Below are 47,713 nucleotides of genomic sequence, written 5' to 3' on the forward strand. Positions count from 1 at the left end.
TGGTACCTGGCCTGGCTGACGCACAAGGCGCTGGAGGCCGAGCGGCCGACCGCGCGCCTGCGGGTGTGGACGTGGCTGCTGGCGCTGACCGCGGCGGCGATGAACGTCTGGCACGGCGCCGCCGGCAGGTCCACCCGCGAGTGGTACGCCTCCGTCAGCAGCAGCGGCAGCACCACGGCCTCGCCCAGCCCGGCCAGCGCCTGACCGAGGCTCGGCGCGGCGTGGTCCAGGTAGGCCGTGCGGACCGGCAGACCCGGGCGGGCCCGCCGGACCTCGTCCAGGAGCGCCTCCACGACGGCCGCGGCCCGCGGGTCGCGGGAGCCGTGCGCGACCGCCACCAGAGGCGGGTCCTGGTCCGCCCCGCCTGCCAGCGGGGCGGACCACACGCCGGGGACTACAGGTGAATGCCGCATTCGACCTTCCCCAGCCCCGCCCAGCGGCCGCTGCGCGGGTCCTCGCCGTCCGCGACCTGCCTGGTGCAGGGGGCGCAGCCGATCGAGGGGTAGTTGTCGTAGTGCAACGGGTTGATCAGCACCCCGTTGTCGGCGATGTAGTTGTCGACCTCCTCCTGGGTCCACCGCGCGATCGGGTTGACCTTGACCATCTGCCGCTTGGCGTCCCACTCGACGACCTTGGTGCCGGCCCGGCTGGGCGACTCGTCGCGGCGGATGCCGGAGATCCAGGCGAGGTAGGGCTCCAGCGCGCGGTTGAGCGGCTCGACCTTGCGCAGGTAGCAGCACAGGTCGGGGTTGCGGCCGAACAGGCGCGGGCCGAGGTCGCGGTCCTGCTCCTCGACGGTCCGCGACGGCTTGACGTCGATCACGTTGACGTCGTAGACCTGCCGCACCGCGTCCCGCGTGCCGACGGTCTCGGCGAAGTGGTAACCGGTGTCGATGAACAGCACGTCCACGCCCGGCTTGACCCGGCTCACCAGGTCGATGACGAGCGCGTCGCTCATCGAGGAGGTCAGGCACAGCCGGTCGCCGAACGTCGCCGCCGCCCAGCGGATGATCTCGCGGGCGGACGCCTCCTCCAGGAAGACGGCGGCCGACTCCACGATGTCCTGCAGGTCGAGGGTGCCGCGTTGTCTCCGGAGTCCGACCTCGATGTCCACCAGCGTCATATCGTCACTCCGATCCCCAGGAACTTCAGCTTGAAAGCGCGGGCGCACGAGCGGCAGTACCAGCCCCCACCGGTCGCGGACCCGCCGACGTTGAGTTCGCCCTCGTACGGTTCGAGATCCTCGTCGCCGCAGTAAGGGCAGTGGAACGGGACGGCGCGCTCGCTCATCGCAGGTCCGCCTCGTCCGCGCGCTGCACCCAGTCGGCGAAGGACTCGCCCTCCTTCTTCTGGGCGTCGTAGTGGGTGACGACCCGCTCCACGTAGTCGGCCAGGCCGGCCGCCGTGGTCTTCAGGCCGCGCACCTTCCGGCCGAAGCCGGCGTTGACGCCGAGCGAGCCGCCGAGGTGGATCTGGAAGCCCTCGACCTGGTCGCCGTTCTCGTCGACGACGAGCTGGCCCTTGAGCCCGATGTCGGCGACCTGGATGCGGGCGCAGGAGTTGGGGCAGCCGTTGACGTTGATCGTCAGCGGCTCCTCGAAGTTCGGCAGCCGCCGCTCCAGCTCGTCGATGAGGTCGGACGCGGTGGCCTTGGTCTCGACGATGGCGAGCTTGCAGTACTCGATGCCGGTGCAGGCCATCGTCTGCCGCCGGAACGTGGACGGGTTGACCTGGAGGTCGTTGGCCTCCAGCTCGGCCACCAGCGAGTCGACCTGGTCGGGCGCGACGTCGAGGATGACCATCTTCTGCTCGACCGTGGTGCGGACCCGGCCGGAGCCGTGCCGCTCGGCGATGTCGGCGATGACGTGCAGCTTGTCGCCGTCGAGGCGGCCCACCTTGGGCGCGAACCCGACGTAGAAGCCGCCGTCCTGCTGCGGGAAGACGCCCACGTGGTCGCGGCGCGACCCGCGCGGCTGGGCGGGTGCGGGTCCGTCGGGCAGGGGCGCGCCGAGGTACTCCTTCTCCAGCACCTCGCGGAACTTCTCCGTGCCCCAGTCGTTGACGAGGAACTTGATCCGCGCGCGGTGGCGCAGCCGCCGGTAGCCGTAGTCGCGGAAGATGCCGATCACGCCGGCCCAGACGTCGCCGACCTGGTCGGGCCGGACGAACACGCCGAGCCGCTTGCCGAACATCGGGTTGGTGGACAGGCCGCCGCCCACCCACACGTCGTAGCCCTTCTCGCCGCCGGGCAGCTCGACGCCGACGAACGCCACGTCGTTGATCTCGTGGACGGTGCAGTGGGCGGGGCAGCCGCTGATCGCGGTCTTGAACTTGCGCGGCAGGTTGGAGAACGCCGGGTCGCCGATGAAGCGGTCGTACACCTCGTTGATCTGCTCGGTGGCGTCGAGCACCTCCTCGGTGTCGATGCCGGCCAGCGGGCAGCCGAGGATGACGCGCGGGGTGTCGCCGCACGCCTCGGTGGTGGACAGGCCGACGGCCTCCAGGCGCTCCCAGATGTCGGGCACCGACTCGATGTCGATCCAGTGGAGCTGGACGTTCTGCCGGTCGGTCAGGTCGGCGGTGCCCCGGCCGTACAGGTTGGAGATGTCGGCGATCGCGCGCAGCTGGCGCAGGTCGAGCTGGCCGCCGTCGATCCGGACGCGCAGCATGAAGTAGCGGTCGTCCAGCTCCTCGGGCTCCAGGATCGCGGTCTTGCCGCCGTCGATGCCGGGCTTGCGCTGGGTGTAGAGGCCGTACCACCGCATGCGGCCGCGCAGGTCGGCGGGGTCGATCGAGTCGAAGCCGCCCTTGGAGTAGATGTCGATGATCCGCTGGCGGACGTTGAGCCCGTCGTCGTTCCTCTTGTTCTCCTCGTTCTTGTTGAGCGGCTCACGGTAACCGAGAGCCCACTGACCCTCGCCGCGCGGGCGCTTGTGGTGCCGGCTGGCAGGAGTGCTCATTGCGCGTCCTTCGCGTCATGGGCGCGCTCGTGCTTCCTCCCGCCTCGTCGTCGAGTGCGGGGGTTGCGAAGAGGAGTGCGACGCCCTCAGTCAGAAATCAGGGGATGATCAGCGGGCGTCACGACAGATGGCGCTGCGGACACGCTGAAGGTCGACGTGGCGTCGGCCGACGAGCATGGGGTCCGCTGGCATGTACATGAAGATACTCGGGCTGCCCGAGATGTCCAACAACGGTCCAGAGTCTGGACGTGATCATCCCTGGCGCGGCCAGTCCAGCGGCGACTCCTTCTCGTGCTCCGAGCCCTGGTGCTGGCAGTCGCACCACGAGCCTCCCCGGCACTCCTCGTGCCGCCGCTCCTTGCAGCTCTCGCAGATCACCCTTCGCATTATTCCTCGTAGAACCTTGTTCGGTTAGGGTGGCGGGCATGAGCGACACGGGACAGCCGGCGCCGGACCTGATGGGGGAGCTGCTCGCCGACCTGCGCGCGGAGACGGCATCCCTGGAGGCCCTGCTGACGCCGCTGAGTCTCGGGCAGTGGGAGCTGGCGACCCCCGCCGAGGGCTGGACGGTGCGCGACCAGGTCGCCCACCTGGCGTGGTTCGACGACGCGGCCCGCACGGCGGTGACCGATCCGGCCGCGTTCCGCGCCTCGCCGGAGGTCTCCGCCCTGGGGCCCGGCTCGGTGGACGAGCTGGCGTTCCGGTCGCGCGGCATGCCGGCCGGCGAGCTGCACGCCTGGTTCCGCGCGGCCCGCGCCCGCAGCCTGGACGCCTTCGCCGGGCTCGGCGCGCGCGACCGGATCCCCTGGTACGGGCCGGACATGTCGGCCGCCTCCTTCGTCACGGCCCGGCTCATGGAGACCTGGGCGCACGGCGAGGACGTCGCCGCCGCGCTCGGCGTCACCCGCGAGCCCACGCTCCGGCTGCGGCACGTGGCGACGCTCGGCGTCCGGGCGCGCCCCTACGGGTTCGCCGTGCGCGGGCTGCCCCTCCCGGCCGAGCCCGTACGGGTGGAGCTGACCCCGCCCGGCGGCGGCGAGCCGTGGACGGCCGGGCCGGAGGACGCGGCCGACACGGTGCGCGGCCCCATGCTGGACTTCTGCCTGCTCGTCACCCAGCGCGTCCACCTGGCCGACACCGCCCTCGTCGTCACCGGCCCCGCCGCCCGCGCCTGGGCGAAGATCGCGCAGGCGTTCGCCGGGCCGCCCGGCAAGGGGCGTCCCCCCAGGTCAGGGCCCGGCGCTCAGGGTCAGGCTCAGGGGGATGCCGGATGTCGCGCGACGCACGCGCGGTGACAAGCTGAAGGCATGCGCACGATTCTGAACGTCATCTGGCTGGTCTTCGCCGGCATCTGGCTGGCCCTCGGGTACGCCGTGGCGGGGATCGTCTGCTGCGTCCTCATCATCACGATCCCGTTCGGCATCGCCGCCTTCAGGATCGCCGCGTACGCCCTGTGGCCGTTCGGCCGGACGGTGGTGCGCGACCCCCAGGCCGGGGTGTTCTCCCTGATCGGCAACATCATCTGGTGCGTGGTCGCCGGCGTCTGGCTCGCGATCGGGCACGTCCTGACCTCCATCCCGCTGTTCCTGTCCGTCATCGGCATCCCGCTGGCCATCGCGAACCTCAAGCTGGTGCCCGTCTCCCTCCTGCCGCTCGGAGCGCGCATCGTGGACACCGACCAGGGCAGGGGCACAGGGACATAAGCTGTCGGGAAGAGCCGCTGCGAATACGTTGGTGTCATGACGTCCACCGATCTGCCCACGCGGGCGAGGAAGCGCATCGCCTCCGACGTCCGCGCCGGGCTGGGCCGGGTGCGCGGCACGAAGGCGTGGGCGATCGTGCGCGACGCCGTCGAGGCCGGGGTCGCCTACCGGGTGACCGGACTGGCGGGCGAGGCGGCGTTCTTCGCCCTGCTGTCGCTGCCCCCGTTCGTGCTCGGCGTCATCGGCGTGATCGGCAAGCTCGGCACGTGGCTCGGCCAGGACAAGGTCGAGCAGGTGCGCCGGTGGGTGATCGAGCAGTCCGGCATCCTGTTCACCAAGGACACGATCGACACCGTCGTCAACCCGCTCATGAACGACGTGCTGCGCGACGACGCCAGCAAGGTGTCCATCATCTCCCTGGGCTTCCTGCTGTCCCTGTGGTCCGGATCGCGTGCCCTGTATGTGTACGTCGATCTCATCTCGGTCTCGTACGGGCTGGGAGAGACGCGGGGGATAGTCCGGACGCGCCTGATGTCGTTCGGCCTCTACGTCGTCGGCCTGGCCATCGCCATCGTCGTCATGCCGATCCTGGTCATCGGGCCGACCATCCTCAGGGACGCGCTGCCGGGGCAGTACGCCGTCCTCATCGACCTGCTGTACTGGCCGGTCGTGGTCATCGGGTCGGTGCTGTTCCTGACCGTGCTCTACCACGTGAGCGTGCCGGTGCGGACGAAGTGGTACCGGGAGCTGCCCGGGGCCGTGCTGGCGCTGTTCCTGTGGATCGTGTGCGCCGCCGTGCTGCGCGCCGTGCTCGCCGCGTGGTTCTCGCCCGTCTCCGTGTACGGCTCGCTCGCCGCGCCCATCGCGCTGCTGCTGTGGCTGTACATCACGGCGCTGGCCGTCCTCATCGGCGCCATTCTGAACGCGGAGGTGGACAAGCTGTGGCCGGTCCCCGGGCGCGCGGTCCGGCCGGAGGAGGCGGTCGTCGCAGGGGGCGCCGTCACCACGCGCGAGTGAGCCGACACCACCACGTCCGCTATCGTCTGTAGACGTCGCGACTGGCGCATGAGGTGGACTTACCACCGGGGAGCGGAAGGGAGCGGAGGCCGTGCGCCTGGGTCTTCGCCGGATGTCAATGATGACAGGAGAGTCATGAGTTCTCTCGCTAGCGTCGACCCGCGGATCGCCGAGCTGATCCAGGCCGAGGAGCGCCGCCAGGCCGACACCGTCAAGCTGATCGCCTCCGAGAACTACGTCTCCAAGGCCGTCCTGGAGGCGACGGGCACCGTCCTGACCAACAAGTACTCCGAGGGCTACCCCGGCAAGCGCTACTACGAGGGCCAGCAGGTCATCGACCAGATCGAGACCCTGGCGATCGAGCGGGCCAAGTCGCTGTTCGGCGTCAACCACGCCAACGTGCAGCCCTACTCCGGGTCCCCGGCCAACCTGGCCGTCTACCTCGCCTTCGCCCAGCCCGGCGACACCGTCATGGGCATGGGCCTGCCGTTCGGCGGCCACCTCACGCACGGCTGGTCGGTCTCGGCCACCGGCAAGTGGTTCACCCCGGTCCGCTACGGCGTGCGCAAGGACACCGGTCGCGTCGACCTCGACGAGGTGCGCGAGCTGGCCCTGGAGCACCGGCCGAAGCTCATCTTCTGCGGCGGCACCGCCATCCCGCGCACGATCGACTTCGAGGGCTTCGCCTCCATCGCCCGCGAGGTGGGCGCCGTGCTGGCCGCCGACATCGCGCACATCGCCGGCCTCGTCGCGGGCGGCGCGCACCCGTCGCCGGTCGGCCACGCCGACGTGATCTCCACGACCACCCACAAGACGCTGCGCGGCCCGCGCGGCGCCATGCTCATGGCGTCGAGCGACGAGCACGCCACGGCCCTCAACAAGGCCGTCTTCCCGGGCCTGCAGGGCGGACCGCACAACCACACCACCGCCGCCATCGCCGTCGCCCTGCACGAGGCCTCGACCGACGACTTCAAGGCGTACGCCCACCAGGTCGTCGCCAACGCCAAGGCGCTCGCCGAGGAGCTCGGCAGCCGCGGCTTCGACCTGGTCTCCGGCGGCACCGACAACCACCTGATCCTGCTCGACCTCACGCCCAAGGGCATCGGCGGCAAGCCCGCCGCGCAGGCGCTCGACCGGGCCGGTCTGGAGACCAACTACAACACGGTCCCGTTCGACACCCGCAAGCCGTTCGACCCGTCCGGCATCCGCATCGGCACCCCGTCGGTCACCTCGCGCGGCATGGGCGAGGCGGAGATGCGGCAGATCGGCGCCTGGATCGACGAGGTCGTCACGGCCCTGGCCAAGGGCGACGCCGAGGACGTCATCGCGCGCGTCCACCAGGAGGTCAGCGAGCTGACCGCTCAGTTCCCGGCCCCGGGCCTGTCCTAGTCCGCACCGACGCCGGCGGCCCCGTCGCGGACCCTGTGGTCCGGGACGGGGCCGCCGTCTCTCCCCGCGGGGATCAGCCCAGGAAGAGGTAGTCGGCCCGGTACGGGACGCGCGCCTTCCGTCCCGGCTTGCACGGGCCCGCCGGTGCGACGCCGCCCTCGGTGTTGAGCCGCAGCACCTGGGTGACCCCCGACAGCAGGCCGCCCTTCGCGCCCGCCGGGGTGGCGGCCAGCACCAGCTCCGGGATGGCCCGCTCGCCGTTGGGGGCCTTGGTGACGACCTTGCCGCGCACCGCGCTGCCGTCCGGAGCGACCCACTGCGGCGGGCCGGCGGCCGGGGTGACGAAGGAGTGCGCGATGCCGCGCCGCAACCGGGCGTCCACGCCCTCCTGGGCGAAGGCGTACCCGCCGCCCGGCTGCTTGGCGCAGGCGTAGATCTGGGAGCCGCGCAGCACGTCGGCCGTCAGCGCGCGCGGGTGGCCGAACGGCTTGCCGGACAGCCGGCCGCGCACCGCCCCGCCGCCGAACTCGGTGGTGTGCAGGTTGCCGTAGTACCGGCCCGGGTGGGCGGCGATGCGCTTGACCACGGCGGCCGGCACCCTGGCCTCGCCCGCCACGCCGGTGATGCCGGCCGGCAGCCCCTTCGGCGCGGCGAACAGGTCGGCCACGACGGCGCCGTTCTCGCCGGGCACGCCCTTGTGGACGTGGCCGTTCGTCACCGGGGCGAGCCCCGACCAGATCGCGGTGTAGCCGATGGCCGAGCCGTGCGGGCGCAGCCACCACACGGCGCGTCCGTCCTTGTCGCCCCGCTTCTTGCCGTCCTTCGCCTGAACCTCCTGCCCGCCGTCCGCGCGCGAGCTCAGGGTCGCGCGGTTGCTGCCCTGGAGCACCCCGTCGAGATCGACGGGGCCCACCCGGTGGAACTGGCCGCGCACCGCGCCCTTCGGGTGGCGGGCGTCGTGGACGTTGGCGTAGAAGCCGCCCGGGTCCTCGACGAGCGCCCGGACCAGCTCGGGATCGGCCTCGACGGAGCCGCTGACGCCGAGCACGCCGCCGGGCAGCGGCTTGGTGAGGAACTCCAGCCGCACGTCGCCGTTCGCGCCCCGCGCGCCGAGGTGGACGTGGGCCGCGGTGGGGGCGCCGATCCCGTTCCAGCGGATCGCGAAGGCGACCCGGTCGCCGCTGACGCGCAGCACGACGGTCGCGCGGCCGTCGGCGTCGCGCCGGACGCCCACCTCGTTGGCGCCGCGCAGACCGGCGGCGAGGAAGACGTCACCGGCGTCGGCGCGGGACGGGGCGGCGGGCACGATCGCCCGCTGGGCGGGCCGGGCGTCGGCGGCGGCCGGGACGGCGGTGGGGGCGAGGGCGGCGGCGAGCAGGCCGAGGGCGAGTGCGGCGCCGGTGCGGGCGTCCTGGGAACTGGGCATGGCAAACCTCTGCATTCGGGCGTTCGGTTCGGTACGGCAGGCAGTACGGGACCCGCACCGGCGGAGGTTCAACCCGTGAATGCGTAAAAGTACCGGTTGCCACCAGGGGAACGAGGGCATGGAAATGCCCTCCCACCGCAGGTGAGAGGGCATCCGGCGCGAGGTCAGACGTTCACGGTGAGCAGTTTCTCGCCCTTCGTGGTGACCACCTCGAAATGGTCGATCTGTTCCAGGGGGTACGGACTGCCGCCGTGCGTGTACAGCGGATCCGGCTGCCCCGGGACCCCGTAACCGGCGGCTGGAACCGCCCATCCCGTCATGACCCGCCGCTCCCCGGACTTCGACACCGACACCAGCTCGCACTCCAGCGGGCCCTTCACGCCCGACAGCTTGAGCGCCGCGTGGGTGCCCCACGCCTTCGACTCGATCACCAGGCCGCCGGTGACGCCGCGGGCGCCGGTGCCGGCCACGGGGGTGCCGTCGGCGTAGAACTGCTCCGCCGGACCCAGATGGTCGTGGTGCCCGGCCGCCGCGGGTGGCGGCGCGGCGCCCGGGTCGCCGAGCTGGGTGCCGACGGTCAGGCCGCCGGCGACCAGCGTCACCGCGGCGGCCAGGCCGATCACGATCGTGCCCCTGCGCGCACGGCGGTCGGCCGTCCGCTTGCGCCGCATCAGATCGACGACCTCGGCCTCGCCGCGCGACGGCGGCGGGCCGAGGTCGTCCAGCGGGCCGATGCCGACGAGCGCGCCCGCCACCCCCGACAGGTCGGCGAGCTCTGCCGCGCACGGCGGGCAGGTGGCCAGGTGCTCCTCGAAGGCGGCCTTGTCGTCGTCGTCCAGCAGGCCGAGGGCGTAGGCGCCCACATCGGTGTGCTCCACCTGCGACGTCACGCCGTCACCCCCCTCTCCTCCAGTGCGACGCGCAGGGCGCGTACGGCGTAGTACACCCGGGACTTCACCGTGCCCACGGGGATCCCGAGGGCCTCGGCGGCGTCGTTCACCGACCGGTCCCGCAGGATCGTCTCATTGAGGATCTCGCGGTGCGCCGGCGACAGCGCCCTCAGCGCGTCTGACACGAGCACCTGGTGCAGCAGTCCCTCCATCTCGTCGGGCACGGGCACGCTCTCCAGCGGCCCGTCGCCCGACTCCTGGGGGCGGGCGTCCCTGCGCCGCCGGTCATCGATGACGATACGTCGGGCCACGGTCGCGAGCCAGGGCATCAACGAGACCGACGCCGGATCCAGCCGCTCCGCGCTCCGCCAGGCGCGGATCATGGTCTCCTGTACGACGTCCTCTGCCCACTGCCGGTCGCCCGCCGTCAGCCGTACCACGAACGCCAGGAGCGGCCCGTGGTACTCCCGATAGAGAGCCGAAACGACCAGGTCGTCATCGGGCCGGACGCGCCTGATCCATTGGCTCAACCGCGGCTTGCCCATGAGGCCGGCCCCCTCGGCCGAGGGTGGGGGATACGTGCTGGTCCGCATCATTCCCCTTTCTCGAGTCGTCGGCAGGAAGTACGGCCAGGGCTCCGGGCGGGGTTCAACGACACGCCGAGAAAAATGGGATTGCGTCCTTCGTGGCGGGATGCGTAGAGTCTGCGCGACGGCCCGGCACCGGGGCGTCGCCGTCGCCGCGCGCCGCGGTGACCATGGAGTGATCCCACGGAGCGCGAGAGCGCGGCCGTGGCGTGAGAAGAGTGCGAGACAGGAGGTGGAGACCATGCGGATTGTCCTGTTCCGCCTGCGTGCCGTTCACCTCCGGGTGCCTGCCTGAGCCACCCGGTCTCCCTTCTCAGCAGAGGAATCACTGCGTTGTCGTTCGACCTTTCCCTGCTCGGCTGGACCGCGTCCCGCGCCGCCGAGCTTCCTTCCGGCGCCGTCCCCGGGCGGGTCTCCCGCGTGGACCGCGGCGCCGCCGAGGTGATCACCGAGGACGGCCAGCACCACGCCCGCTACTCCGCGCGGGTGCGCCGGGCCTCGGCAGAGGACCCCGTCGCGTTGCCGTGCGTCGGCGACTGGGCCGCGCTCCGCGCCCTGCCCGAGGGCCGCTACGAGCTGGACGCCGTGCTGCCGCGCAGCACGGCGTTCGTGCGCGGCGGCGTCAGCCGCGACTCGCGGGGCGGCCTGTCCGGCGACGGCCAGGGCCAGGTGCTGGCCGCCAACGTGGACATCGTGTTCGTCGCCGAGCCGTCCATGCACTCCACCGACTTCGCCGACCTCGGCCGCATCGAGCGGCTCGTCGCGCTGGCCTGGGAGTCGGGCGGCACGCCCGTGGTGCTCGTCACCAAGGCCGACCTGTTCGACCAGGGCCTCGACGACCTGCTCGCCGACGTGCACGCCGCCGCGCCGGGTGTCGACGTGCACGCCGTCTCCTCGCTGCGCGGGGAGGGCGTCGACCTGGTGCGCGCGTACCTGGAGGGCTCGCGTACCGCCGTCGTGCTCGGCCCGTCCGGCGCCGGCAAGTCCACGCTGGTCAACGCGCTCGCCGGCGACGGCGTCATGGAGACGCAACTCGTCCGCGCCGGCGACGGGCGGGGCCGCCACACGACGGTCCACCGGGAGCTGATCCCGCTGCCCGGCGGCGGCCTCGTCATCGACACGCCCGGCATCCGGCGGGTCGGCCTGTACGACATGAACGAGGGCGTCGACCTGGTGTTCTCGGACATCGACGAGCTGGCACAGCGGTGCCGGTTCGGCGACTGCGGGCACGAGGCGGAGCCGGGCTGCGCGGTGACGGCCGCCGTCGAGAGCGGCGACCTGCCGGAGCGGCGGCTGACCAGCTGGCGCAAGCTCCAGCGGGAGGCGGCCTGGATGGCGGGCCGCACCGACGCCCGGCTCCGCAAGGAGCAGCAGAACCGGTGGAAGATCATCCACAAGGAGATGCGCCGCTCCGGGCGCGCCCGTCCCTGACGGCCGCGATCAGGCGGTGACCTCGCCGTCCTGCCTGGGCGGCCTGTTGTCCAGGCAGGCGCGGACGAAGTCCCGGACGACGGGATCGGCGTCGCCGGCGGGAGTCCACGCGACGCCCACCCCGCTCGGCGCGACACCGGTGACCGGCCGGTACGTGACACCCGGGCGGGTGTAGAACCGGGCGGCAGACTCGGGGGCCAGGGCGACGCCGTAGCCGTTGGCGATGGCGCTGAGCCACTCGTCGGGCTGGTCGGTGACCGCGCCGACGCGGACGGGGCGGCCCTCGCGTTCGTCGGCGGCCAGCCAGTAGTCCCGCCACCCGCCCGTCTCGGACGGGGCCGCCACGAACGGCTCCTCCCACAGGTCCCGGAAGGCGATCCGCTCACGCGCGGCCAGCGGATGGTCCGAGGGCAGCGCGACCCAGCGGGGCTCGGAGAACAGCACCTCCACGCGCAGAGTGTCCTGGCCGGGGAACGGCAGCCGCAGCAGGGCGGCCTCGACGTCGCCCCCGGCGAGCCCGGCCGTCGGGTCCGACCACGCCGCCTGCCGCATGTCGGCCTTCCAGCCGGGCCGGCGGCGGGCGAAGTCCGCGACGATGCTCTGGGTGATCTCGTTCGCGGCGCTGGCCAGGAAGCCGATCCGCAGCAGGCGGGCGGCCCGGGCGGACGTGGCCCTGGTCTCCCGCAGCGCGTCGTCCCACCCGGACAGCAGAGCGGGCACCCGCCCGGCCAGGGTCCGGCCCGGCTCGGTCAGCTCCATGCCGGACCGGGAGCGCGCGAACAGCCGCACTCCGAGCTGGGTCTCCAGCTGCCTGATCTGCCGGGTCAGCGCCGGCTGGGACACGTACAGCCGCTCCGCGGCGCGGGTGAGGCTGCCTTCCTCCGCCACGGCGGCGAAGTACCGCAACAACCGGGTGTCGACGTCCATGCCGCCAGGTTATAGACGCCGGTATTGGACGGCCGGGAGAGGGCGCGGCGAGGCTGGGCGAGCCAGCGAGCGGCGGCGGCCGCCCGACGTCCGTTCCCGTAGGAAGCCGAGCTCCATGTCCCTTGTGTACGTCGTCGTCACCGTCCTCACGATCGCGGTCAACGCCTGGGCGGCGATCGCCGACTTGGCGCGGGCGGGGTTCGTCCTCGCCAACTCGTCCGCGCTGGGCGTCCCGCGCTCCTGGATCCCGATGCTCGGGGCGCTCAAGGCCGCAGGAGCGGCCGGGCTGTCGCTCGGGCTCCTGGGCGTCCCGCTCGTCGGCGTCGCCGCGGCGGCCGGGCTCGTCCTGTTCTTCACGGGCGCCGTCGTCGCGCACGTCCGCATCCGCGCGTACGGCACGATCGCGGCCCCCGCCGGATATCTGGGGCTGGCCGTCGCCTGCCTCGTCCTCGGCGTCGCGTGACGACCCGTCATGGCGGTCGGGCGGGGGAGCGAGGTGGGGCGGGTAGGACCAGGGCATGGATGTGTTCGCCGACCGGGCCGAGGCCGGTGAGCTGCTGGCCGGGCGGCTGCTCCACCTCCGCGACCCCGTGGTCCTGGCCCTGCCCCGGGGAGGCGTCGCCGTGGCGCTGCCCGTCGCCCGGCGGCTGGGCGGCGTGCTCGACGTGCTCGTCACCCGCAAGATCGGCTACCCGCCGATGCCGGAGCTGGGCGTCGGCGCGATAGCCGAGGGCGGCGAGCCGGTGCTGGACCTGCCGCTGCTCACGCGGCTCGGGCTGCGGCCGTCGTCCGTGGCGGCCGTGGTCGAGCAGGAGCGGCGGGAGCTGGCCCGCCGGGGACGGGGCTACCGGGGCGAGCGGCCGCTGCCCGTGCTGGCGGGCCGCGAGGTGGTCGTGGTGGACGACGGCCTGGCGACCGGCGGCACGGCGCGGGCGGCGCTGCGGGCCGTGAACCGGGCGGGGCCGGCCAGGGTGACGCTGGCGGTGCCGGTCGGGGCCCGCGAGACGGTGCGGGCGCTGCGCGGGGAGGCCGACGACGTGGTGGTGCTCGAGACGCCCGCCGACTTCCGCGCGGTCGGCCAGTGGTACGTCCACTTCGACCAGCTCAGCGACGCCGACGTCCTGGAGCTGCTGGCGAGGGGGAGGGGAGAGCCGAACCCCTAGCCCGGCGAGTCAGGCGGCGAGGACGGCCCAGACGAGCTTGCGGCGGGCGCTGGAGACGACCCAGCCCCACGTGGTGGAGATCGCCTCGACCAGCCGCAGCCCGCGCCCGAACTCGGCGAACAGGTCGGGGGAGGCGGCCACCGGCGCGGCCAGGCAGCGGTCGGTGACCACGCACGCCACCTCGGTGCCGTAGCCGAGCAGGCGGAGCTCGTCGATGCCGCCGCCGTGCCGCATGGCGTTGGTCACCAGCTCGGACACCACGAGCTGCGCCTCGAAGGCCACGCCGTCCGACCCCCAGGCGGCCAGCGTGTGGTCGACGAAGCGCCGGGCGGAGGACACGCACGCGGGCTCCATCAGCCCGTGGAAGGGGAAGATCGCGTCGCGGGGAGTGGGCCGTCCGCCCAGCAGGACGGAGGACAGCCATTCCGGCGGCCGGGCACCTACGACGGGGGCTTGCGGCCGAGCGTCGAAAGTCGTCATCGTGGCCCCCGAAGCGCGGTCTGTTAAATGATCCACAGCCATCTTTACGGCATGCGCTTTCCGATGCAAGACTTTTCGCCGTTTACGGATGCAAATCGCATTTGCACGTGCAGATGATCTAGGAGCGGTGGCGTGAGCGCACCAAGCGCGGAAGGGAGCGTCCTCGGCTTCACGCCGGGAAGCCCGACGGTCCTGCGGATCCTGCTGGGCAGCCAGCTGCGCAGGCTCCGCACGGAGAAGGGTATCTCGCGGGAGGCCGCCGGATACGCGATTCGCGCCTCGCACGCCAAGATCAGCCGGCTGGAGCTGGGGCAGGTCAGCTTCAAGGCACGCGACGTGGCCGACCTGCTCACCCTGTACGGGGTCACCGAGGAGGCCGAGCGCGCCCCGCTGCTGAGCCTCGCCCGGCAGGCCAACGCCCAGGGCTGGTGGCACAAGTACGGCGACCTGCTGCCCGCCTGGTTCGAGGTGTACATCGGTCTCGAAGGCGCGGCCTCGGTCATCAGGACGTACGAGAACCAGTTCGTGCCCGGCCTGCTGCAGGCCCCCGGCTACGCCCGCGCGGTCATCAGGCTCGTCCACGACGTCGCGCCGGAGGACGAGATCGAGCGGCGGGTGAGCCTGCGCACCACGCGGCAGCGGAGACTGACGGGCGAGGACGCGGTCACGCTGTGGGCGGTGATCGACGAGGCGGTCGTGCGGCGCGCGCTCGGCGGCCCCGAGGTCATGCGCGAGCAGATCGACCACCTGCTGGAGATGACCGGCCTGCGCAACGTGACCGTGCAGGTGATGCCGTTCGAGCGGGGCGGTCACGCGGCGGCCGGCGGGCCGTTCAGCATCCTGCGCTTCCCCGAGCGGGACCTGCCCGACGTCGTCTACATGGAGCAGCTCACCAGCGCCCTCTACCTCGACAAGCCCGCCGAGGCCGAGCACTACATGCGGGTGATGGACCGGCTGAGCATCCAGGCGGAGTCCCCGGCCCGGAGCAGGAAGTTCCTGGAGGGACTGCGCTCGTCGCTGTGACCGCGCGCCTGTGACCCACCCCATAGGGGGAAATTTGGCCATCAGGGGTATGGCCGGTCTCGCGCTGCCGTAATCTCTGCTCGCAAAGCACGGATGCACGTGCATTTGCAAGCGAGGAGCTTCTTCCATGCATGGGTTCCGCAACGGAACGCCCGCCGGCCACCTCCCCGTCGTGTGGCGGAAGAGCAGGCGGAGCAACCCCAACGGCAACTGCGTCGAGGTGGCCACCCTGCCCACGGGGGAGATCGCAATGCGCAACTCGCGCTTTCCCGACGATCCCGCGCTCGTCTACACGCGCGCCGAGATCACCGCGTTCGTCCTGGGGGCCAAGGACGGGGAGTTCGACGACCTGATCGTCTGATCCGCTCGAACGGGGATCGACGAACGACGAGAGCCCGGCGCCGAGGGAAGGCGCCGGGCTCTTTCGCGTGCTCGGGTTGAGATTCGCGCCTGATCATGCAGTTGTCCCGACCGGGTTCGCCGGGGCCTGGACCTGGCGGGCCGGGCCCCGGTTCATCGGGACAACTGCGGGATCACACGGTGCTCGTGACTGCCGGGCGGGTCAGGCGGCGGAGATGCCGGCGCTGGCGGCGCGGCGCATGCGACGGCGACGCTCGGAGGCGCGCTCGTCCTCGTTGAGGCCGCCCCACGTGCCGTACTTCTCCGGGCGCGAGAGCGCGTAGTCCAGGCACTCGTTGCGGACGGGGCACTGCGAGCAGATCGCCTTGGCCTTCCGCTCACGTACGTCACGCTCGGGCTGGCGCTCTCCGTCGGGGCCGAAGAAGAGCACGAGGTCCTCACCCCGGCACGCGGCATCATCCTGCCAACCCCAGCTGGGGCGCGGGCGGGCGAGCTGCCGACGTACCTGAGACATGAGAAAACCACCTTCGTGAGAGGTATTTCGGTAATTGAGCCGCATTGGACGCTTTCGGCGTCACTGTTCCAACGCAAGGAGGGGCCGTGATGTTCCCATGAGTCAGGTAAGCGCCGGCGTGGCATACCGCACAGGCGAGAGCCTGTCCAGCGAAACCAGCCGGTAGGTGGTGATCGTGTCGGCGCAAGCCGTGCCACACGGCGCTCGGAACGCCGAGGGCTTGACCACAACCCGGAACCGGACGTCGCCGCAGCTCACGAGGGCCTCGGTGACGTCGCCGTCCGACCTGGAGGATTCCACGGCCACTGCGCCGACAGAGCACTCTCCCGTATGGGCTCGGGCGAAGTGCTCGACGGCTTGCAATGGCTCAGGGATGCCTGCGCGTCCCCGGTAGCGGTCGAGAATGATCTCGCCCGACCGGTACGCGTTAGCCGCTGCGATCGCAGCAGCCTGAGACATGCTGCCGTAGAAAATTCCGTGTGGCAAGCACACGAGGTTGGCGGCGTAACGATCGCCGCCAACGTGTGACGTTTCCCATACTCTGTCCGGCCACCTGGTGGCCAGGTCACGAGCGAGGGGTAGTCCAATGCGGGCGCAACACGCATTGCGCTTGGCGTGCGTGCAGACCAGAAATACCGGCTCGTCTTCAAGTATGCAGGACTCCGGGACCACTCCGGCCACCAGCGCGTCGAGGTCAAGATCGTCAGGACCTGCGACGACGCCCGAGGCCAGCCACGGTTGCGGGCCCGCGCCGTAGGCGACTAGCACACGCATCCCTTGCCCCGCCGATCGGGTCCGCCGCCCCGGGCGCCGGATCAGCTGGGGCCTGACGCCGCGCTCCAGGGCCCGTTCGACGAGCCGGGCGACGTCGTCCGGGAGGTCGAGGCTCTCCAGGTGGGAGGGCCACGGGCCGGAGTACTCGACGAGCAGCCACAGCCGGGCCCCCACGGTGGCGCTGGCCCAGGTGGGCACCGCTCCGCTGTGGCATCCGTCCGGATGTTCGCAGCCCCTGGCCAACGCTCCCCCTCTGCGAGCCTGCATGAGATTAGGTAAGACTAACCTAACGGTAAGGCTCGCCGGATGTGGGGGATCCGCCCGACGTGTCGCCCCGCTCGCGTCGGGCCATCCCCAGGGAGGCTGCGGGCGGTCACGGGGCGTCCGGCGTGCCGGTGGCGTCCCCGGCGGCCTCCAGGGTGGCGGCGGCGCGGGCCAGCATGGCGCGGGCGGCGGGCAGCGCGGCGGCGCGGTCGGCCGGGACCAGGCCGATGCGGGTGCGCCGGTCCAGCAGGTCCCCCTCGTCGAGGGCGCCCTCGTGCAGCGCCGACCAGAGCAGCTCGCCCGCCGTGACGCCCTGCCCGACCTCCTCCGGGTGGGCGCGGGTGTACGGCAGCACGGCCGCCGCCTCGCCGCCGTAGCGCTCCACCAGCCGCGCCGGAAGCTGTTCCGGGTCCTGGCCCGCCCCCCGGTCCGCGTCTGCGCCCCCGGGTCCGCCCGCCGTGCCCGGCGCGGCCGGTGTGCCCGCCGCCGGGTTCGCGCCCACGAGCGGCAGGCGGGCCGTGCGGCAGGGCCCCGCCTCCAGCCCCGCGACGGACACCGCCCGGTCCGCGGCGTCCTCGGCCATCCGGCGGTACGTGGTCAGCTTGCCGCCCACGACGGTGACCACCGCGTCGCCACGCCCGCCTCTCCTGCCCCTCTCGCCCCCCAGCACGGCATGCCGGCGCGACAGGTCGGCCGTGCCGCCTTCGGCCGCCAGGAGCGGCCTGAGGCCCGCGTAGGCGCCCGCCACGGCCTGCCGGGGCAGCCGGACGTCCAGAACCGCGTTGAGGAGACCGAGCAGCGTCGTGACGTCCTCCTCGGGCGCCTCGGGCACGTCCGGAACGGGCCCGTCCACGGGCTCGTCCGTGAGCCCCAGGTACGCGCGCCCGTCGGGCTGGGGGAGCAGCAGCGCGAAGCGGTTGCCGGCGCCCGGGACCGGCAGGGGCAGCCCCGCCGTGAGCCCCGGCAGCGTCCCCGGCGCGAACACCAGATGCGTCCCCCGCGACGGCCGCAGCCGCACGCGCGGGTCCAGCCCGCCCGCCCACACGCCCGTCGCGTTGACCACGGCCCTGGCGCGGATCTCGAACTCCTCGCCGGTCAGCTCGTCCCGCGCCCGCGCTCCGCGGCCCGTCAGCTCCAGGACGCGGCAGCGGGTCAGGATCCGGGCGCCGTGCGCGGCGGCCGTGCGCGCGAGGGCCACCACCAGGCGGGCGTCGTCGAGCAGCCGCCCGTCCCACGACAGCAGCCCGCCGCGCAGGCCCTGCGGGCGCAGGAACGGCGCGAGCCGGCGCGTCCGCCGCGCGTCCAGGCGCGACGGGCCGGGGAGCAGCGGCCGGGGCGTGCGGGCGGCGGTCCGCAGCCCGTCGCCGAGCCGGTAGCCCGCCATCACGGCCGCCTCCCGGGCCCGCGAGACGTCGCGGGTCAGGGGCAGCACGTACGGGTGCGCGCGCACCAGGTGCGGCGCCGTGTGCCGCAGCAGGACGCCGCGCTCCACGGCGCTCTCGTAGGCGATGCCCACCTCGCCCCGCGCCAGGTAGCGCAGCCCGCCGTGGACCAGCTTGGAGCTCCACCGGGACGTTCCGAACGCCAGGTCGTGCGCGTCGGCCGCCGCCACCGTCAGACCTCGGGAGGCGGCGTCCAGGGCCGCGCCCGCGCCCGTGGCGCCGAGCCCCACCACGAGCACGTCCACCGTCTCCCCGGCGGTCCGCGCCAGCTCCCGGCTTCTCCTACGGGCGTTGAGCGAGCTGTCCAAGGTATCCCTCCAGCAGGGTCGCGAGCTCGGCGTCGAGGTCGTCCAGGGTCACAGTGTCACTGTCCGCGCCTTCGGGGCCGGGGCCGGTCATGGCGGGAGCGGAGATCAGGAACGACTGGGCTACCAGCAGGACCGTCCGCGCCGCGCGCGGGTCGCCGGTGACGCGTTCGAGCACGGCGAGGACGGCGTCGTGGGTGGCCCCCCTGCGGTGCAGCAGGTACGGCAGGAGCAGCTCGGGGTCGGCCTCGACGATCTTGACCCAGAGCGGATGGGCGCGCAGCCGCCGCACCCCCTCCACCACGGCCGCCACCGGGTCGGACAGGTCCAGGTCCTCCACCGCCCGCAGCCACTCGCGCGTCATCAGGTCGGCCACCAGCGACCGCACGTCCGGCCAGCGCCGGTAGAGCGTCATGCGCGAGACGCCGGCCCGGCGGGCGACGTCGGTGAGCGTGGTGCGCCGTACCCCGTAGGCCAGCACGCAGTCATGCGCCGCGTCCAGAACGCCGTCATTGTGACGGATCAACGTCATGTGTCACAGTGTAGACATGTCCGCTGAACCCATGCTCTGGTCCGGCTGGGGCGACCCCGCCCGCGCCCGCGAGCTGCCCGGCCCGGTCCGCGAGCTGCTGCGCGACCTGCTCGGCGTGCGCGGGCCCGCCGCCCCGGCCGTGCCGCTGGAGTCGGTGCGGCTGCCCGGCGTCGCCCTCGACGGCCGCCTGCTGGAGGCGCTGGCCGGGATCACCGGCGCCGCGCACGTCCACACCTCCCCCGAGGAGCGGGTCCGGCACACGCGCGGCAAGTCGACGCCCGACCTGCTGCGCATGCGCGCCGGCGACGCCCTCGACGCGCCCGACGCCGTCGTGCTGCCCGGCTCGCACGCCGAGGTGGCCGAACTGCTGGAGCTGTGCTCGCGCGAGCGCGTCGCCGTCGTCCCCTTCGGCGGCGGCACCTCGGTCGTGGGCGGTCTCGCCGCCGGCCGGCCCACGACCACGGAAGCCGGCCCGCCCACGACCGTGGAAGTCGGCCCGTCCGGGAACGGGGCCGGTGGGCGGGCGGCGTTCGCGGGCGTGGTGGCGCTGGACCTGGGGCGGCTGGACCGGCTCGTGGGCCTGGACCTGGAGTCGCGGGTGGCCGAGCTGGAGCCCGGGCTGCGGGCGCCGGAGGCCGAGCGGCTGCTCGCCGCGCACGGCATGACGCTCGGCCACTTCCCCCAGTCGTTCGAGTACGCCACGCTCGGCGGCTTCGCGGCGGCCCGGTCCAGCGGGCAGGCGTCCGCCGGCTACGGCCGCTTCGACGACATGGTGGCCGGGCTGACCGTGGCCACCCCCGTCGGCACACTGGAGCTCGGCCGGGCGCCCCGCTCCGCGGCGGGGCCGGACCTGCGGCAGCTCGTCCTCGGCTCCGAGGGCGCGTTCGGCGTCATCACCTCGCTGCGCCTGCGGGTACGCCCCGCGCCCGCCGAGAAGGTCTACGAGGGCTGGCGCTTCCCGTCGTTCCGTGAGGGCGCCGCCGCGCTGCGCGCGCTCGCCCAGGACGGGCCGCTGCCCACGGTGCTGCGGCTGTCGGACGAGACCGAGACCATGGTCGGCCTGGCCCGGCCGGACGCGCTGGGCGGAGGCGGGCCGGGCTGCCTGGTGATCGCCGGCTACGAGGGCGCGTCCGTGGCGGCCGTCCGGGCCGGGGCGGGGGCGGTGCTCGCGCGGCACGGCGGCGAGCCCCTCGGCGAGGAGCCGGGGCAGGCGTGGGAGCGGGGCCGGTACTCGGCGCCGTACCTGCGTGACTCGCTGCTGGCCGCCGGCGCGACCGTGGAGACGCTGGAGACCGCCTGCTTCTGGTCGGGGCTGCCCCGCCTGTACGACGCGGTGCGGCTGGCGCTGCTCGGCGCGCTCGGGTCGCCGCTGGTGATGTGCCACATCTCCCACGTGTACGAGACCGGCGCGTCGCTGTACTTCACCGTGGTGACCGCCCAGCACGGCGACCCGGTGGAGCAGTGGGCCACGGCCAAGCGGGCCACCCTGGAGGCGATCGCCGGGGCGGGCGGGACCGTGTCGCACCACCACGGCGTCGGCCGCGACCACCTGGAGGCGTACACGCGGGAGCTGGGGCCGGTGGGCGTCGAGGTGCTGCGGGCCGTCAAGGCGCGGCTGGACCCGGAGGGAGTGCTCAACCCCGGCGCGCTGGTGCCCTGACCGGCCTTCCGGCGGGCGGCTCACGGGGGAGCGGGCGGGCTCAGGGGGGCGGGTCGATGGCGGCCTCGGCCTCCCGCGCCGTGGCCACGGCCTCGCCGTACCGGTGCAGCGCCTCGTACGTCTCCGTCAGGGTCCCCAGGCACATCACCAGCGCCGGGCCGCCCAGCGAGCGGGCCAGCGCGACGGCCTCCAGCGCGTACGGCAGCGCCTCCCCGGGCCGCCCGCGCCGGAGCATCACCCGGGCCGCCGAACGCAGCGAGCGGACCAGCAGCGCCGTGTGCGCGGCCGGGTCCGCGGCGGCCAGCGCGCGGCTGCGCCCGACCGCCTCCACGACACAGCGGACCCGCGCCCGGCTCCACCGCCACCGCATGTGCGCCAGCGCCAGCAGCCCTTCGACGGCGGCCACCTCCGAGGTGTCCCGCCGGGTCGTATCGTCCGGACCGTTCCGGGCCATGGCAGCCCCTCCCGCGGCCGACAACCGCTTGCTTGGGGCGTGAGGCTACACATGGGAACCTTCCGTGTCGAGAGCGGCACGGAGCGTTCGGGATGCGCGCCGGAAAGATCACGGTAAAGATATGGTCATGGTGGAAGCGGCGGCCGAACGCGGAAAGCAGCTCTCGTCCCGGGTGTCCGAAGAAGGGGCAGGCTGGGCCTGTTCCAGGATCGGCACGTTCGACCGGCTGCGGCCCAAGCGGAAGGGCTTCACCTGGCTGGACCCGCGCACACTGTGGCGCTCGCGCAACGAGATCCTGGCCGGACTGTTCGGCGATCCGTCGCCCGAGGTCCGGGAGCGCTGGGTCACCGGCCGGCTCGACCAGGGTGCCGACCCCGGCTTCCGCGTCCGGCCCGGCCTGGGCGCCGCCTTCGACTTCATCCTGCTCGGCGACACCGGCGAGGGCGACGCCTCGCAGTACGCGGTCGTGCCCGGCCTGCTGCGGATGGGGCAGGGGACGTCGTTCGCGGTGGTGGCCAGCGACGTCATCTACCCGGCCGGATCGGGCAACGAGTACAGGGACAAGTTCTTCCGCCCGTACCAGGACTACGACGCCCCCATCTACGCGATCCCCGGCAACCACGACTGGTACGACGGGCTCGGCGGCTTCATGCGGGTCTTCTGCGACGCGCCGCCGCTCAAGCCCGGCCCGGCCGGCGGAGGGCTGCGCGGGCTCCTCTGGCGCAGACCCGAGACCATCGACGAGTCCCGCCTGGCCGAGGCCCGCAAGCTGCGCTCGCGCCCCTCCCAGCAGGCCGCCGGCCCGGCCGCCCAGCCCGGCCCGTACTGGGCGATCGAGAGCGAGAGCCTGCTCGTCGTCGGCGTCGACACCGGCATCAGCGGCGCCATCGACCGGCGGCAGGCCGCCTGGTTACGCGAGGTGTCCCTGGACCCCCGGCCCAAGATCCTCGTCACCGGCAAGCCGATCTACACCCGTAACGAGTACAAACCCTCGCCGCTGGAGGACGGCGGCACGATCGACGACATCGTGCGCGACCCCCGCCACCGCTACGTGGCCGCCATCGGCGGCGACGTGCACAACTACCAGCGCTACCCCGTCCGGGTGGGCGACCGGGTCATCCAGTACGTCGTGTCCGGCGGCGGGGGCGCGTTCATGCACGCCACCCACACCATCGGCCGGGTGGACGTCGCCGGCGTCCACGAGGACGACTTCAAGTGCTACCCGCTGCGCGGCGACTCCCTGTCGTTCTACAGCCAGCTCTACGCCAGGCGGCTGCGCATGAAGTGGCTCTACCTCACGCCGGCCGAGGCGGCCTGCGTCATGTCCGAGCGCATCGGCAACACCCCGGTGCGGCCCATCGAGTCGCCGGTGCGGATCACCCCGCGCGTCAAGTGGGCGGCGCGGCTGCTCGGGTCCTGGCCGTGGCCGCTGCGCCTGCCGGTCGGCCGGGTCTTCCACCGCTACCTGTCGGAGCTGTCCGACTGGGACACGCCCCCGTTCTTCAAGCAGTTCCTGCACATGTCGGTCACGCCGGACACGCTCACCCTCCGCTGCTTCGCCGCCACCGGCTGCCTGGACCAGGAACTGGAGCCACCCCTGGAGGACGAGGTCCGGATCGATTTGTCTTGACGTGCTCCCCGCACGGAAGTGCGGGGACTTTCGTCCGTGCCGTTGGTGAGGCACCCCGAAGGCTTCCTGTTTCATCGACCAGTGCCTCCGCGAGCGGTGGTCTCACCCGGTCTCCACAGGCGTTTGATCTGTCCGCCCGTCCGGCGGCCAGGATGTTCTTCGCCGCATTGACGTCGCGGTCATGGACGGCCCCACATGGGCATTTCCAAGACCGGACGTTGAGGGGCAGGGACTCGGTCAGAGCCCCGCAGACCCCACACAGCTTCGATGAGGGCCACCAGCGGTCGATCTTGGCGAAGTGCCGCCCGTATCGTTCTGCCTTGTAGGCGAGCATCGCCGTGAAAAGCGACCATCCGGCGTCATGAACGCTTTTCGCCAGCTTGGTGCGTCCCAGGCCGGACACGCACAGGTTCTCCACGTAGACCGCTTGGTTGTCGCGGATGATCTGCGTGGAGAGCTTATGCGCCCAGTCGCGGCGAGCGTCGGCCACCCGCACATGGGCACGCGCGACCTTGGTGACTGCTTTTCTCCTGTTCGCCGACCCTCGCGTCTTGCGCGAGAATGCTCTGCGCGCCTTGCTCAGCCGGCGCTCAGCGTGGCGCAGGAATCGCGGATTAGCGATCTTGCGGCCGTCCGAGAGCACCGCGAAATGAGTCAAGCCCAGGTCGATGCCAACTTCGCGGGGCGACTCCGGCAGCAGCATGTCCGTCGTCGTCACCACGAACGAGGCGAAATATCGTCCTGCCGCGTCTTTGATCACCGTGACACTTGACGGCGCCGAGGGCAGAGACCGCGACCAGCGGACATCCATATCCCCGATCTTGGGCAGGCGCAGTTTACCGCTCGCCGTGATACGGAAGGGAGCGTTCCTGGTGAAGCGGATCGTCTGGCGGCTGTCCTTTCGCGAACGCAACCGGGGAGGCGAGACCTTCGGCCCCTTGCGGCGGCCAGTAATTGAGGAGAAGAAGTTGCGATAGGCGCAGTTGAGGTCTGCCAGCGCCTGCTGGAGCACCACCGCCGACACCTCGCCAAGCCACGCCCGCTCCGGCCTCCTTTTGGCCTGTGTGATGATCTGCTTCGACAGGTCTCCGTCCGAGATGTATGGCAAGCCGCCTGCGTGTGCTTCGCTCCGGACGCGCAGCCCGTCGTTGAACACCGTTCGCGCGCACCCGAATGCCCTGGCCAGCGCGGTCCGCTGAACGGCGCTCGGGTAGATCCGGTACCGGTAACGCGAGGTCAAAGGTGCCATGAGCGCGCGCTGGATGTACGGGTGTTCGATGACTCCGGACCCTGGGCCCCAGCATGCGCATCAGCGGACCGAACGGGCGGGTCAGGCTTCATCTGCGCCAGGCGGCACTCTTTTGACCATGGCCGGGCGTTCTGCTTGTCGTAGGCGCCTGGCACGCTGGGGGCGTGTACGTGGTGGTTGCGGGGGAGACGGTGCTCCCTGTGGGGTCTTCCGATCGGCCGGGCTCCTCCGGTGATCTCGCGGGGGCCGTGCGGGAGCTGGAGCGGGAGCGGCCCCGCTGGGTGTGGGCCGACGCCCGGGAGGACTACCCGCCGCTGCTGCGGGCCGGCGTGCGCGTCTCCCGCTGCCACGACCTCGCCCTCACCGAGGGGCTGCTGCTGGGCTTCGAGGGGCGCCACGGCGAGCCGCGCTCCGCCCGCGCCGCCCACGCCCGCCTGCACGGTCTTCCGGTGCCCGAGGAGCGGCCGAGCGAGCCTGACACCCTGTTCGCGCCCGAGCCGCTGGGCGCCGACGCCGTCGCCGAGGTGCTGGCCGACCAGTTGCGCCGCATCGAGGCGCTGCCCGACCCCGGCCGCTTCAGGCTGCTGGTCGCCGCCGAGTCGGCGGGTGCGCTCATCGCCGCGGAGATGGGCCACGACGGCATGCCGTGGCGGCGCGACGTGCACGACGCGCTGCTGACCGACCTGCTCGGGGCGAGACCCGTCCACGGGATGCGGCCCGCCCGGCTCCAGGCGCTGGCCGACGAGGTGTCGGCGGCGTTCGGCCACCCGGTCAACCCCGACTCGGTGCAGCAGCTCGTCAAGGCGTTCAAGGGGGCGGGCGTGGCGCTGAAGAGCACCCGCTCCTGGGAGCTCAAGCAGGTCGACCATCCCGCCGTCGCGCCGCTGCTCGCCTACAAGGAGCTGGCCCGCCTGCACAGCTTCCACGGATGGACGTGGGCCGACCAGTGGGTGCGCGACGGGCGGTTCCGTGCCGAGTACGTGGTGGGCGGCGTGGTCTCGGGGCGGTGGGCCACCTCGGGCGGCGGGGCGCTGCAGATCCCCAAGGTGATGCGGCGGGTGGTCGTGGCCGACGAGGGGTGGACCCTGGTCGTGGCCGACGCCGCCCAGCTGGAGCCGCGGGTGCTCGCCGCGATGGCCGGCGACGTGGGGCTCGCCAGGGCGGCGGGCGAGATCGACCTGTACTCCGCGCTGGCCCAGGCGTTCGGCGGTGACCGCGGCCACGCGAAGATCGCGATGCTGTCCGCGATGTACGGCGGCACCAGCGGTGACGCCCCCAAGCTGCTCGCCATGATGCGCCAGCGCTTCCCCCGCGCCTACCAGTTCGTCGAGGACGCCGCCAAGGCGGGCGAGGAGGGCCGGCTGGTGCGCTCCTGGCTGGGCCGCACCTGCCCGCCCCCGTCGGAGCGCTGGCGCGGGCTCGTCTCGGGCCCCGAGGGCGGCCGGGCCACGCGCGACCGCGGCCGGTTCACCCGCAACTTCGTGGTCCAGGCCACGGCCGCCGAGTGGGCGCTGGCGCTCATGGCGGTGCTGCGCGGGCTGCTGCCGGGCCCGGCCAGGCTGGTGTTCTTCCAGCACGACGAGGTGATGGTGCACTGCCCCCTGGAGCAGGCCCAGGAGGTGATCGACGCGGTGGCCGCGGCGGCGGCGGAGGCGACGCGGCTGGTGTTCGGCCGCACGCCGGTGCGCTTCCCGATGGAGGCGGTGGCGGTCACGTCCTACGCCGACGCCAAGTGACCCACCAAGTGGCGGTCGCGTCCTACGCCGACGCCAAGTGACCCAGCAGGTGGCTCCCTGAGTGGCGGGCTCCTCCCGCGCCGTCCCCCCGCGACTCAGCGGCCGCGGCCGTGGACGGCCGGCACCGGGTCGCCGCGGCGCGTCCGGGCGTGGGCGACGGCCAGCCACAGCGCCGCCAGCGTCACCATCACGCCCACCACCAGGCCGAGCATCCCGTACGACAGCCCGCCCACGATCGCGCCGGCCACGACCGTACCGGTGGCGCCGCAGACGTTCATCAGCAGGTCCGACAGGCCCTGGACGGCGGGCCGGCGCTCCACCGGCACCGACTCGCTGAGCAGCGCCGACCCGGCGACCAGCCCGCACGACCAGCCCAGCCCGAGCAGGACCAGCGCGGTGGTGACCTGCCACACGCGGTGCCCGGCCGTGCCCGCCAGGGCCGCGGAGCTCAGCAGCAGCGACATGCCGAGCAGCAGCACCGGCACCTTGCCCGCCTTGTCGGACAGCCACCCGACCACGGGTGACAGGACGTACATGCCGGCGATGTGCAGGCTGATCACCAGGCCGATGACGTCCAGGTTCGAGCCGTCGTGGTGCAGCTTGACCGGGGTCATCGACATCACCGAGACCATCGCGGTGTGGCTGACCGCGACCATGACGAGCGCCCGCCGGGCCATCGGGGTGGAGCGCAGCGTCTCCCAGGCCGGGCGGATCGTCCGCACGCGACCGGCGGGGACGGGACGGGCGCCGTCGCGCTCGCGGGCCAGTTTGAGCGGGTCGGGACGCAGCCCCGCCACCACGATGACGAGCGCCAGCGCGAACGCGAGCGCCGCGAACGCGAACGGCCCGGCCTTCTCCGCCAGCCCCGCGTCGACGCCGATCTGGTCGGCGGGCCTGGCCAGGTTGGGGCCGGCGACGGAGCCGAACGTGGCCGCCCACACCACGAGCGACAGGTGCCGGGCGGCGTGCCCCTCGGGGGACAGGTCGGTCGCGGAGTAGCGGGCGGCCAGGTTGCCCGCGCTGCCGCCGCCGACGAGGACGAGCCCGGCGAGCAGGAGCGGCCAGTTGCGGATCGCGATGGCGGCGACGGACAGCACGCAGCCGGCGAGCGCGGCCACGTACGCCAGCGACAGGCCCGCCCGCCTCCCGCCGCGCGCGGCCGCCCTGGCCGCCGGCAGCGCCAGCAGCGCCGCGCCGAGCACGGTCGCGGTGCCCGCGAAGCCGCTGACGACCGTCGAGCCGGACAGCTCGTCCACCACCACCGAGCTCAGCGCCAGGCCGACCGCCACGCCCACGCCGCCGACGATCTGCGCGCCGGACAGGACGGCGAGGGTACGGCGCTGAATTCCGCGAATGTCGTCATGGGGGGAGATCGGGGATTGCGTGGGGGCGCTGCTCACCTGTGAAGTCTCCCATAGCCCACAAGATCCCCCTAAAGGGGACAAGGCGCCTTTAGGGTGCGCAGCTCCAATGCCGGGAAAGGTCAGAGGAGGGTCACCGGATCGCCCTGGGCGAGGGTGCCGCGGTGCTCCGGGATGAGGTTGACGCCGAACCAGACCTTGCCGTCCCAGCGGCGGTGGCGGGCGAGGGTGCGCGTGGGCTCCTTGCCCCGGACGAGCGTCACCGGGTCGATCGTCGTGAACACGCACCGGTCGCAGCCCTTGCTGACCCGGAAGCCGACCTCGCCGATCCGCACCCGCTTCCAGGTGTCCTCCGCGAACGGCTCGGGCACGCCGTCGATCACCACGTTCGGCCGGAAGCGGCGCATCGACAGCGGCGCCCGGGGCTCCTCGCCCCGCTCGGCGGCGGTCCGCGCGATCCAGTCGTTGAGCTGGTCGAGCGAGGCCGTGGTGGTGAGCAGCAGCGGGTAGGCGTCGGCCAGGCTCACACGGTCCTCGGGGCGGCCGTACAGGGGATCGACGGGACGGCGGGTGGGGTCGTCCTGCCAGGCCAGCCGGGCGGGCACGCCGATCAGCGCCGACAGCCACGCCGCCGCCTCGTCGCCGCAGTCGGACAGCTCCACGGGGATCTTCGCCATGACCACCCTGACGCGGCCGCCCGCCGTCCCGCGCGGCGGGACCACGCGCAGGGGCGGCGCGTGCGGCCCGGTCAGCGTGAGCGCGTCGGGGCCGAGCTCGGCCACGCAGGCGAGCAGCCGCTCGTGCACACGGCCCGTCAGGATCTCGCCGTCCTCGCCGACGACGAGGTAACGCCGGTCGCCGGCCAGCCCCCACGGCTCGACCTCGGCCCGCCGCACCTGGTGCCCGCCGGTGGACTTCACGGGGTAGAAGTGGATGCTCGCCAGCCTCATGCGGTGACCGTACCGCACAGCCTGCGCCGTCCCGCCGGGCCGTCCGTGGGGCCCGTTCGTGGGGCCCTCCGTGGGGGCCGTTCGTGGTGGCCGGGAGGTCAGGACGTCGGGCGGAAGGTCTCCAGGAACACCTTGCGGATCTGGGCCTGGTCGTCCCAGGTCAGCTCGGGCATGTCAAAGGTGATCTTGAACGCGGACTTGTCGTCGATCGTGACGTACCGGGTCAGCGCATGCATCGGGACGCCGTTGGAGCGCGTGTACGTGTACTCCCAGTCCGCGGCCTTCCACGTGCGGAACTGCGTGGCCTGCAGCTGCACCTGGATGTAGCCTTCGACGCCGCCGTCCGACTCGGCCCGGCCCAGCTCGGCCAGGCCGCCGTCCGGCTGCGACGGCGCCGGCTCGATCACGATCCGCATGCCGGAGTCCTTCGGCCCCGCGAACGTCGTGCCGTCCCCGGACGTGGCCGGCTTCCACGCGGTGGGCACGGCCGCCTTGAACCCGGGCGGCGTGTGCTCCTTGTAGCCCTCCGGCACGGTCACCGCCTGGAGCGGCGCCGCCGTGGCGGCGGGCTCCGAGGCGGCGCCCGGGGGCGCGGCCGAGGACCGGGTGCCCGCGGGCGAGTCCGTGCCGGAGCCCGGCGAGAGTACGAGGACGGCCGCCGTGACGGCGCCGGCGGCCGCGACGGCGGCCACGATGAGGCGGGGCGTCGGCCGTCCGCCGCGGACCCACGCGCCCTGGTCGGCCTCCGGCTGCCGCCGGCCCCTGGCCGGCCGCTGGCCGGTGCCGGGCACGGCGCTCGGGCGGCCGCGCGGTCCGCTGCCGGACGGGGTGCGCGAACCGCCGCGCGGCAGGCCGCCGGACGGGTCGCGGGAGCCGCGGGCCACGGCGCCGGACAGGTCGCGGGAGTGGTCGCGCAGGTGGTCCTCCGACGCCAGCGGCCAGGGGGCGGCTCGGCTGTCGGTGGTCAGCGGCAGGATCGGCTGCGGTCCCGGCCGTACGCCGGTGGCGGGGTGCGGTCCCGGCGGGTCGCCGAACAGGGCCGCGGCGTCCAGGCGCTCGTCGGTGCCGGCGGCGGCCTCCAGCCGCCTCGCCAGACCGGAGCGGCCCGCGCCCTCCCCGGCCTCGCCCGGCGCCGGAACCCTGGACCCGCCGAGACCGGCAGGACCGCCGAGACCGGCAGGACCGCCGGGGCCGTGGGGATCCGCGGCGGGCGGCCGGAGCGGTCCCGAGGCCGCACCGAAGGCGTCGAAGCCGCCGGCCGGGGCCGGCGACGGGAGCTGGTCGGTGCGGTGCGCCCCGGACGGGCTCGACAGCGGGTCGTGTCCCGCCGCGTACGGCCCAGCGGCGTCACCCAGGCCCGGGTCGTACGGCACGCGCACCGGCCCCGACGGCGTCTCGACGATCCGCGACGGCATCGGCCCGGACGGCGGGTCGAGCGGCGGCAGCAGCCCGGCCGGCGTCGGGTCGGCCTGCGTGGGCAGGGGCGAGGGTGTCTCCGGGTTGCGCGGCCGGGTGGAGCCGTGGGCCAGCAGGATGCGTTCGAGCACGTCGCCGACCTGCGCCGCGGTGAGGCGTTCGGCCGGGTCCTTGCGCAGCAGCCCCTCGATGACGGGCAGCAGCGCACCCGCGCGCTGCGGCCGGATCGGGTCCTGCGTCAGCACCGCGCCGAGCACGGCGATCGCGTCCGGCCCCTCGTACGGGGGACGCCCCTCGACGGCCGCGTACAGCGTCGCGCCGAACGACCACAGGTCGGCGGCGGCCGTGATGGGCTGCCCCGACAGCCGCTCCGGCGGCAGGTACGCGGGCGAGCCCATGAGCAGCCCGGTCTGGGTGATCGTGACGTCGCCCTCGATGGCGGCGATGCCGAAGTCGGTGAGCACCACCCGGTCGGCGGTGAGCAGCACGTTGCCCGGCTTGACGTCGCGGTGCAGGATCCCGGCGGCGTGGGCGTGACGCAGCGCGTCGAGCACCCGGATGCCGATCTCGGCCGCCTGCACCACCGGCAGCGGGCCGCTCTGCCGTACGGCCTGCTCCAGCGACCAGGCGCGGAACAGCTCCATGACGATCCAGGGCCGGCTGCCCTCCTCCACCACGTCGTGGACGGTCACGATGCCGGGGTGCGTCAGCCGCGCGGCCGAGCGGGCCTCGCGCAGCATCCGCCGGTGCGCCACCTGCGTGCCCGCGTTGTCCAGCCCGAACGGCAGGATCAGCTCCTTGACCGCCACGTCCCGGTCGAGCAGGACGTCGTGGGCCTGCCACACCATCCCCATGCCGCCCCGGCCCACCGGCGACATCAGCCTGTAGCGCCGGCCGATCAAGCGACCCTGACTCCGCGACACGTCCCCCTGTGTGCCGGGCCCGCCGAGCAACCGGTCGGCTGCCATCTCCGCCCCCATCTTCCGCCCCATCGGTCACATTCGTCGCGCCGCGATTCCAGGTTATGAGGTTCGACACGATATAGGGACGTGATTCCGGAACGGAAGCAGCCATGAAGTGCTGACAAATGGCATTACATGGGGAAATATCACTGATCAAATGGATCAAGTGCTGAATCTGCGAGGGCGAGCAACGCGCTCGTGAACGCCTCCGCCGGCGGGCTGACCAGCCCCGCGCCGACCTGTCCGGTGCCCGCCACCCGCCCGGCGATGCCGGTGTTGACGACCGGCAGCAGCCCGGTCCGCGCCACCAGCGTCACGTCGATCCCGACCGGCGTCCCCCGGAAGCCGAGCGCCGGGATCTGGTACGCGGGGTGCTCGGCCAGCGTGATCTCGTACATGCCCCGGGTCGCCGCCACCGCGTCCGCCACCTCGCCGCCCACGAACCGCACGATGGCCGGGGCCGCCGCCATCGCGAACCCGCCCAGGCCCGACGTCTCCGTGATCGTGGAGTCGCCGATGTCGGGGTTCGCGTCCGCCGGTCCGTACGCGCCGAGGTAGAGGCCGTCGGGCACCCCCGCCGGGCCCGTGAACCACCGGTCGCCCAGTCCCGACACCTGCACCCCGAAGTCGGTGCCGTTGCGGGCCATCGCCACGACCAGCGACGACCCCGGCACGTCGCGGGCCGCGTCCGTGGCGACCTTGGCGGCGGCCATGGCGGCGTTCAGGAAGAAGTGGTCGTTGCCCCCGACGAACCGCAGCACCTCGGCGGCGTGCCCCGGCGCCGCGTCCACCACGAACGGCGCCAGCTCCCGCAGCAGCAGCGACGTGGCCGCGCGGTTGCGGTTGTGCAGCTCGTCGCCCATCTGCAGCGCCTGCCCGATCAGCGCACGCAGATCGACGGGCCCGGCCAGCTCGACCGCCGCCGACAGGACCGGCCCCAGCACGTGGTCCATCCAGCCGAGCCGGTCGAGCACCTCCGGGCCGTACGCGCCGTAGCGCAGCACCCGGCCGAGCCCCTCGTTCAGGGAGCAGTACGCGACGCCGCCGTGGACGTCGTCCCGCACCTCGAACATCCACATCGACGGGCTCACCACGCCGGCCATCGGCCCGACGGTCCGGTGGCGGTGGCAGGGCTCCAGCCGTACCTTGCCCGACTCCAGCCGGGCGCGGGCGTCGTGCTCGTCGTGGGCGTACCCCTCCAGCAGCATCGCGCCGATCAGGGCGCCGCGCATCGGGCCGGACGCCCGCTCCCAGTCCAGGGGCGGTCCCGCGTGCAGGAACATCGGCTGCGGCAGGTCCAGCACCTCCGAGGCGCGCCGCACGCTCACCAGCAGCGGCCGGGCCGAGGTCAGCCGGGAGACGGCGCGCTCGTTGGCGGCGGGCCGGCGCGGGTCGGCCAGCACCCGCTCCAGCGCGCCGGCGGTGCCGGGCAGCGGGGGCCGCCAGTCCACGGGCGTGGTGGTCACGGCCTGCGCGTCCAGGGCCTCGCGCAGCAGGCTCGCGCCGGTCGTGATCACGTGGGGCGGGCCGGAGAGCAGCGTCATCGGAGGTCCCTCGCGTACCGTGCGGCCTGGGCGTTGGAGACGAAGACGGACGCGCCCGCGTCGCGGAACGCGGCCGCCTGCCGGTGCAGGCCCTGCGGGTCGCCCTCGGTGCCGACGAGCGCGACGACGACGGCGGAGGCGGGGCAGCGGGCGACGGCCGGCGCCAGCGACGCGGCCGGGTCGGGGTCCGAGCCGTGGCCGAGGACGACGTCCAGGAGCGCCACGTCGCCAGGGCGCACGCGGGCGAGCGCCTCCAGCCGCAGCGCCGGGTCGATCATGGGGTGGGGGCGGCCCCGGGTGTAGGCGTCGTCACCGAAGTCGGTGAACTCCCCGCGGCCCGCGCTCGGGCCGTCCTGTGGCCCTCCGCCCCGGGGCGGGCCGCCCGCGATGGCGGCGGCCTCCGCGCAGAGGGTGCCGCCCGCGTACAGTCCCCTGACCACACGTGAGCCGGGAGCCGGGCGGGCGGGCGCGGGCCACGACGGCCAGGCGGGCACGGGCCTGCCGAGCGCGCGCAGCGCCCGCTCCGCCGCGTCGGTCAGGTCGCCGTGTCCGGGCAGCGCGGGCACGACCGGTGTCCGCAGCGTCTCCACCACATCCTGTACGGCCCGCGCCACCTGCGGGTCCGGGGGCTTGGAGACGAGCACGATCAGCTCGGTGGCCGGGTCCTCGTCCAGCAGTCGCAGCGCCCGTACCGCCGACAGGCCGCCCACCTCGGCCGACAGGTCCCGGCCGCCGACGCCGAGCACGTGGCTGACACCGGTGCCGGCCAGGTCCAGCAGGGACGTCACCTGCTGCGCGCCCGTGCCGGACGCGGCGACCACGCCGACCGGGCCCGGCCGCAGGACGTTCGCGAATCCGAGGCCCACCCCGGCGATCACGGCGGTGCCGCAGTCGGGGCCCATGACGAGCACGCCGCGCCCGGCGGCCAGCCGCTTGAGCAGCACCTCCTGCCGTACGGGAACGCCGTCACTGAAGATCATCACGTCGAGGCCCGCCTCGACGGCGTCCAGGGCCTCCGGCAGCACGTGCTCACCCGGAACCGACACGAGCACCACCCCGGCGGACTCCCGCGCCCGCCCGGCGGCCGAGTGGGTGGTGCGCGGGGACGGCGCCTCTCCGTCCCCGCCGTACGAGGAGGCGCCGCGCGAGGAGGACAGGTCCGCCAGGAGGCGGTCGAGCTCCCGCTCCGCCTGCGCCACGTCCCGGCCGCGCAGCGCCACGAGCAGGTCGGACGGCCCGGCGGGGGGAGTGGTGAAGCCGAGGTCGCGGGCCATGGCGAGGTTCAGCTCGGTGGCCATGGCGACCAGGGCGACCTGCATGCCGGGCAGCTCGGCCAGGGCTTTGCTGACCCGCATGAGCGCCACCGAGTCGTGGTAGATCCCGGCGCGCACCACCGCCGCCTCACCGGTTCCCGCCATCACCCGGCACCGCCCGGACCGGCGGCGACGGGAGGGCGCGAGGCCAGGGCGAGGACGGCGTGGACGCCGATCGTGATCCCCTGGGCGAGGTCGGAGCCCGAGGTGTGACCGAGGGCGTGCAGGCGGCGCACGGCCGGCTCCAGCGGGTGCCGTCCCACCAGCGCCCGCAGCACCGCGATCACCTCCGGGCACGCCTGTCCCCGCGCCGCGCAGTGCAGCAGCGTGGCCGACAAGGGCGTGGTGCGCGTCCGGGCGTCGTACGTGACCGTGGCCGCGAGCCGGTCCGCCAGCCACACCGCCCGGGCGGCGCCCGTGGCCGCGCCGAGGAGCCGCAGCGCCACCAGCAGCCCGGCGAGCACGTCGTCCCCGCTCGGAGTGAGCCCCGGGCCGAGTCCGACGAGCCGCTCGGCGGCCGTCAGCACGTCCGTCAGCCTCCCGCTCACGCATCCGGACGCCAGCAGCTCCACGGCGTCCTCGCCCGCCGGCGCCGGTTCGCCCGGTGTCAGCCCGGCCGCCGTGTCGCGCAGCCGTGCCGGGTCCGCCTCGCCGAGCGGCGGGGCCGGGTCCCACCAGCGGGACGCGCGCAGGCTCAACCGTCCCAGCAGCACCGCCCCGTCGCCCACCGACGCGTCGTCACCCACCGTGAGGCGCGGCGGCTCGCCCGCCAGCAGCACCGCGTTGGGCAGCCGGGTCGCGCCGATGCCGAGCACCGCGATGACCGACGGCTCCCGGTCCGTCCTGACCTGTAGGTAGGTCCCGGCCGGGAAGGCGGCGAGGACGCGCGCCGGGCGTCGCGGCGCGTCGAGCAGCGGCCGGACCGCCGTACTCGCGGCCCCGGTCGCGTGGACGCGCGGCCGTCTCGCGCGGGTACCGATGGTCACCGGACCTCCTCCCCGACCTTGGGCCTTGACGGTAGAACGGCCGTTCAATCACGCCGTACGGAGAAATTTGCCAACACTGCGCGGGAAGGTTGGCTCTTCCTGACAGACCGCTTCCGGGTGACAATCACCCCATGGAGCCCCCGGTTCGCCCGGCCAGCACGGGAACGATCATCCATGGTCTGTCCGTCGACGAGGTGCTCGGCGTCTCGACGCTCGCCCAGGCCCGGCTGATCGCGGGGGAGAGCGGCCTCGGACGCATCGTGCAGCGCCTGAACGTCATGGAGGTGCCCGACGTCCTCGCCTGGGTCAAGCCGCACGAGCTGCTGCTCACCACCGGCTACCCGCTGCGCAACACCCCCCAGTCGCTCGGCCGGCTGGTCGCCGACCTCGACGAGCGGGGGCTGTCGGCGCTGGCCATCAAGCTCGGCCGGTACGTGGACGAGCTGCCGGACGAGATGGTGGAGCAGGCGGACCGGCTCGCTTTCCCACTGATCCTGCTGCCGGACGACGTCGGCTTCGACGACATCCTCAACCAGGTGCTGACCGACATCCTCAACCGGCAGGCGGCCGTGCTCGCGCGGGGCGAGGAGGCGCACCGGGCGCTGGTCCAGGTGGTGCTGGCCGGCGGCGGGCTGGACGAGGTGACCGAGGGCGTGGCGGGGCTGCTGGACGTGGCCGTGGCCGCCGTGGACGGGACGGGTCGCGTCCTGGCGACGGCGGGGCCGCCGGGCGACGTGACGGTGCTGCGCGAGTCGATCGCCCGCGAGGGCCCCGCCGTCCCGGCCGCCGCTCCCCGGCCGGCCCCACCGCTGAGCACCGGCGGGCGGGGACGGGACTTCGTGTCGGTGCCCGTCGTCGCCGGCGGCCACCACCACGGCCGGATCGTCGCCCACAGTCCGTCGAGCGCCATCCGCGACAGCGACGTCGGCATCCTGGAGCGCGCCGCCACCGTCGCCGCGCTCGTCGTCACCCGGCAGGAGGCCGTCACCGCCGTCGAGAGCAAGTACCGCGCCGACTTCCTGCGCGACGTGCTCACCGGCCGCGCCGGCTCCGCCGAGCGGGTGACCGCGCGCGCCCGGGCGTTCGGCTGGGAGCTCGAACGGCCGGTCACCGTGCTCGTCGCCGAGCTCGACCCCGACAGCGACGAGCGCACCGCCCAGGACCGCCTGGTCACGAGCTGGACCACGGCGACGCGCCGCCACGACCCGCGCGGCGCCGTCGCCGGCTTCTCGCACGAGGTGGTCGTCGTGCTCGACGCCGCGGTGGACGCCGCCAGGGTGGCCAAGGACGCGGCGTCCGCCTTCGCCGACACGCCTCCGGCCACGTTCTCCACCGGCACGTCGCGGCCGTCGCCGGGCGTCGCGGCGCTGCCCGAGGCGTACACGCAGGCGCTCAAGGCGGCCCGCGTCGGCCGCCAGCTGCACGGGCCGGGCGCGGTCGCCCACTTCGACCAGCTCGGCGTCTACCGGCTGCTGTCGCTGGTGCAGGACACGGCGGAGCTGCACGCGTTCGTCCGCGAGACCCTGGGAGCGCTCGCCACCGACGACGACGCCGAGAACGCCGACCTGCGGCGCACGCTCCAGGTGCTCCTGGAGACCAACCTCAACGTGGCCGAGACGGCCCGGCGGCTGCACTTCCACTACAACACGCTGCGCTACCGCATCGGAAAGCTGGAGCGCCTGCTCGGCGACTTCACCGACGACCCCCACCTGCGGCTCAACCTGACGCTCGCTCTGCACGTCCTGCGGATGCGCGGCATCTAGCCGCGTCTAGGCTTGGGTGCCGTGGAATTCGAACTGCGCTCCGACTACATCCCGCTGTGCGACCTGCTGAAGTACTGCGGCGTCACCGAGACGGGCGGCATGGCCAAGCACCTCGTCGCCGAGGGCATGGTGCTGGTGGACGGCGAGGTGGAGCTGCGCAAGACCTGCAAGATCCGCTCGGGCCAGGTGGTGAGCGGCGAGGGCTTCACCATCCAGGTCCGCTGACCCGAACACCGTTCACGAAAAGTCACCACATCATTACCCGCTGTTGACTATTGTCGCGCATGCGAGCGAAAAGAAACGACCCCCGGAGATCCGGGGGTCGTAGAGCCCGGGAACGTAGCCCCGGGCGTTGATGACTCCATGTTAGGGACGGTGGCCATGGGTGACAAGCCGAACGGCGATATCGCGCGCGTCGGCGTCTACGTCGACGGCTACAACCTGTACTACGGCCTGCGGACGTTGAGCCGCCGCCGTGACCTCTGGCTGGACCTCGGAGAGCTGGCGCGCAATCTGCTGCGTCAAGGGCAGCGGCTGCAGCACGTCACCTACTTCACGGCTCTGGTCCGCGCCGATCCGGACGCCGTGGCCCGGCAGAGGGCCTACCTCGCGGCCTTACGCGGCCGCGGCACCGAGGTGGTGCTCGGCCGGTTCCAGGAGCAGATCAAGCAGTGCCGCAGATGCGGAGCCACCTGGCGGTCGTACGAGGAGAAGAAGACGGACGTCGCGATCGCCAGCGCCATGGTCGCGGATGTCGCGCTCGGGCGGGTGGACGTGGTGATGCTCGTGTCGGCCGACTCCGACCTGTGCGCCGCCGTCGAGGCGGTCCGCGAGATGGACGAGCGGCGGGGCGTCAAGACCAGGGTCGTCTCGGTGTTCCCGCCGGGCAAGAGCGCCGACGGCCTGCGGAAGTGCAGCGACGCCTGGTTTCCGCTGGGGGCGGCGGTCATCCGGCGGTCGCAGCTTCCCGACGTGGTGCGGACCGGGGACGGCGCCCTCTACCATCGTCCGCCGCACTGGAACTGACCTCACCGTTCAGGTGCGGCGGCGTGAGTGAGGGGAATGCTGGTGCTGTACGTGAATTTGGCAGATCATGCCCGTGTAGGAGTGCCACGACGGGCCTAATGTGCCCGCAACGGAAAGATCCGCCCAGGGAAAGACCGCACAGGGGAGAGCCGCCGCGGAGGAGCCTGCGGGGCGGCCGCTGCCCGACGGCCCGGCTGAAGAGGGGCTTTCATGGTTTTCGGCTGGACCAAACACGGTGACGGCAAGCATCTGGCTCCCGGCGAGGTGGTCAGGCCGGACGAGCGGCTGACCTGGCCGCGCATGATCGGCTTCGGCGCGCAGCACGTCGTCGCGATGTTCGGCGCCACGTTCGTCTTCCCGCTCGTCATGGGCCTCGACCCGAACGTCGCGATCATGATGTCCGGCGTGGCCACGATCCTGTTCCTGCTGATCGTCAAGGGCAGGATCCCCAGCTATCTCGGCACCAGCGCCTCGTTCGTGGGCGGGGTGCTCGCGCTGAGGGCGATCTTCGGGGGCGACACCGCCGGGGCCGACGCGATCGTCACCGGCGCCATCCTCGTCGCCGGGCTCGTGCTCGCGCTCGCCGGGGTGGCGGTGCACTTCCTCGGCGTCGGCATCATCCACAAGATGTTCCCGCCCGTCGTGACCGGCGGGGTGGTCATGCTCATCGGGTTCGGGCTGGCGTACGTGGTGGCCGACGTGTACTGGCCGCAGGACCAGTGGATGGCGCTGGTGACGATGCTGGTGACGTTCGTGCTGGTGGTGGCGGTCAAGGGGTTCGTCGGCCGGATCGGCATCCTCATCGGGCTGGTGATCGGGTACGTGCTGTCGTGGGCGGCCGACCGGGTGTTCGGCAAGGTGCCCGCCTACAACGACGGGACGCTGACCCTCGCGCCGCACTTCCGGGTGGACCTGTCCAAGGTGGCGTCGGCCCCGTGGGTGGGGCTGCCGGACTTCCACCTGCCCGACATCCGCTTCTCCGCCGCGCTGCTCGTGCTGCCCGCGGTCATCGCGCTGATCGCCGAGAACATCGGCCACGTCAAGGCCGTCGGCGAGATGACCCGCACCGACGTCGACCCGTACGTGGGCCGGGCCATCGCCGCCGACGGCATCGCCACCGTGGTCACCAGCGCGGTCGGCGGCTCGCCCACCACCACCTACGCCGAGAACATCGGCGTCATGGCCGCCACCAAGGTCTACTCCACGGCCGCCTACTACATCGCCGGCGTCTTCGCGATCGCGTTCGGGCTGAGCCCGAAGTTCGGCGCGCTGGTGTCCGCCACGCCGTCCGGCGTGCTGGGCGGCGTCACGGTCATCCTGTACGGCATGATCGGACTTCTCGGCGCCAAGATCTGGGTCGAGAACCGGGTCGACTTCGCCGATCCGCTGAACATGGTGCCCATCGGCGCCGGCATCATCCTGGCGGTCGGGCCGGTGAAGTTCCTGATCAGCTCGGAGTTCCGGCTGGAGGGGATCGCGCTCGGCACCATCGTGCTGGTGGGCGGGTACCACCTGCTGCGGGTGATCGCCGGCCGGCCGCTGCCCGCGCCCGGCGGAGCCGCCGCCGCGGGGGCGACGGGCGGGGGCGGGACCGGTGCGGGCGAGACGGCCGCGGGAGAGTCGGCCGCCGAGGACAGGAGGGACGCGGGGTGAAGCCGCCGCCGTTCGCCTACCACGCGCCGCGCGACCTGCGCGAGGCGCTGGACCTGCTGGCCGAGGTGGACGGCAAGGTGCTCGCCGGGGGGCAGAGCCTGATCCCGCTGCTCAACATGCGACTGGCCGCGCCCGCCCACGTCGTGGACGTCAACCGCCTGCCGGGCCTGTCCACGATCGAGGCGGGCCCCGGGGGCGTGACCGTGGGGGCGCTGGCGCGGCAGGCCGCGGTGGCGCGCTCCGGCGTCCATCCGCTGCTGGGGCAGGCGCTGCGGCTGGTTGCCCACCCGGTCATCCGCAACCGCGGCACGGTCGTGGGCAGTCTCGTCCACGCCGACCCGGCCGCCGAACTGCCGGCCGTGCTGGCCGTCCTGGGCGGGTCCGTACGACTGGCCCGCCGCGCCCCGAAAGGCATCAGCGGCTCGGGCATGTCCGATGGACACGGCGGACCTGGCGGACCCGGTGGGACCTACGGGATCGGTGGCGCGGGGGCGGCCGTGCGGGAGGTGGGGGCGGACGCGTTCTTCACCGGGCCGCTGGAGTCGGCGGTGGAGGCCGGGGAGCTGGCCGTGTCGGCGTTCTTCCCGGCGCTGCCCCCCAGGTCCGGGTCGGCGTTCGCGGAGGTGGCCCGGCGGCACGGCGACTACGCGCTGGCCGGCGTGTGCGCCGTGGTGACGCTGGACGAGGACCTGCACATGGCCGCGGCCCGCGTGGCGTGCGTCGGCGTCGGCCCGGTCCCCGTCGTGGCGGACGTGACGGAGGAGTGCGGGCGGCGGCCCGCGGCCACGGTCCCGTGGGAGGCGGTCACGGCGGCCGTGCGGCGGGCCGTGGAGCCCGAGGACGACATCCACGCGAGCGCCGCGTACCGGCTGCACCTGGTGGGCGTCCTCGCCGAGCGGGTGCTGAGGGAGGCGGCGGCCCAGGCCACCGCCTGCCATGAGGACCCGTCGTGAACGAAGGGTGAGGAGAGCGGTGGAGCACGAGATCACGCTGGTCGTGAACGGCACCGCCCGCCGGGCGCGGGTGCCGGGGCGGCGGCTGCTGTCCGACTGCCTGCGCCACGACCTCGGCCTGACCGGCACCCACGTCGGCTGCGAGCACGGCGTCTGCGGCTGCTGCACGGTCCTGCTCGACGGCGAGCCGGTGCGCTCCTGCCTGACGCTCGCGGTGACCGTGGACGGCAGGCAGATCACCACGGTCGAGGGGCTGGCCGGGCCGGACGGGCTGTCGCCGGTGCAGCGGGCGTTCGAGGAGTGCCACGCCCTCCAGTGCGGCTTCTGCACCCCGGGCTTCCTCTGCACGGTCACCGCGCTGCTGCGCGACAACCCGGCACCGGCCGACGACGAGGTGCTGGAGGGCATCTCCGGAAACCTGTGCCGCTGCACCGGCTACCAGAACATCGTCAAGGCCGTCCACCGCGCCGCCGAGCTGCTGGCGGAGGAGACGCCGTGAGCACGAGGCTGTTCGGCGAGCCGGTGCGCAGGCGCGAGGACCGCCGGCTGCTGACCGGCCGGGGCCGCTACGTCGACGACCTGGGCCAGGACGCGCTGGCCGCCGCGTTCGTCCGCTCCCCGCACGCCCGCGCCCGCATCCGCGACATCGACGTCTCCGCCGCCCTCGACGTCGAGGGCCTGGTCGCCATCTACACCTGGGAGGACCTGCCCGAGCGTGTGGGACGGCCGCTGCCGCTGCTCATCCCGCACCCCGCGCTCACCCACGGCCGCACCGCGTACCCGCTGGCCCGCGAGGTGGTCCGCCACGTGGGCGAGCCGGTCGTCATGGTGGTGGCCGCCGACCGCTACCTCGCCGAGGACGCCTGCGCGCTCATCAACGTCGACTACGAGCCGCTCAAGCCGGTCGTCGGCCTGGAGGAGGCGGCGCTCGGAGCGCGTCTCGTCCACGACGACGTGCCCGGCAACGTGGGGGCCCGCCTCGTCCAGGAGGTTCAGGCCCGCGACGGCAGGAGCGCCCGGCAGGCCGTCGAGGAGGCGCCGCACACGCTGGCGTTCCGGCTGGACGTCGAGCGCAGCGCCAGCATGCCGCTGGAGGGCCGCGGCGTGCACGCCCGCTGGGACGGCACCGACCTGCGCGTCCACTCCAGCACCCAGACCTCGACCAGCGTGCGGATGGCGGTGGCCGCCGCGCTCGGCCTGCCGCTGCCGCACGTGGAGGTGATCGCGCCGGACGTGGGCGGCGGGTTCGGCGTGAAGATCGTGCACCCGTGGCCGGAGGAGATCCTGGTGCCGTGGGCCGCGATGAGGCTCGGCCGCGAGGTCAAGTGGACCGAGGACCGGCGCGAGCACTTCGTCTCCTCGGCGCACGAGCGGGCGCAGGTGCAGTACGTGCGGGTCGGGTTCGACGACGACGGGCGCGTGCTGGGGCTGGACGTGACGATCCTGCACGACCACGGCGCCTACACGCCGTACGGGATCATCGTGCCGATCGTCACCTCAACCCAGCTCCTCGGGCCGTACAAGATCGGCGCCTACCGGGTGGAGTTCTCCGCGATCTACACCAACACCGTGCAGGTCACGCCGTACCGGGGGGCCGGCCGGCCGCAGGGCGTGTTCTGCATGGAGCGCACCATGGACCGGATCGCCCGCCACCTCGGCAAGGACCGCACCGAGGTGCGGCGGGCCAACTTCATCGAGCCGGACGAGTTCCCGTACGACCAGGGCATGATCTTCCAGGACGGCCGGCCGCTGATCTACGACAGCGGCGACTACCCGCGGATGCTCGCCATGCTCAAGGAGCTGATCGGCTGGGACGCCTTCGAGCGGCGGCCCGGCCGCGGCATCGGGATCGGCTGCTACGTCGAGGGGACCGGCGTCGGCCCGTACGAGGGCGGCCACGTGCAGGTCACCTCCGACGGCCGCGTCCACGTCTCCACGGGCCTCACCTCGCAGGGACAGGGCCACGAGACGGTGTTCGCGCAGATCGCCGCCACCGAGCTGGGCGTGCCCATCGAGCGGATCTCGGTGGTGACCGGCGACACGCGCAGGTTCGGGTACGCGGTGGGCACGTTCGCCTCCCGCGCGGCCGTCGTCAGCGGCAACGCCATCGCGCTGGCCTGCCGGAAGGTGCGGGCCAAGGCGCTGCGCATCGCGGCCGACGCGCTGGAGGCCGATCCGGCCGACCTGGAGATCACCGACGGCGTCGTCCACGTGGTGGGGACGCCGTCGGCGTCGATCCCGCTGGCCACGGTCGCCGTGCTGGCCAACCCGCTGCGCTACGCCTTCGACGACGAGGCCGTGCGGGCCACCCAGTTCGCGGGCGCCTCCTCGCCCGACCGGCCGCCGATCGCCGAGGGCGACGAGCCGGGGCTGGAAGGACGCGACTACTACTCGCCGATCAGGTCCACCTTCGCCGCCGGCATGCACGCCGCGATCGTGGAGACCGACCCGCTGACGGCCGAGATCCGGGTGGTCAGGTACGCGGTGGTGCACGACTGCGGGCGGCTGGTCAACCCGATGATCGTCGAGGGGCAGATCCACGGCGGCGTCGCGCAGGGGATCGGCGGCGCGCTGTACGAGCGGATGGTCTACGACGGGGACGGGCAGCTGCTCAACGCCTCGTTCATGGACTTCCTCATGCCGTACGCCACGGAGATCCCCCGGATCGAGACCGCCCACCTGGAGACGCCGTCGCCGCTCAACCCGCTCGGCGTGAAGGGGGCGGGGGAGGCGGGCGTCATCCCGGTCTCGGCGGTCATCGCCTCGGCCCTCGAGGACGCGGAGGGCATCACCATCGACCGGATGCCGATCTCGCCGTCGGAGCTGTTCGAGCTGCGTGCCCACGGCGTCACGCGCCCGGGTGACGCCGTGGGATGATCGGCGGCCATGAGCCCGCAAGACGACACCCAGATCGTGACCGCGCTGCGCGCCCCCGGCGCGGGCCTGACCCACGTCCCCGGCGACGCGGCCGGCCTCGCCGCCGTCCGCCTCGTCGACCTGGCGTGGAACGAGCTGACCGAGCTGCCCGCGTGGATCGGCGCGCTCACGTCGCTGGAGGAGCTCAGGCTCGACGGCAACCGCCTCACCGCCCTGCCCCGCCTCACCGGCCTGACCGCGCTGCGCACGCTGCACCTCGACGGCAACCGCCTGAGCGCCGTCCCCGAGTGCCCGCCCGGCCTGGAGACGCTCTTCCTGTACGGCAACGCCGTCGAGGCCCTGCCCGGCCGGTTCGGCGGGCGCCTGCGGCACCTGTCGGCCGGCGGGAACCGGCTGACCGCCCTCCCGCCGGGCCTGTGGGACGAGACCGGGCTGGAGTCCCTCAACCTGGCCGAGAACCTGCTCACCGAGGTGCCGCCCGCGATCGGCCGGCTCACCCGCCTGCGCATGCTCGACCTCGGCCACAACCGCCTCACCTCGCTCCCGGCCGAGCTGGGCGACCTCGGCCTGACCGGCTACCTGTACCTGAGCGACAACCTGCTCACCGAGGCCCCCGCGTGGCTCGGCAGGCTGGACCGGCTCGCGTACCTGGGCCTCACCGACAACAGGCTCACCCGCCTGCCCGAGGAGATCGGCGGGATGGCGTCGCTGGTGGAGCTGCGGCTGTACGGCAACCGGCTGGCGGAGCTGCCCCGGGCCATCGGGCGGCTGGGCCGGCTGCGTGAGCTGCACCTGCGCGGCAACCGCCTGACCGCGCTGCCCCCGTCGATCGGCGAGCTGGCCGGGCTGCGCCTCCTCGACCTGCGCGACAACCTCCTCACCGAGCTGCCGCCGGAGATCGGGCGGCTGAGCCGGCTCACCGCGCTCGACCTGCGCAACAACCGGCTGCGGCGCCTGCCCGGCACGCTCGCCGAGCTGCCCGCGCTGGAGAAGCTCGACCTGCGCTGGAACAAGCTCGACCCCGACGAGCTCCTGGATCCCTCCGGCGCCGAGCCCGAGCCGCTGCGCCGGCTGCGGGAGCGCGGCTGCGTCGTCCTCACCTGACGGCGGCCCGTTCCCGGACATGCGCCGGCGGAATGAGGTGAACCGCCCACGCAAAGGGTGCGTATCTCGGCACATGACGACACTTCCACGTCTGGCCGCTTCTGCGCTGCTGGTCGGACTCGTCGCGGCCTGCTCGTCCGGCGGTGGCGGTACCGGCGGCGGCCGGCTCGCCGCCGGAGTCCAGCAGGGCGGTGCCAAGCCCGCCGCCCCCGAGAAGATCTACACGGTGGAGCAGCTCTCGGCCAAGGTCGGCTGCAAGCCGAAGATCCAGGTCGACGCGGTGGACATCCGCACCGGCTACTGCAAGACCAAGGTCGGCGAGTTCTTCGTCAACACCTTCAGCACCGAGCACGGCAAGGACGAGTGGATGGACCGGGCCCCCGAGTACAACCCGCACCTCGTCGGGCCCCGGTGGACGGTCCTGTCCAGCCTCAAGGTGCTGCGCGCGCTGCAGAAGCCCCTCAACGGCGACCTGCACCTGAAGGACCACCGCACCAAGTCGCCGACGCCGGCGCCCTCGGCGGAGGACGACGGGAACAGCGGCTACTGACGGCGGCACCGGACACCGGGCCGGCCCGCGCGAGCACCCTCAGGCGCCCGTCGCGGGCGGGGCGGGCGGCGCTCAGCGGGGCAGGGCCACCCGCTTGCGGAACACCCAGTACGTCCACGCCTGGTAGGCGAGCACGAACGGCAGCGTGATGAGCCCGATCCAGGTCAGCATGGTGAGGGTGTACGGGGCGGAGGCGGCCTCGGCCAGGGTGAGGCCGGGCAGCGGCGCCTGCTTGAGCCGGGCGAACACCGCCACCGACGTCAGCGCGATGGCCGCCGCCGTGGCCGTGAACGCCCAGCCCTCGCGCCGCCGCCAGATCAGCGCGACCGCCGCCGCCAGCACCGCCATGGCCACCAGCGCCGCCGCCTGAGCCGGCACCGAGGTCGCGCCGGTCGCCGAGCCGTTCGCCGAGGCGATGCCGGACAGGGACACCACGCCCAGCGGCAGCGCCACCACGCCGGTGGCCAGCGCCGCCACCCGGGCCCGCCGCCGCACGTGGCCCTCGGTGCGCAGCGCGAGGAAGACCGCGCCGTGCAGCAGGCTCATCGCCAGCGTGAACGCCCCGCCCACCAGCGCCGCCACCGCGCCGTCGAACAGCAGGCCGGCGAAGACGGCCCCCCACAGGAAGGCGGGCAGCGCGCTGCCGACCACGATGCCGAGGTCGCACCACGCCGGGCGGGTGACCTTGCCGCGCCACTCCAGCCCGACGCCGCGCACGATCAGCCCGGCCAGCACGAGCACCACGGGCAGGTAGAACGAGCTGAACATCCCGGAGTACCAGGCGGGGAAGGCGGCGAACATCGCCCCCACCGCCGTGATCAGCCACACCTCGTTGCCGTCCCACACCGGGCCGATGGTCTGCAGGCTCTGCCGCTGCTCGGCGTCGTCGCCGCCCACGAACGGCGCCAGCATCCCGACCCCGAAGTCGAATCCCTCCAGCACGAAGTAGCCGGTCCACAGGAAGGCGATGACCAGGAACCACAGGTCGATCACGGTCTTCTCCTCAGTACATCAGCACGATTCAGTACATCAGTGACGGTTCGAGCCGCTCGGCCGGCGCCTCGGCGGGCGCGGGCGGTTCGTCCTCCGGGCCCTTGCGGACGTGCCGCACGAGCAGGACGGCCTCGGCCACGGCGAGCCCGCCGTACAGGACGGTGAACAGGGCCAGCGAGAGGGCCACCTCGGTGAGGCTCACGCCGGGGGAGACGCTGGCGGCGGTCAGCAGCTCGCCCGCGACCGTCCACGGCTGGCGGCCGACCTCGCTCAGCAGCCAGCCCGCGGTGACCGCGAGCAGCGGCAGCGGCAGCGCCAGCACGAACAGGCGCGCCATGAGGCGGGGCATCGGCCGGCGGCGCCGGGTGAGCCAGAGCCCGAGCACCGACAGCCCCACGGTGGACAGGCCGAAGCCGAGCATCACCCGGTACGACCAGAACACCACGGTCTGGTCGGGGCGGTAGTCGCCGGGGCCGAACTGCTGCTCCAGTCGCCGCTGGATGTCCTCGGTGCCCTGGACGGTCGCGTCGGGGTCGTTGGTGGACAGGAAGCTGAGCAGCTTGGGGATCTCGATGCCGGGCACGACGGTGAAGCCCGCGCCGGCGGTGTCACGCTCCAGGCCCTCGGCGGAGGCCAGCTTCATCGGCTGCTGCTCGTAGGCCAGCTTGCCCGACATGTCGCCGCTGCCGGCCACGACGAGCCCGGCGAGCGCGGTCATGACGAGCGCCGCCCGGGCGGCGCCGCGCCACATGCCCTCGCGCGTGCGCAGCAGCCAGTAGCCGCTCACCGCGAGCACGAAGCCGCCCGCCACGATGAACGCCGCCCCGATCACGTGGGGCACCTGGGCGAGGGCGGTGGAGTTGGTGAGCACGGCCCACAGGTCGGTCATGCGGGCGCGGCCGCCGACGACCTCGTAGCCGACGGGGTGCTTCATCCAGGCGTTGGCCGCGAGGATGAAGTACGCGGACAGGTTGGAGCCGATGGCGGCGGCCCAGATGCACGCCAGGTGCACCCGCTTGGGCAGCCGCTCCCAGCCGAAGATCCACAGGCCCAGGAACGTGGACTCCATGAAGAACGCCAGCAGCGCCTCCATGGCCAGCGGCGCGCCGAACACGTCACCGACGAAGGTGGAGTACTCGCTCCAGTTCATCCCGAACTGGAACTCCTGCACGATGCCGGTCACCACGCCCATGGCGAAGTTGATCAGGAACAGCTTCCCGAAGAACTTGGTCAGCCGGAGGTAGTGCTCCTTGCCGGTGCGGTGCCACGCGGTCTGCAGGCCCGCCACGAACACGCCCAGGCCGATCGTCAGCGGCACGAACAGAAAGTGGTAGACGGTGGTCACCCCGAACTGCCACCGCGCTAGGTCTAGTGCGTCCATATCCCCTCGCCCGTTCCGGCGCTCTACAGGCCGTAGTGCATCTACGTCCAGTAGTACTACAAGCTGTAGAGCAATGCGTTGCGATCTTCGTCACAGCACGCTCTTTCGTCGGTGTCTCCGAGGATGTCGCACCTGGCAGGGCCGCCGCGTCCGCCCGTGGGCTGATCCCCGGCTACCCCGCGCGACGGACCCCGGCGGCGACGCGTACCGGCTTCTGGCAGGTGTTGCCCTTATCGCGGGGGAGGTCCGTGCTTAGGGTGGCGATGTGAAGGTCGCAGGTAGCGCCGTGATCGGCGTCGAGAGAGATCGCGTGTGGGCCGCGCTGCGGGACCCGGCGGTGCTGGTGCGCACCATCCCGGGCTGCGAGCGGCTGGAGGAGAGCGGGCCCGACACGTACCGGATGACGGTCAACGCGGGCGTGGCCTCGGTCAGGGGCGTCTACCAGGGCGAGGTGGCGCTCGCCGACCCGCTCGCGCCGGAGAGCTTCGTGCTGCGGGCGCGCGGCCAGGGCGCCCCGGGCACGGTCGACGCCACTGTGCAGGTACGGCTGAGCGAGGTGGACGGGGGGACCCGGGTCGACTACGACGCCGACGCGGTGGTGGGCGGCATGATCGGCGGGGTCGGGCAGCGCATGCTCGGCTCGGTGGCGCGGCGGACGGCCGGCGAGTTCTTCTCGGCCGTCGACCAGGTCCTGCGCGGCCCGGCCGAGCCGGCCCTCGCCGAGTCCGCCCAGCCGCGCGCCGGAACGGAGACGGCGGGTGCCGGCATGGGGCTCGCCGGAACGGGGACGGCGGGCGCGGTCTACGCCAGGCCGGCGCGCGAGCGGCCGGCCGGGGCCCGCACGGAGACGCGTCCGTGGGTGATGCTGGCCTCGTTCGGCATGGGAGCCGGGGTGGCGCTGGCGGGCGGGGCGGGGGGGCGGGGCCGGGGGCGGGGGGGGCCTGGCCGCCCCCCCGGCGGGGCCG

General features: G+C 73.3%; 47 protein-coding genes and 1 riboswitch. Of the genes, 22 read left to right on the forward strand and 25 right to left on the reverse strand.

Annotated elements, in window-relative coordinates; all coding sequences use genetic code 11:
• The 6 genes from MTP10_RS39750 to MTP10_RS39770 all read right to left on the reverse strand — a co-directional run.
• A partial coding sequence (locus tag MTP10_RS39750) for a CbiX/SirB N-terminal domain-containing protein (RefSeq protein ID WP_310716851.1) occupies window positions 1–386 on the reverse strand: 386 nt, incomplete at its 3' end.
• An 8-nt stretch (window positions 387–394) separates the two neighbouring features.
• A complete protein-coding gene (locus tag MTP10_RS39755) occupies window positions 395–1,123 on the reverse strand; it encodes a phosphoadenylyl-sulfate reductase (RefSeq protein ID WP_310716853.1) in 729 nt (242 codons plus the stop codon).
• Window positions 1,120–1,290, reverse strand: a complete 171-nt coding sequence (locus MTP10_RS39760; protein WP_310716855.1) for an Insertion element protein — start codon at window positions 1,288–1,290, stop codon at window positions 1,120–1,122. The genes MTP10_RS39755 and MTP10_RS39760 overlap by 4 nt, the downstream gene beginning before the upstream one ends.
• Entirely contained in the window at window positions 1,287–2,960 is a 1,674-nt protein-coding gene (locus tag MTP10_RS39765; protein ID WP_310716857.1) for a nitrite/sulfite reductase, read from the reverse strand. Before MTP10_RS39765 ends, MTP10_RS39760 begins: the two co-directional genes overlap by 4 nt.
• 108 nt (window positions 2,961–3,068) lie before the next feature.
• On the reverse strand, window positions 3,069–3,158 hold the full coding sequence (locus tag MTP10_RS42185; RefSeq protein ID WP_355443229.1) for a putative leader peptide: 90 nt from the start codon (window positions 3,156–3,158) through the stop codon (window positions 3,069–3,071).
• A gap of 54 nt (window positions 3,159–3,212) precedes the next feature.
• Window positions 3,213–3,338, reverse strand: coding sequence for a hypothetical protein (locus MTP10_RS39770; protein ID WP_310716859.1), 126 nt, complete (start codon window positions 3,336–3,338; stop codon window positions 3,213–3,215).
• A 47-nt stretch (window positions 3,339–3,385) separates the two neighbouring features.
• Here MTP10_RS39770 and MTP10_RS39775 point away from each other — a divergent pair, with 47 nt between their 5' ends.
• The 4 genes from MTP10_RS39775 (at window position 3,386) to glyA (ending at window position 7,069) form a co-directional block, all read left to right on the forward strand.
• Window positions 3,386–4,255, forward strand: a complete 870-nt coding sequence (locus MTP10_RS39775; protein ID WP_310716861.1) for a TIGR03084 family metal-binding protein — start codon at window positions 3,386–3,388, stop codon at window positions 4,253–4,255.
• A 12-nt stretch (window positions 4,256–4,267) separates the two neighbouring features.
• Window positions 4,268–4,663, forward strand: a complete 396-nt coding sequence (locus tag MTP10_RS39780) for a YccF domain-containing protein (RefSeq protein ID WP_310716864.1) — start codon at window positions 4,268–4,270, stop codon at window positions 4,661–4,663.
• Between the two features lie 36 nt (window positions 4,664–4,699).
• Window positions 4,700–5,680, forward strand: coding sequence for a YihY/virulence factor BrkB family protein (locus tag MTP10_RS39785; protein ID WP_310716866.1), 981 nt, complete (start codon window positions 4,700–4,702; stop codon window positions 5,678–5,680).
• Between the two features lie 27 nt (window positions 5,681–5,707).
• Window positions 5,708–5,790: riboswitch (ZMP/ZTP riboswitch) on the forward strand.
• 25 nt (window positions 5,791–5,815) lie between these two features.
• A complete protein-coding gene (glyA, locus tag MTP10_RS39790) occupies window positions 5,816–7,069 on the forward strand; it encodes a serine hydroxymethyltransferase (protein ID WP_310716868.1) in 1,254 nt (417 codons plus the stop codon).
• 73 nt (window positions 7,070–7,142) lie between these two features.
• Here glyA and MTP10_RS39795 read toward each other — a convergent pair whose 3' ends face one another.
• From MTP10_RS39795 to MTP10_RS39805, 3 genes are all read right to left on the reverse strand, one after another.
• Window positions 7,143–8,495, reverse strand: a complete 1,353-nt coding sequence (locus MTP10_RS39795) for a CHRD domain-containing protein (protein ID WP_310716870.1) — start codon at window positions 8,493–8,495, stop codon at window positions 7,143–7,145.
• Between the two features lie 164 nt (window positions 8,496–8,659).
• Window positions 8,660–9,385 (reverse strand): zf-HC2 domain-containing protein, encoded by a 726-nt coding sequence (locus MTP10_RS39800; RefSeq protein WP_310716872.1) that lies wholly within the window; start codon window positions 9,383–9,385, stop codon window positions 8,660–8,662.
• Window positions 9,382–9,978: a sigma-70 family RNA polymerase sigma factor gene (locus tag MTP10_RS39805; protein ID WP_397201242.1), complete on the reverse strand. Its 597-nt coding sequence runs from the start codon at window positions 9,976–9,978 to the stop codon at window positions 9,382–9,384. Before MTP10_RS39805 ends, MTP10_RS39800 begins: the two co-directional genes overlap by 4 nt.
• A gap of 327 nt (window positions 9,979–10,305) precedes the next feature.
• On the opposite strand from MTP10_RS39805, the gene rsgA reads away from it, so the two are divergent.
• Complete coding sequence (gene rsgA / locus MTP10_RS39810) at window positions 10,306–11,403, forward strand: ribosome small subunit-dependent GTPase A (RefSeq protein ID WP_310716874.1); 1,098 nt, start codon at window positions 10,306–10,308, stop codon at window positions 11,401–11,403.
• Between the two features lie 9 nt (window positions 11,404–11,412).
• Here rsgA and MTP10_RS39815 read toward each other — a convergent pair whose 3' ends face one another.
• The gene (locus tag MTP10_RS39815; protein ID WP_310716876.1) at window positions 11,413–12,330 is read right to left on the reverse strand and encodes a LysR family transcriptional regulator; all 918 of its coding nucleotides are present in this window, start codon (window positions 12,328–12,330) and stop codon (window positions 11,413–11,415) included.
• Window positions 12,331–12,445: 115 nt separating this feature from the next.
• Here MTP10_RS39815 and MTP10_RS39820 point away from each other — a divergent pair, with 115 nt between their 5' ends.
• Both MTP10_RS39820 and MTP10_RS39825 read left to right on the forward strand, forming a co-directional pair.
• Window positions 12,446–12,793: a DoxX family protein gene (locus MTP10_RS39820; protein WP_310716878.1), complete on the forward strand. Its 348-nt coding sequence runs from the start codon at window positions 12,446–12,448 to the stop codon at window positions 12,791–12,793.
• A 55-nt stretch (window positions 12,794–12,848) separates the two neighbouring features.
• Window positions 12,849–13,493 carry a phosphoribosyltransferase family protein gene (locus tag MTP10_RS39825; protein WP_310716880.1) on the forward strand — a complete coding sequence of 215 codons (645 nt, stop codon included), beginning with the start codon at window positions 12,849–12,851 and terminating at the stop codon, window positions 13,491–13,493.
• Window positions 13,494–13,502: 9 nt separating this feature from the next.
• Here the strand turns inward: MTP10_RS39825 and MTP10_RS39830 are convergent, their stop codons facing one another.
• A complete protein-coding gene (locus MTP10_RS39830) occupies window positions 13,503–13,973 on the reverse strand; it encodes an ATP-binding protein (RefSeq protein WP_310716882.1) in 471 nt (156 codons plus the stop codon).
• A 132-nt stretch (window positions 13,974–14,105) separates the two neighbouring features.
• Here MTP10_RS39830 and MTP10_RS39835 point away from each other — a divergent pair, with 132 nt between their 5' ends.
• Both MTP10_RS39835 and MTP10_RS39840 read left to right on the forward strand, forming a co-directional pair.
• On the forward strand, window positions 14,106–14,996 hold the full coding sequence (locus MTP10_RS39835) for a helix-turn-helix transcriptional regulator (protein WP_310716883.1): 891 nt from the start codon (window positions 14,106–14,108) through the stop codon (window positions 14,994–14,996).
• Between the two features lie 127 nt (window positions 14,997–15,123).
• Window positions 15,124–15,357, forward strand: a complete 234-nt coding sequence (locus MTP10_RS39840; protein ID WP_310716885.1) for a DUF397 domain-containing protein — start codon at window positions 15,124–15,126, stop codon at window positions 15,355–15,357.
• 201 nt (window positions 15,358–15,558) lie between these two features.
• Here the strand turns inward: MTP10_RS39840 and MTP10_RS39845 are convergent, their stop codons facing one another.
• The 4 genes from MTP10_RS39845 to MTP10_RS39860 form a co-directional block, all read right to left on the reverse strand.
• The gene (locus MTP10_RS39845) at window positions 15,559–15,870 is read right to left on the reverse strand and encodes a WhiB family transcriptional regulator (protein WP_310716887.1); all 312 of its coding nucleotides are present in this window, start codon (window positions 15,868–15,870) and stop codon (window positions 15,559–15,561) included.
• A gap of 102 nt (window positions 15,871–15,972) precedes the next feature.
• Complete coding sequence (locus MTP10_RS39850; RefSeq protein ID WP_310716889.1) at window positions 15,973–16,842, reverse strand: sucrase ferredoxin; 870 nt, start codon at window positions 16,840–16,842, stop codon at window positions 15,973–15,975.
• A gap of 175 nt (window positions 16,843–17,017) precedes the next feature.
• Window positions 17,018–18,658, reverse strand: a complete 1,641-nt coding sequence (locus MTP10_RS39855; protein WP_310716891.1) for a glycerol-3-phosphate dehydrogenase/oxidase — start codon at window positions 18,656–18,658, stop codon at window positions 17,018–17,020.
• Window positions 18,633–19,187, reverse strand: coding sequence for a TetR/AcrR family transcriptional regulator (locus MTP10_RS39860; RefSeq protein WP_310716893.1), 555 nt, complete (start codon window positions 19,185–19,187; stop codon window positions 18,633–18,635). Before MTP10_RS39860 ends, MTP10_RS39855 begins: the two co-directional genes overlap by 26 nt.
• Window positions 19,188–19,203: 16 nt before the next feature.
• Between MTP10_RS39860 and MTP10_RS39865 the strand changes: the two genes are divergently transcribed.
• Complete coding sequence (locus MTP10_RS39865) at window positions 19,204–20,847, forward strand: FAD-binding oxidoreductase (RefSeq protein WP_310716895.1); 1,644 nt, start codon at window positions 19,204–19,206, stop codon at window positions 20,845–20,847.
• 40 nt (window positions 20,848–20,887) lie between these two features.
• Here the strand turns inward: MTP10_RS39865 and MTP10_RS39870 are convergent, their stop codons facing one another.
• On the reverse strand, window positions 20,888–21,301 hold the full coding sequence (locus MTP10_RS39870) for a tetratricopeptide repeat protein (protein WP_310716897.1): 414 nt from the start codon (window positions 21,299–21,301) through the stop codon (window positions 20,888–20,890).
• Between the two features lie 127 nt (window positions 21,302–21,428).
• On the opposite strand from MTP10_RS39870, the gene MTP10_RS39875 reads away from it, so the two are divergent.
• A complete protein-coding gene (locus MTP10_RS39875; protein ID WP_310716899.1) occupies window positions 21,429–22,931 on the forward strand; it encodes a metallophosphoesterase in 1,503 nt (500 codons plus the stop codon).
• Here the strand turns inward: MTP10_RS39875 and MTP10_RS39880 are convergent.
• Window positions 22,843–24,180 carry an RNA-guided endonuclease InsQ/TnpB family protein gene (locus MTP10_RS39880; protein WP_397334581.1) on the reverse strand — a complete coding sequence of 446 codons (1,338 nt, stop codon included), beginning with the start codon at window positions 24,178–24,180 and terminating at the stop codon, window positions 22,843–22,845. The genes MTP10_RS39875 and MTP10_RS39880 overlap by 89 nt on opposite strands.
• Before the next feature lie 200 nt (window positions 24,181–24,380).
• Between MTP10_RS39880 and MTP10_RS39885 the strand changes: the two genes are divergently transcribed.
• Window positions 24,381–25,916, forward strand: coding sequence for a bifunctional 3'-5' exonuclease/DNA polymerase (locus MTP10_RS39885; protein WP_310716901.1), 1,536 nt, complete (start codon window positions 24,381–24,383; stop codon window positions 25,914–25,916).
• A gap of 95 nt (window positions 25,917–26,011) precedes the next feature.
• Here the strand turns inward: MTP10_RS39885 and MTP10_RS39890 are convergent, their stop codons facing one another.
• The 6 genes from MTP10_RS39890 to MTP10_RS39915 all read right to left on the reverse strand — a co-directional run bounded on the left by MTP10_RS39890 (window position 26,012) and on the right by MTP10_RS39915 (window position 34,448).
• Window positions 26,012–27,316, reverse strand: coding sequence for an MFS transporter (locus tag MTP10_RS39890; protein ID WP_310716903.1), 1,305 nt, complete (start codon window positions 27,314–27,316; stop codon window positions 26,012–26,014).
• 83 nt (window positions 27,317–27,399) lie between these two features.
• On the reverse strand, window positions 27,400–28,227 hold the full coding sequence (locus MTP10_RS39895) for an MOSC domain-containing protein (RefSeq protein ID WP_310716905.1): 828 nt from the start codon (window positions 28,225–28,227) through the stop codon (window positions 27,400–27,402).
• Window positions 28,228–28,325: 98 nt separating this feature from the next.
• On the reverse strand, window positions 28,326–30,635 hold the full coding sequence (locus MTP10_RS39900; RefSeq protein WP_310716907.1) for a protein kinase domain-containing protein: 2,310 nt from the start codon (window positions 30,633–30,635) through the stop codon (window positions 28,326–28,328).
• Between the two features lie 116 nt (window positions 30,636–30,751).
• Window positions 30,752–32,149, reverse strand: a complete 1,398-nt coding sequence (locus MTP10_RS39905) for a DUF1116 domain-containing protein (RefSeq protein WP_310716909.1) — start codon at window positions 32,147–32,149, stop codon at window positions 30,752–30,754.
• Window positions 32,146–33,567, reverse strand: a complete 1,422-nt coding sequence (locus MTP10_RS39910; protein ID WP_310716911.1) for an FdrA family protein — start codon at window positions 33,565–33,567, stop codon at window positions 32,146–32,148. Before MTP10_RS39910 ends, MTP10_RS39905 begins: the two co-directional genes overlap by 4 nt.
• Entirely contained in the window at window positions 33,567–34,448 is an 882-nt protein-coding gene (locus MTP10_RS39915; RefSeq protein WP_310716912.1) for a DUF2877 domain-containing protein, read from the reverse strand. The genes MTP10_RS39910 and MTP10_RS39915 overlap by 1 nt, the downstream gene beginning before the upstream one ends.
• Window positions 34,449–34,579: 131 nt before the next feature.
• Here MTP10_RS39915 and MTP10_RS39920 point away from each other — a divergent pair, with 131 nt between their 5' ends.
• From MTP10_RS39920 to MTP10_RS39960, 9 genes are all read left to right on the forward strand, one after another.
• Window positions 34,580–36,211 carry a PucR family transcriptional regulator ligand-binding domain-containing protein gene (locus MTP10_RS39920; RefSeq protein WP_310716914.1) on the forward strand — a complete coding sequence of 544 codons (1,632 nt, stop codon included), beginning with the start codon at window positions 34,580–34,582 and terminating at the stop codon, window positions 36,209–36,211.
• A gap of 21 nt (window positions 36,212–36,232) precedes the next feature.
• Window positions 36,233–36,436 carry an RNA-binding S4 domain-containing protein gene (locus MTP10_RS39925; RefSeq protein WP_310716916.1) on the forward strand — a complete coding sequence of 68 codons (204 nt, stop codon included), beginning with the start codon at window positions 36,233–36,235 and terminating at the stop codon, window positions 36,434–36,436.
• Window positions 36,437–36,592: 156 nt separating this feature from the next.
• Window positions 36,593–37,237 carry an NYN domain-containing protein gene (locus tag MTP10_RS39930; protein WP_310716918.1) on the forward strand — a complete coding sequence of 215 codons (645 nt, stop codon included), beginning with the start codon at window positions 36,593–36,595 and terminating at the stop codon, window positions 37,235–37,237.
• A 210-nt stretch (window positions 37,238–37,447) separates the two neighbouring features.
• Window positions 37,448–38,890, forward strand: a complete 1,443-nt coding sequence (locus MTP10_RS39935) for a solute carrier family 23 protein (RefSeq protein ID WP_310716920.1) — start codon at window positions 37,448–37,450, stop codon at window positions 38,888–38,890.
• A complete protein-coding gene (locus tag MTP10_RS39940) occupies window positions 38,887–39,843 on the forward strand; it encodes an FAD binding domain-containing protein (RefSeq protein WP_310716922.1) in 957 nt (318 codons plus the stop codon). Before MTP10_RS39935 ends, MTP10_RS39940 begins: the two co-directional genes overlap by 4 nt.
• A gap of 19 nt (window positions 39,844–39,862) precedes the next feature.
• Complete coding sequence (locus MTP10_RS39945) at window positions 39,863–40,342, forward strand: 2Fe-2S iron-sulfur cluster-binding protein (protein ID WP_310716924.1); 480 nt, start codon at window positions 39,863–39,865, stop codon at window positions 40,340–40,342.
• Complete coding sequence (gene cutA, locus MTP10_RS39950) at window positions 40,339–42,720, forward strand: aerobic carbon-monoxide dehydrogenase large subunit (RefSeq protein WP_310716927.1); 2,382 nt, start codon at window positions 40,339–40,341, stop codon at window positions 42,718–42,720. The genes MTP10_RS39945 and cutA overlap by 4 nt, the downstream gene beginning before the upstream one ends.
• Window positions 42,721–42,729: 9 nt before the next feature.
• Window positions 42,730–43,824 (forward strand): leucine-rich repeat domain-containing protein, encoded by a 1,095-nt coding sequence (locus MTP10_RS39955; RefSeq protein WP_310716929.1) that lies wholly within the window; start codon window positions 42,730–42,732, stop codon window positions 43,822–43,824.
• A gap of 73 nt (window positions 43,825–43,897) precedes the next feature.
• A complete protein-coding gene (locus tag MTP10_RS39960) occupies window positions 43,898–44,374 on the forward strand; it encodes a hypothetical protein (RefSeq protein ID WP_310716931.1) in 477 nt (158 codons plus the stop codon).
• Window positions 44,375–44,446: 72 nt separating this feature from the next.
• Here MTP10_RS39960 and cydB read toward each other — a convergent pair whose 3' ends face one another.
• A complete protein-coding gene (gene cydB / locus MTP10_RS39965) occupies window positions 44,447–45,367 on the reverse strand; it encodes a cytochrome d ubiquinol oxidase subunit II (RefSeq protein ID WP_310716933.1) in 921 nt (306 codons plus the stop codon).
• A 28-nt stretch (window positions 45,368–45,395) separates the two neighbouring features.
• Entirely contained in the window at window positions 45,396–46,748 is a 1,353-nt protein-coding gene (locus tag MTP10_RS39970; protein WP_310716935.1) for a cytochrome ubiquinol oxidase subunit I, read from the reverse strand.
• Window positions 46,749–47,013: 265 nt separating this feature from the next.
• Between MTP10_RS39970 and MTP10_RS39975 the strand changes: the two genes are divergently transcribed.
• Window positions 47,014–47,713 (forward strand): carbon monoxide dehydrogenase subunit G (locus tag MTP10_RS39975; RefSeq protein ID WP_310716937.1); only part of this gene is annotated, 700 nt, incomplete at its 3' end.

Source organism: Nonomuraea sp. 3-1Str, assembly GCF_031570565.1.
GTDB lineage: Bacteria > Actinomycetota > Actinomycetes > Streptosporangiales > Streptosporangiaceae > Nonomuraea.

Excerpts from the sequence above, each read along its gene's own strand:
- MTP10_RS39755 (WP_310716853.1), bottom strand. The coding sequence starts at position 1,123 with ATGACGCTGGTGGACATCGAGGTCGGACTCCGGAGACAACGCGGCACC.
- MTP10_RS39760 (WP_310716855.1), bottom strand. The coding sequence starts at position 1,290 with ATGAGCGAGCGCGCCGTCCCGTTCCACTGCCCTTACTGCGGCGACGAG.
- MTP10_RS39765 (WP_310716857.1), bottom strand. The coding sequence starts at position 2,960 with ATGAGCACTCCTGCCAGCCGGCACCACAAGCGCCCGCGCGGCGAGGGT.
- MTP10_RS42185 (WP_355443229.1), bottom strand. The coding sequence starts at position 3,158 with ATGTACATGCCAGCGGACCCCATGCTCGTCGGCCGACGCCACGTCGAC.
- MTP10_RS39775 (WP_310716861.1), top strand. The coding sequence starts at position 3,386 with ATGAGCGACACGGGACAGCCGGCGCCGGACCTGATGGGGGAGCTGCTC.
- MTP10_RS39780 (WP_310716864.1), top strand. The coding sequence starts at position 4,268 with ATGCGCACGATTCTGAACGTCATCTGGCTGGTCTTCGCCGGCATCTGG.
- MTP10_RS39785 (WP_310716866.1), top strand. The coding sequence starts at position 4,700 with ATGACGTCCACCGATCTGCCCACGCGGGCGAGGAAGCGCATCGCCTCC.
- glyA (WP_310716868.1), top strand. The coding sequence starts at position 5,816 with ATGAGTTCTCTCGCTAGCGTCGACCCGCGGATCGCCGAGCTGATCCAG.
- MTP10_RS39795 (WP_310716870.1), bottom strand. The coding sequence starts at position 8,495 with ATGCCCAGTTCCCAGGACGCCCGCACCGGCGCCGCACTCGCCCTCGGC.
- MTP10_RS39805 (WP_397201242.1), bottom strand. The coding sequence starts at position 9,978 with ATGCGGACCAGCACGTATCCCCCACCCTCGGCCGAGGGGGCCGGCCTC.
- MTP10_RS39815 (WP_310716876.1), bottom strand. The coding sequence starts at position 12,330 with ATGGACGTCGACACCCGGTTGTTGCGGTACTTCGCCGCCGTGGCGGAG.
- MTP10_RS39820 (WP_310716878.1), top strand. The coding sequence starts at position 12,446 with ATGTCCCTTGTGTACGTCGTCGTCACCGTCCTCACGATCGCGGTCAAC.
- MTP10_RS39825 (WP_310716880.1), top strand. The coding sequence starts at position 12,849 with ATGGATGTGTTCGCCGACCGGGCCGAGGCCGGTGAGCTGCTGGCCGGG.
- MTP10_RS39830 (WP_310716882.1), bottom strand. The coding sequence starts at position 13,973 with ATGACGACTTTCGACGCTCGGCCGCAAGCCCCCGTCGTAGGTGCCCGG.
- MTP10_RS39840 (WP_310716885.1), top strand. The coding sequence starts at position 15,124 with ATGCATGGGTTCCGCAACGGAACGCCCGCCGGCCACCTCCCCGTCGTG.
- MTP10_RS39845 (WP_310716887.1), bottom strand. The coding sequence starts at position 15,870 with ATGTCTCAGGTACGTCGGCAGCTCGCCCGCCCGCGCCCCAGCTGGGGT.
- MTP10_RS39860 (WP_310716893.1), bottom strand. The coding sequence starts at position 19,187 with ATGACGTTGATCCGTCACAATGACGGCGTTCTGGACGCGGCGCATGAC.
- MTP10_RS39865 (WP_310716895.1), top strand. The coding sequence starts at position 19,204 with ATGTCCGCTGAACCCATGCTCTGGTCCGGCTGGGGCGACCCCGCCCGC.
- MTP10_RS39870 (WP_310716897.1), bottom strand. The coding sequence starts at position 21,301 with ATGGCCCGGAACGGTCCGGACGATACGACCCGGCGGGACACCTCGGAG.
- MTP10_RS39875 (WP_310716899.1), top strand. The coding sequence starts at position 21,429 with ATGGTGGAAGCGGCGGCCGAACGCGGAAAGCAGCTCTCGTCCCGGGTG.
- MTP10_RS39880 (WP_397334581.1), bottom strand. The coding sequence starts at position 24,180 with ATGGCACCTTTGACCTCGCGTTACCGGTACCGGATCTACCCGAGCGCC.
- MTP10_RS39895 (WP_310716905.1), bottom strand. The coding sequence starts at position 28,227 with ATGAGGCTGGCGAGCATCCACTTCTACCCCGTGAAGTCCACCGGCGGG.
- MTP10_RS39900 (WP_310716907.1), bottom strand. The coding sequence starts at position 30,635 with ATGGGGCGGAAGATGGGGGCGGAGATGGCAGCCGACCGGTTGCTCGGC.
- MTP10_RS39905 (WP_310716909.1), bottom strand. The coding sequence starts at position 32,149 with ATGACGCTGCTCTCCGGCCCGCCCCACGTGATCACGACCGGCGCGAGC.
- MTP10_RS39910 (WP_310716911.1), bottom strand. The coding sequence starts at position 33,567 with ATGGCGGGAACCGGTGAGGCGGCGGTGGTGCGCGCCGGGATCTACCAC.
- MTP10_RS39920 (WP_310716914.1), top strand. The coding sequence starts at position 34,580 with ATGGAGCCCCCGGTTCGCCCGGCCAGCACGGGAACGATCATCCATGGT.
- MTP10_RS39930 (WP_310716918.1), top strand. The coding sequence starts at position 36,593 with ATGGGTGACAAGCCGAACGGCGATATCGCGCGCGTCGGCGTCTACGTC.
- MTP10_RS39935 (WP_310716920.1), top strand. The coding sequence starts at position 37,448 with ATGGTTTTCGGCTGGACCAAACACGGTGACGGCAAGCATCTGGCTCCC.
- MTP10_RS39955 (WP_310716929.1), top strand. The coding sequence starts at position 42,730 with ATGAGCCCGCAAGACGACACCCAGATCGTGACCGCGCTGCGCGCCCCC.
- MTP10_RS39960 (WP_310716931.1), top strand. The coding sequence starts at position 43,898 with ATGACGACACTTCCACGTCTGGCCGCTTCTGCGCTGCTGGTCGGACTC.
- MTP10_RS39970 (WP_310716935.1), bottom strand. The coding sequence starts at position 46,748 with ATGGACGCACTAGACCTAGCGCGGTGGCAGTTCGGGGTGACCACCGTC.